This is a genomic window from Bacillus sp. EKM202B (assembly GCF_011066025.1).
GTDB lineage: Bacteria > Bacillota > Bacilli > Bacillales > Bacillaceae_G > Bacillus_A > Bacillus_A toyonensis.
Genome location: NZ_JAAMNK010000035.1, coordinates 1 through 45,085 on the forward strand (window position 1 = coordinate 1; position 45,085 = coordinate 45,085).

General features: G+C 35.9%; 43 protein-coding genes, 1 tRNA gene, 1 pseudogene and 3 riboswitches. Of the genes and pseudogenes, 29 read left to right on the forward strand and 16 right to left on the reverse strand.

The features are described 5' to 3' along the window. Positions 1 to 65: 65 nt before the first annotated feature. The 10 genes from G9F74_RS25540 to G9F74_RS25585 all read left to right on the forward strand — a co-directional run bounded on the left by G9F74_RS25540 (position 66) and on the right by G9F74_RS25585 (position 11,720). Positions 66 to 138 (forward strand) — tRNA-Ala (locus tag G9F74_RS25540). Positions 139 to 255: 117 nt separating this feature from the next. Then, entirely contained in the window at positions 256 to 1,401 is a 1,146-nt protein-coding gene (locus G9F74_RS25545; RefSeq protein ID WP_000869568.1) for a glycerate kinase, read from the forward strand. A gap of 209 nt (positions 1,402 to 1,610) precedes the next feature. After that, positions 1,611 to 2,504 (forward strand): arginase, encoded by an 894-nt coding sequence (gene rocF / locus G9F74_RS25550; RefSeq protein ID WP_000711579.1) that lies wholly within the window; start codon positions 1,611 to 1,613, stop codon positions 2,502 to 2,504. 248 nt (positions 2,505 to 2,752) lie between these two features. Beyond that, a complete protein-coding gene (cdaA, locus tag G9F74_RS25555; protein ID WP_001115710.1) occupies positions 2,753 to 3,574 on the forward strand; it encodes a diadenylate cyclase CdaA in 822 nt (273 codons plus the stop codon). Further along, positions 3,567 to 5,042: a CdaR family protein gene (locus tag G9F74_RS25560; protein WP_016107364.1), complete on the forward strand. Its 1,476-nt coding sequence runs from the start codon at positions 3,567 to 3,569 to the stop codon at positions 5,040 to 5,042. Before cdaA ends, G9F74_RS25560 begins: the two co-directional genes overlap by 8 nt. Further along, positions 5,035 to 6,378 (forward strand): phosphoglucosamine mutase, encoded by a 1,344-nt coding sequence (glmM, locus tag G9F74_RS25565; RefSeq protein ID WP_000521472.1) that lies wholly within the window; start codon positions 5,035 to 5,037, stop codon positions 6,376 to 6,378. The genes G9F74_RS25560 and glmM overlap by 8 nt, the downstream gene beginning before the upstream one ends. 290 nt (positions 6,379 to 6,668) lie before the next feature. Beyond that, complete coding sequence (locus G9F74_RS25570) at positions 6,669 to 6,854, forward strand: hypothetical protein (RefSeq protein WP_033659100.1); 186 nt, start codon at positions 6,669 to 6,671, stop codon at positions 6,852 to 6,854. A 12-nt stretch (positions 6,855 to 6,866) separates the two neighbouring features. Continuing rightward, positions 6,867 to 8,669 carry a glutamine--fructose-6-phosphate transaminase (isomerizing) gene (gene glmS / locus G9F74_RS25575; protein ID WP_000334150.1) on the forward strand — a complete coding sequence of 601 codons (1,803 nt, stop codon included), beginning with the start codon at positions 6,867 to 6,869 and terminating at the stop codon, positions 8,667 to 8,669. A 389-nt stretch (positions 8,670 to 9,058) separates the two neighbouring features. Beyond that, positions 9,059 to 11,017, forward strand: coding sequence for a S9 family peptidase (locus G9F74_RS25580; protein ID WP_016107365.1), 1,959 nt, complete (start codon positions 9,059 to 9,061; stop codon positions 11,015 to 11,017). Between the two features lie 136 nt (positions 11,018 to 11,153). Beyond that, positions 11,154 to 11,720 carry a DUF4256 domain-containing protein gene (locus G9F74_RS25585; RefSeq protein WP_000138395.1) on the forward strand — a complete coding sequence of 189 codons (567 nt, stop codon included), beginning with the start codon at positions 11,154 to 11,156 and terminating at the stop codon, positions 11,718 to 11,720. Between the two features lie 71 nt (positions 11,721 to 11,791). Here the strand turns inward: G9F74_RS25585 and G9F74_RS25590 are convergent, their stop codons facing one another. After that, complete coding sequence (locus tag G9F74_RS25590; protein WP_000236354.1) at positions 11,792 to 12,298, reverse strand: DoxX family membrane protein; 507 nt, start codon at positions 12,296 to 12,298, stop codon at positions 11,792 to 11,794. A gap of 387 nt (positions 12,299 to 12,685) precedes the next feature. On the opposite strand from G9F74_RS25590, the gene G9F74_RS25595 reads away from it, so the two are divergent. Then, a complete protein-coding gene (locus tag G9F74_RS25595; protein WP_002105638.1) occupies positions 12,686 to 13,462 on the forward strand; it encodes an SDR family oxidoreductase in 777 nt (258 codons plus the stop codon). A 36-nt stretch (positions 13,463 to 13,498) separates the two neighbouring features. On the opposite strand, the gene G9F74_RS25600 is transcribed toward G9F74_RS25595, so the two are convergent. From G9F74_RS25600 to G9F74_RS25615, 4 genes are all read right to left on the reverse strand, one after another. Then, positions 13,499 to 14,167 (reverse strand): methionine ABC transporter permease, encoded by a 669-nt coding sequence (locus G9F74_RS25600; RefSeq protein WP_070174034.1) that lies wholly within the window; start codon positions 14,165 to 14,167, stop codon positions 13,499 to 13,501. Then, positions 14,142 to 15,182 carry a methionine ABC transporter ATP-binding protein gene (locus tag G9F74_RS25605; RefSeq protein WP_165406312.1) on the reverse strand — a complete coding sequence of 347 codons (1,041 nt, stop codon included), beginning with the start codon at positions 15,180 to 15,182 and terminating at the stop codon, positions 14,142 to 14,144. Before G9F74_RS25605 ends, G9F74_RS25600 begins: the two co-directional genes overlap by 26 nt. Before the next feature lie 12 nt (positions 15,183 to 15,194). Next, the gene (locus G9F74_RS25610; RefSeq protein WP_016107368.1) at positions 15,195 to 16,007 is read right to left on the reverse strand and encodes a MetQ/NlpA family ABC transporter substrate-binding protein; all 813 of its coding nucleotides are present in this window, start codon (positions 16,005 to 16,007) and stop codon (positions 15,195 to 15,197) included. 84 nt (positions 16,008 to 16,091) lie between these two features. Next, positions 16,092 to 16,206, reverse strand: a riboswitch (SAM riboswitch). An 80-nt stretch (positions 16,207 to 16,286) separates the two neighbouring features. Further along, positions 16,287 to 17,195, reverse strand: coding sequence for an NAD(P)-dependent alcohol dehydrogenase (locus G9F74_RS25615; RefSeq protein ID WP_016107369.1), 909 nt, complete (start codon positions 17,193 to 17,195; stop codon positions 16,287 to 16,289). Between the two features lie 145 nt (positions 17,196 to 17,340). On the opposite strand from G9F74_RS25615, the gene G9F74_RS25620 reads away from it, so the two are divergent. From G9F74_RS25620 to G9F74_RS25645, 6 genes are all read left to right on the forward strand, one after another. Continuing rightward, on the forward strand, positions 17,341 to 18,105 hold the full coding sequence (locus G9F74_RS25620) for a DUF6612 family protein (RefSeq protein WP_016107370.1): 765 nt from the start codon (positions 17,341 to 17,343) through the stop codon (positions 18,103 to 18,105). Positions 18,106 to 18,216: 111 nt separating this feature from the next. After that, entirely contained in the window at positions 18,217 to 19,653 is a 1,437-nt protein-coding gene (locus G9F74_RS25625) for an FAD-binding oxidoreductase (protein WP_016107371.1), read from the forward strand. After that, positions 19,650 to 20,183: an MFS transporter gene (locus tag G9F74_RS25630; protein ID WP_000222357.1), complete on the forward strand. Its 534-nt coding sequence runs from the start codon at positions 19,650 to 19,652 to the stop codon at positions 20,181 to 20,183. Before G9F74_RS25625 ends, G9F74_RS25630 begins: the two co-directional genes overlap by 4 nt. 78 nt (positions 20,184 to 20,261) lie before the next feature. Next, the gene (locus tag G9F74_RS25635) at positions 20,262 to 21,980 is read left to right on the forward strand and encodes a DUF3981 domain-containing protein (RefSeq protein WP_016107372.1); all 1,719 of its coding nucleotides are present in this window, start codon (positions 20,262 to 20,264) and stop codon (positions 21,978 to 21,980) included. Between the two features lie 118 nt (positions 21,981 to 22,098). Next, the gene (locus tag G9F74_RS25640) at positions 22,099 to 23,358 is read left to right on the forward strand and encodes a multidrug effflux MFS transporter (protein WP_016107373.1); all 1,260 of its coding nucleotides are present in this window, start codon (positions 22,099 to 22,101) and stop codon (positions 23,356 to 23,358) included. Positions 23,359 to 23,607: 249 nt separating this feature from the next. Further along, complete coding sequence (locus G9F74_RS25645; protein WP_000756534.1) at positions 23,608 to 24,111, forward strand: hypothetical protein; 504 nt, start codon at positions 23,608 to 23,610, stop codon at positions 24,109 to 24,111. 16 nt (positions 24,112 to 24,127) lie between these two features. On the opposite strand, the gene G9F74_RS25650 is transcribed toward G9F74_RS25645, so the two are convergent. After that, the gene (locus tag G9F74_RS25650; protein WP_000371394.1) at positions 24,128 to 24,343 is read right to left on the reverse strand and encodes a DUF3951 domain-containing protein; all 216 of its coding nucleotides are present in this window, start codon (positions 24,341 to 24,343) and stop codon (positions 24,128 to 24,130) included. Positions 24,344 to 24,516: 173 nt separating this feature from the next. Then, positions 24,517 to 24,622: riboswitch (SAM riboswitch) on the forward strand. 136 nt (positions 24,623 to 24,758) lie between these two features. On the opposite strand from G9F74_RS25650, the gene G9F74_RS25655 reads away from it, so the two are divergent. The 5 genes from G9F74_RS25655 to G9F74_RS25675 are packed head-to-tail and all read left to right on the forward strand — an operon-like array spanning position 24,759 to position 30,059. Further along, complete coding sequence (locus G9F74_RS25655; protein WP_000289322.1) at positions 24,759 to 25,676, forward strand: ABC transporter permease; 918 nt, start codon at positions 24,759 to 24,761, stop codon at positions 25,674 to 25,676. Between the two features lie 17 nt (positions 25,677 to 25,693). Then, entirely contained in the window at positions 25,694 to 26,698 is a 1,005-nt protein-coding gene (locus tag G9F74_RS25660; protein ID WP_016107374.1) for an ABC transporter permease, read from the forward strand. After that, entirely contained in the window at positions 26,655 to 27,665 is a 1,011-nt protein-coding gene (locus G9F74_RS25665) for an ABC transporter ATP-binding protein (RefSeq protein ID WP_000531246.1), read from the forward strand. The genes G9F74_RS25660 and G9F74_RS25665 overlap by 44 nt, the downstream gene beginning before the upstream one ends. After that, positions 27,662 to 28,435 carry an ABC transporter ATP-binding protein gene (locus G9F74_RS25670; protein ID WP_000205656.1) on the forward strand — a complete coding sequence of 258 codons (774 nt, stop codon included), beginning with the start codon at positions 27,662 to 27,664 and terminating at the stop codon, positions 28,433 to 28,435. Before G9F74_RS25665 ends, G9F74_RS25670 begins: the two co-directional genes overlap by 4 nt. A 13-nt stretch (positions 28,436 to 28,448) precedes the next feature. Continuing rightward, the gene (locus tag G9F74_RS25675) at positions 28,449 to 30,059 is read left to right on the forward strand and encodes a peptide ABC transporter substrate-binding protein (protein ID WP_016107375.1); all 1,611 of its coding nucleotides are present in this window, start codon (positions 28,449 to 28,451) and stop codon (positions 30,057 to 30,059) included. 24 nt (positions 30,060 to 30,083) lie between these two features. Here G9F74_RS25675 and G9F74_RS25680 read toward each other — a convergent pair whose 3' ends face one another. After that, positions 30,084 to 30,551, reverse strand: a complete 468-nt coding sequence (locus tag G9F74_RS25680) for a YusW family protein (RefSeq protein ID WP_016107376.1) — start codon at positions 30,549 to 30,551, stop codon at positions 30,084 to 30,086. Between the two features lie 173 nt (positions 30,552 to 30,724). On the opposite strand from G9F74_RS25680, the gene G9F74_RS25685 reads away from it, so the two are divergent. The 3 genes and pseudogenes from G9F74_RS25685 (at position 30,725) to G9F74_RS30480 (ending at position 32,106) form a co-directional block, all read left to right on the forward strand. Further along, the gene (locus G9F74_RS25685) at positions 30,725 to 31,627 is read left to right on the forward strand and encodes a helix-turn-helix transcriptional regulator (protein ID WP_000544207.1); all 903 of its coding nucleotides are present in this window, start codon (positions 30,725 to 30,727) and stop codon (positions 31,625 to 31,627) included. Between the two features lie 16 nt (positions 31,628 to 31,643). Next, a complete protein-coding gene (locus G9F74_RS25690) occupies positions 31,644 to 31,835 on the forward strand; it encodes a hypothetical protein (protein WP_000942528.1) in 192 nt (63 codons plus the stop codon). Beyond that, positions 31,829 to 32,106, forward strand: a pseudogene (locus G9F74_RS30480) (hypothetical protein). Before G9F74_RS25690 ends, G9F74_RS30480 begins: the two are co-directional and overlap by 7 nt. A 6-nt stretch (positions 32,107 to 32,112) precedes the next feature. Here G9F74_RS30480 and G9F74_RS25700 read toward each other — a convergent pair. The 4 genes from G9F74_RS25700 to proC all read right to left on the reverse strand — a co-directional run bounded on the left by G9F74_RS25700 (position 32,113) and on the right by proC (position 37,810). Next, the gene (locus tag G9F74_RS25700; protein ID WP_000731095.1) at positions 32,113 to 33,753 is read right to left on the reverse strand and encodes a peptide ABC transporter substrate-binding protein; all 1,641 of its coding nucleotides are present in this window, start codon (positions 33,751 to 33,753) and stop codon (positions 32,113 to 32,115) included. A gap of 384 nt (positions 33,754 to 34,137) precedes the next feature. Beyond that, positions 34,138 to 35,778, reverse strand: coding sequence for a peptide ABC transporter substrate-binding protein (locus G9F74_RS25705; RefSeq protein WP_016107377.1), 1,641 nt, complete (start codon positions 35,776 to 35,778; stop codon positions 34,138 to 34,140). Positions 35,779 to 35,913: 135 nt separating this feature from the next. Next, positions 35,914 to 36,018, reverse strand: a riboswitch (SAM riboswitch). A gap of 153 nt (positions 36,019 to 36,171) precedes the next feature. Next, on the reverse strand, positions 36,172 to 37,005 hold the full coding sequence (locus tag G9F74_RS25710) for an aldo/keto reductase (RefSeq protein WP_016107378.1): 834 nt from the start codon (positions 37,003 to 37,005) through the stop codon (positions 36,172 to 36,174). 1 nt (position 37,006) lies between these two features. After that, positions 37,007 to 37,810, reverse strand: a complete 804-nt coding sequence (gene proC, locus G9F74_RS25715) for a pyrroline-5-carboxylate reductase (RefSeq protein WP_000956243.1) — start codon at positions 37,808 to 37,810, stop codon at positions 37,007 to 37,009. Positions 37,811 to 38,007: 197 nt separating this feature from the next. On the opposite strand from proC, the gene pnuC reads away from it, so the two are divergent. Beyond that, positions 38,008 to 38,658 (forward strand): nicotinamide riboside transporter PnuC, encoded by a 651-nt coding sequence (gene pnuC, locus G9F74_RS25720; protein ID WP_033668246.1) that lies wholly within the window; start codon positions 38,008 to 38,010, stop codon positions 38,656 to 38,658. A gap of 67 nt (positions 38,659 to 38,725) precedes the next feature. Here pnuC and G9F74_RS25725 read toward each other — a convergent pair whose 3' ends face one another. From G9F74_RS25725 to modA, 3 genes are all read right to left on the reverse strand, one after another. Further along, entirely contained in the window at positions 38,726 to 39,577 is an 852-nt protein-coding gene (locus G9F74_RS25725; RefSeq protein ID WP_000353551.1) for a GRP family sugar transporter, read from the reverse strand. 300 nt (positions 39,578 to 39,877) lie between these two features. Beyond that, positions 39,878 to 40,552, reverse strand: coding sequence for a molybdate ABC transporter permease subunit (gene modB / locus G9F74_RS25730; protein WP_002037814.1), 675 nt, complete (start codon positions 40,550 to 40,552; stop codon positions 39,878 to 39,880). A gap of 5 nt (positions 40,553 to 40,557) precedes the next feature. Further along, positions 40,558 to 41,364: a molybdate ABC transporter substrate-binding protein gene (modA, locus tag G9F74_RS25735; RefSeq protein ID WP_016107380.1), complete on the reverse strand. Its 807-nt coding sequence runs from the start codon at positions 41,362 to 41,364 to the stop codon at positions 40,558 to 40,560. A gap of 134 nt (positions 41,365 to 41,498) precedes the next feature. Between modA and G9F74_RS25740 the strand changes: the two genes are divergently transcribed. Further along, positions 41,499 to 42,446, forward strand: coding sequence for a helix-turn-helix transcriptional regulator (locus G9F74_RS25740; RefSeq protein WP_000657124.1), 948 nt, complete (start codon positions 41,499 to 41,501; stop codon positions 42,444 to 42,446). A 65-nt stretch (positions 42,447 to 42,511) separates the two neighbouring features. Here the strand turns inward: G9F74_RS25740 and G9F74_RS25745 are convergent, their stop codons facing one another. Beyond that, complete coding sequence (locus G9F74_RS25745; protein ID WP_001060019.1) at positions 42,512 to 42,613, reverse strand: DUF3948 family protein; 102 nt, start codon at positions 42,611 to 42,613, stop codon at positions 42,512 to 42,514. A 255-nt stretch (positions 42,614 to 42,868) separates the two neighbouring features. Next, a complete protein-coding gene (locus G9F74_RS25750) occupies positions 42,869 to 43,735 on the reverse strand; it encodes a LysR family transcriptional regulator (RefSeq protein ID WP_000423063.1) in 867 nt (288 codons plus the stop codon). A 127-nt stretch (positions 43,736 to 43,862) separates the two neighbouring features. Here G9F74_RS25750 and G9F74_RS25755 point away from each other — a divergent pair, with 127 nt between their 5' ends. Continuing rightward, positions 43,863 to 44,831 carry a DMT family transporter gene (locus G9F74_RS25755; RefSeq protein ID WP_001252495.1) on the forward strand — a complete coding sequence of 323 codons (969 nt, stop codon included), beginning with the start codon at positions 43,863 to 43,865 and terminating at the stop codon, positions 44,829 to 44,831. Positions 44,832 to 44,852: 21 nt separating this feature from the next. Then, entirely contained in the window at positions 44,853 to 44,993 is a 141-nt protein-coding gene (locus tag G9F74_RS25760; protein WP_000894071.1) for a YrzO family protein, read from the forward strand. Positions 44,994 to 45,085 lie beyond the last annotated feature (92 nt).

Genomic DNA, 45,085 nt, shown 5'->3' on the forward strand with positions numbered 1-45,085 from the left:
GTAGAATACAACCTTGCCAAGGTTGGGGTCGCGGGTTCGAATCCCGTCTTCCGCTTTATTACTACGGGGCCTTAGCTCAGCTGGGAGAGCGCCTGCCTTGCACGCAGGAGGTCAGCGGTTCGATCCCGCTAGGCTCCATATAAATAGAAAAAGTGTACATCATATGATGTACGCTTTTTTTGTGTTTAAAAAGACAACTTTCATATTTGTCGTTTAAAATGAAGAAAACGTAAAAATAAAGGATGGGGGATAATTGTGAAAGTTGTCATTGCATCTGATTCATACAAAGAAAGTCTAAAGGCTATAGAAGTATGTGAAGCTATTGAAAGAGGTTTTGGAGCAATTTTTCCTAAAGCAGAGTATGTAAAAATACCAATTGGAGATGGTGGGGAAGGAACTGTTGATTCACTTGTTGATGCCACAGGAGGAAGCGTTGTATCACTTTATGTGACAGGACCGCTTAGAGAAGGCGTACAAGCTTTTTATGGCATTTCTACAGATAAAAAGACAGCGTTTATTGAAATGGCATCGGCATCTGGACTACAACACGTACCGGTTGAAAAGCGAAATCCATTCATTACAACGTCAAAAGGGACAGGAGAGCTTATATTACATGCGCTAGACCAAGGAGTTAAGCATATTATTTTGGGGCTTGGAGGAAGCGCTACAAATGATGGTGGAGCAGGTATGTTATCGGCTTTAGGAGTAAGGTTTATAGATGAAAAGGGTGAAGCAATAGATCCATCTGGAGGAACATTACATTCGATTGTCACGATTGATTTTTCACGAATGGATTCACGCCTAAAGGAGATAACGATAGAAGCGGCGTGTGATGTAAATAATCCATTAGTCGGAATGAGAGGGGCATCTTTCGTGTTTGGTGCTCAAAAGGGTGGGGATGTAGAGATGCTGAAAAGGCTAGATGAGAATTTAAAGCATTATGCGACTATTCTTAAACGATATGTATCTTTGGATGTATCTGAAATACCTGGTGCAGGAGCGGCAGGAGGTATGGGAGCAGCTGTTATTGCAGTGTTAAAGGGGAGCTTACGAAAGGGTATTGAAATTGTATTGGATCATACAAATTTTGATAAGCATATAGAAGATGCGGATTTAATTATAACTGGTGAAGGTAGAATAGATGAACAAACAGCATATGGAAAGGCTCCTGTTGGTGTCGCGGGGCGAGCGAAACGTCTTCATATTCCTGTGATTGCTATAGGAGGATCGGTATCTCCAAATTATCCAGTTGTTTACGAAAAGGGAATCGATGCAGTATTTAGTATTACGCCTTTTCCAATGGCACTAGACGAGGCATATAAGATGGCAAAAGAGAATATTGAAATGACAGCAAGAAATATTGCAGCAGTATGGAAAATTGCATCGAAAAAACACTTCTAAATGTAGAAGTGTTTTTTATTATTATCTAATAATAATGATAGCAGTTGTTTCATTAAGTTAACTTTATACATAAAATGGTCTTAAGATTTGGATTTCAACATAAATATAAGTGAATAAATTGTATATCCATACAGAAAAATGTCGAGTTGAGTCAGAGTATATAAAAGATTTAAAATATTTAGTGAAGGCATAAAAGGGGGATACTATCTATGAAAAAAGAAATCTCAGTTATTGGAGTTCCAATGGATTTAGGACAGATGCGTCGTGGAGTTGATATGGGCCCGAGCGCGATCCGTTATGCAGGGGTAATTGAAAGAATTGAAGAAATTGGATATAACGTTAAAGATATGGGAGATATATGTATAGAGAGAGAAAAAGAAGTTGATGAAAATACAAAATTAAGAAACCTTACACAAGTTGCGACTGTATGTAATGAATTGGCAAGTAAGGTGGATCATATTATAGAAGAAGGTCGTTTTCCACTTGTATTAGGTGGTGACCATAGTATCGCAATTGGTACACTAGCTGGTGTGGCAAAACATTATAAAAATTTAGGTGTTATTTGGTATGATGCACATGGAGATTTAAATACGGAGGAAACTTCACCATCTGGTAATATTCATGGAATGTCACTTGCAGCAAGTTTAGGCTATGGACATCCCACGCTTGTAGACTTATACGGGGCATATCCAAAGGTGAAAAAAGAGAACGTTGTAATTATCGGTGCACGTGCATTGGATGAAGGAGAAAAAGACTTTATTCGCAATGAAGGTATTAAAGTATTCTCAATGCATGAAATTGATCGTATGGGTATGACGGCTGTTATGGAAGAAACAATTGCTTATTTATCTCATACTGATGGTGTACATCTATCATTAGATTTAGATGGTCTTGATCCTCATGATGCACCGGGAGTTGGAACGCCTGTAATTGGTGGTCTATCGTATCGTGAAAGTCATTTAGCGATGGAAATGTTAGCGGAAGCTGATATTGTTACATCTGCTGAGTTTGTTGAAGTAAATACGATTTTAGATGAGAGAAATAGAACGGCAACAACCGCGGTTGCTTTAATGGGTTCTTTATTCGGTGAAAAACTAAAATAAATGTAAGAAAAGCAACTGAGAAGTTGCTTTTTTTATTTGAAAATAGACGTATAATAATGATTTATATTATACTGTACGATAAGATTGTTTGACATCTTACCAATTTGATCTAAAGGGGGTTGTTTGTAATTGTCGTTTGTTTCATGTATGGTATAATTAACTAGTTGTTGGAAATACATACAGATAGAGCATAAAACAATATTTCAATATATGGATAGAATTGCTCGTAAGTAGGAGGAAGGGTTAGCATGCCTTTTGAAGATACGACCATTTTGAAATATCTTAGTACGGTATTAGATATTGCCGTTGTATGGTTTATTATATATAAGCTAATTCTTATAATCCGAGGGACAAAAGCTGTTCAACTTTTAAAGGGGATTACAGTTATTATTGTCGTTCGGATGATTAGTATTTTCCTTGAATTGCATACGCTTTATTGGCTAACGGAACAAGTATTAACGTGGGGATTTTTAGCCGTTATTATTATCTTCCAGCCAGAATTGCGAAGAGCACTTGAGCAGCTAGGACGCGGAAGTTTATTTTCGCGTGTTGGAACTCAGGAGGATGATGAACCTGAAATTGTTGCAACATCGATAGCAAAAGCAACGGAATATATGGGAAAACGTAGAATTGGTGCATTAATTACGTTGTCAAAAGAGACCGGAATGGGTGATTATGTGGAAACGGGTATTCCGTTAAATGCAAATGTATCATCGGAGTTACTCATTAATATTTTCATTCCAAATACGCCTCTTCACGACGGAGCCGTAATTATGCAAGGAAGTACAATTAAAGCAGCGGCTTGTTATCTTCCATTATCAGAAAGCCCCTTTATTTCTAAAGAGTTAGGAACAAGGCATCGTGCTGCAATGGGAGTTAGTGAAGTCACTGATAGTATTACAGTAGTTGTATCTGAAGAAACAGGCCAAATTTCTTTAACGAAAAATGGTAAGTTGCATCGTGATTTGAAGACAGAACAACTGAAGGATATGTTATTAGCAGAATTTAGTGGGAACGAAAAAACGACTTCTTCGTCTTTATGGAATTGGAGGAGAAAGCGTCATGGATAAGTTAATGGAGAATCATTGGTTTTTAAAAGGAATCTCATTACTATTGGCGTGTATGCTTTTTATGTCCGCAACTTTAACTGAAAAGAATACGACATCGGGTATATTACCTTTCGCAAATGATACGAAAGAAACATTAACTAATCATGCTATTAACCTTAAGTATGATGAAGATAAATATATTGTAAGTGGTATTCCGGCAGAGGGCGTTAAGGTGAAGTTAGAAGGCCCAAAAGCAGCAGTTGCTACAGCAAAAGCAAAAAAACAATTTGATATAACGGTTGATTTGCGAGATAGTCCAAAAGGGACTTATGAAGTTTCTTTGAAAACGAACGGGCTTCCAGATGATGTGAAGGGAACAGTTCAGCCATCAACAATTAAAGTTACTCTTCATGAAAAAGCGAGAAAATATGTTCATGTAGACTTAAAATTATCAAATGAGGATCAGATGCCAGCTGGTGCTACTCTCGAAAAATCAAACATTAAACCTGATACTGTTGAGGTAGTTGGGACGAAAGAAGAAATCGAAAGTATTTCATCTGCTAAGGCGTATATTGATTTAAAAGGTGTTAATAAAACTGTTACAAAAACAGCTGAAGTTACATTATACAATAAAGAAGGAAAACGTTTAAATGTAAGAACAAGTCCATCTAAAATTAGTGTAACATTGAATGTGGCGACGCAAGCTACGGCCAATAATACGGAAAAAACTGTTCCTGTAACGTATACGAAAAAGGGGAGTTTACCAGAAGGATTGGCCGTTACAAATATTAGCGTTGAACCGAGAGAAGTAACGATAGCGGGTCCAAAAGATATTTTGGATAATATACAATCGATAGAGGGGGTCGAAGTAGATCTTAGTCAATTGACTGAGTCTACAACATTCGATACCTCTGTTTTATTGCCAAAGGGTGTAACGAGTTCTAAACCAAATCAAGTGAAGGTTTCCGTAGGGGTACAAAAAGTAAAACAAACGAAAACTAGAACAATTGAAGGTGTCTCGATTCAAAAAAATGGAGTTTCTAAAGATGTCACTGCTCAGCTACTTTCGCCACAGGATGGAAAGATAAGCGTTGATATTTCAGGAGAAGCAAGTATAGTAGATAAAATAACAGCTGCTCAAATAACAGCGGTAATTAATTTGCAAAATGTATCGCCAGGGACGAAGGATGTTTCGATTCAAGTGAGCGGTCCTGGTAATATTTCAATAGAGCCAAAACAAAAAAGTGCTAAAGTTACTATTGTGAAGAAAGAAAAGCCAGATCAAGAAGTACAGGGTAATGGTGAACAACCAGATTCAAATAATAATCAAGATAATCAAACTGAAAAACCAAAAGATCCTGAAACTAATCCAGAAAAAGACCAGGACAAAGAAAAAGAAAAAGAAAAAGATAAAGATAAAGAACTTAGTCAAGAACCAACAGTAGATAATCAAAAAGAGCAAGAAAAAGGAGCGAATCATAATGGGTAAATATTTTGGTACAGATGGAGTACGTGGAGTTGCGAATGAGGAATTAACACCTGAATTAGCTTTCAAAATTGGACGTTTTGGTGGTTATGTATTAACAAAAGATACAGATCGTCCAAAAGTAATTATCGGTCGTGATACACGTGTATCTGGTCATATGTTAGAAGGAGCTTTAGTAGCAGGTCTATTATCAACTGGAGCAGAAGTAATGCGCCTTGGTGTTATTTCTACACCGGGTGTTGCTTATTTAACAAAGGCGTTAGGTGCACAAGCGGGTGTGATGATTTCTGCATCTCATAATCCGGTACAAGATAACGGAATCAAATTCTTCGGTTCAGACGGTTTTAAATTAACAGATGAGCAAGAAGCAGAAATCGAAGCTTTATTAGACAAAGAAGTTGATGAATTGCCACGTCCAACAGGTACTAACCTTGGACAAGTGAGCGATTACTTTGAAGGTGGACAAAAATATTTACAATACATTAAACAAACTGTAGAAGAAGATTTCTCTGGTTTACATATCGCTTTAGATTGTGCACATGGTGCAACGTCTTCTTTAGCGCCGTACTTATTTGCGGATTTAGAAGCTGATATTTCAACAATGGGAACTTCACCGAATGGTATGAATATTAACGCTGGAGTAGGTTCTACGCATCCTGAAGGCCTAGCAGAATTAGTGAAAGAAAAAGGTGCTGATATCGGTCTTGCTTTTGATGGTGATGGTGACCGTTTAATCGCTGTAGATGAAAAAGGAAACATCGTTGATGGCGATCAAATTATGTTTATTTGTGCGAAGTACATGAAAGAAACTGGCCAACTAAAGCACAATACAGTTGTTTCAACTGTTATGAGTAACTTAGGTTTCTACAAAGCACTTGAAGCAAACAATATTACAAGTGACAAAACTGCAGTTGGTGATCGCTACGTAATGGAAGAAATGAAACGCGGTGGTTACAACTTAGGCGGAGAACAATCAGGTCACATTATCTTACTTGATTACATTACAACTGGTGATGGAATGTTAAGTGCACTTCAACTTGTAAACATCATGAAAATGACGAAAAAGCCATTATCTGAGCTTGCAGGAGAAATGACGAAATTCCCACAATTACTAGTAAATGTTCGTGTAACAGATAAAAAATTAGCATTAGAAAATGAAAAAATTAAAGAAATTATTCGTGTTGTAGAAGAAGAAATGAACGGTGATGGCCGCATTCTTGTGCGTCCATCTGGAACAGAACCGCTTATTCGTGTAATGGCAGAAGCACCGACACAAGAAGTTTGTAATGCATATGTACATCGTATTGTAGAAGTTGTTAAAGCTGAAGTTGGCGCTTAATAATTTGTTGAATTTATTTTAAAAGGAGCACAAGAAGTGCTCCTTTTTCATATGTTTTAAAGACGATGAAAAAAATTTCATTGACGGTTTATAATGTTTGTTATAAGATTGTCTTGTTCTTTTTCTCAAAGTAAATGTTGTAAATTATAAAAGCGCCAGAACTACAAGTAGTGTAGTTGACGAGGTGGAGTTTTATCGAGATTTCGGCGGATGACTCCCGGTTGTTCATCATAACCGCAAGCTTTTACTTAAATCATTAAGGTGACTTAATGGACAAAGGTGAAAGTGTGATGAGAGAAAAGGAACGGATGAAAACTAGCTGTATAAGTATATACGGACTTAAACCCAATCGAGAGGAAGGTGAAAGCCGTTACAAGCTTACAGGGCTAGCAATATGTAATCCGTTTTTTAGTATAAATAAAAATGGTATCGGACTATGTCGTTACATGTTCGCAGAGCAGTGTAAGCATTTGTAACGGCGACTAAACATGTGTGGAATCGTAGGATTTATTGGAGAACAAGATGCAAAGGAAATTTTATTAAAAGGTTTAGAAAAACTAGAATATCGTGGATATGATTCAGCAGGTATTGCAGTACAAGCAGAGAACGGTGTTGTTGTGTACAAAGAAAAAGGCCGTATTGCAAAACTTCGCGAAATCGTAGATGAGAACGTAGCAGCAAGCGTAGGTATCGGACATACACGCTGGGCTACACACGGTGTTCCAAGTAAGGTAAACGCGCATCCGCATCAAAGTACATCAAAGCGCTTTACACTAGTTCATAACGGTGTAATTGAAAACTATGAATTAGTGAAAAAGGAATATTTACAAGATGTAACGTTCGTAAGTGAAACAGATACAGAAATTATCGTACAGCTTATGGAACAACAAGTGAGCACAGGATTAAGTGTAGAAGAAGCGTTCCGTAATACGCTATCTCTTTTACATGGCTCTTATGCAATCGGATTACTTGATGCTGAAAATCCAAACATGATTTATGTTGCTAAAAACAAAAGCCCGCTATTAGTAGGTGTTGGTGACAACTTTAATGTTGTGGCGAGCGACGCTATGGCGATGTTACAAGTTACAGATCAATTTATTGAGTTAATGGATAAAGAAATCGTAATCGTAACGAAAGAAAGCATTACAATTAAAAACTTACAAGGTGAAACGATTGAACGTGCACCGTTTACAGCGGAATTAGATGCAAGTGACATTGAAAAGGGAACATACCCTCATTTCATGCTTAAAGAAATTGATGAGCAACCACTTGTAATCCGTAATATTATTCAAAAGTATCAAGATGAAAATGGCGAAATTGAATTAGATCAAGATATCCGCAACGCGATTTTAGATAGCGATCGTATTTACATCATTGCATGTGGAACGAGTTATCATGCAGGTCTTGTTGGAAAACAATTTATCGAGAAGTTTGCAAAAACACCAGTTGAAGTACACGTAGCAAGTGAATTCTCTTACAACATGCCATTATTAACAGAAAGACCATTCTTCATTTACATTTCACAAAGTGGTGAAACAGCTGATAGCCGTGCAGTACTTGTGCAAACAAATGAAATGGGTCATAAAGCATTAACAATTACAAACGTACCTGGTTCTACGCTTTCTCGTGAAGCTGACTATACACTTCCACTATACGCTGGACCAGAAATTGCGGTTGCATCAACGAAAGCTTACACAGCACAGCTTGCAGTACTTTCAATCTTAGCGGCTGACATTGCTAAAGCGAAAGGTGAAGTTCTTGATTTCGACTTAACACACGAACTAGGAATTGTAGCAAATGCAATGATAGAACTTTGTGATCAAAAAGAAGAAATGGACGCATTAGCAAAACAATTTTTAGCAACAACGCGTAACTGTTTCTTCATCGGACGTAGCGTAGACTTCTACGTAGGATTAGAAGGTGCGTTAAAACTAAAAGAAATCTCTTACATCCAAGCAGAAGGATTTGCTGGAGGAGAATTAAAACACGGTACAATCGCTTTAATCGAAAATGGTACACCAGTTATCGCACTTGCTACACAAGAGCACGTAAACCTTGGAATTCGCGGTAACGTGAAAGAAGTAGTAGCACGCGGAGCTAACCCATGTATCATCTCAATGAAAGGCTTAGAAATGGAAGGAGACAGCTTCGTATTACCAGCTGTACACGAAGCACTAGCACCGCTAGTAGCAGTTATTCCATTACAACTTATCTCATACTACGCAGCACTTCACCGCGAGTGTGACGTTGATAAGCCACGTAACTTAGCTAAATCTGTTACGGTTGAGTAGAAGGTTGGTAGATTTGAAATAAATTTGTGAAGCCTCACCCCTTTGGATATTTTTATCTAAAGGGGTGTTTTTGTGTCCAAAAGAAAAAGAACATTTAAAATCGATAAGTGGACTGGACTAAAGAGGAGCGAGGAACTAGCAGTGGGAATGGACAGAAGCCCTACTAATTAAAGGTTCACTTTATCGAGTTTGGAACGAAACTACTTTTGTTTATCTGAATTTTCTAGTAATATTTTAAGTATTCATGAACAGTTTTCTTTATTACTACAAGAAAAGACGATTGTTATTGCTGAAGGGCTTGGGATGAAACACCTAGCTGATCCAATTGAACGGGAATCTTGGGAGTGTAGATGCATTAATTGACTAGACATGACGAGGGGTGTTTATTAATGAAAGTGAAAGAAAAAACATATTTAAGTATAGAAGAGATTATTTCATTACCGGCCTTATCAAGTACAAATATAAGTGATGATGGCAAAAATGTAGCGTTTGTTAAAAAGAAAGCTAACTGGAAAGACAATACATATAGAAATCATGTATGGATATATGAAAAGGAAAAAGGGAAGAGTTACCCATTAACAATTGGAGATATAGATAGTACATATCCATTATGGTCTCCAGATTCTAAGGGTATCGCATATCTTAGCCCTGTTGGAGATGGGAAAAATCAGATCTTTTTTAAGTCAATAGACAGCTATAGTGAGGTTCAAATTACTGATGAGAAAGAAGGAGTCAGTAATTTCAAATGGGAGCCTACTGGTAAAGGTTTTTATTATATTGCACAGTCAAAAGAATGTGAGGAGATAAAGAAACGTAAGGAACGATATGGAGATTTCCATCATGTAGGTAAGGAACATCAGAATAATTGTTTATACTACATTGAAATAGAAAAAGTGAAACAAAATGATAAACAGGAACGGAAGGTTAGCGGTGTTTATCAACTAACGGACGGTAAGGATTTTTATATACATAACTTTGATATTTCAAATGATGGGAAAAAGGTTGTATGTATGGCTACACCAAGCCTAAACGATTATATGAATGGTGATCTATATATATTAGATGTTGAAGCTGGGGAACTACAAAAGATGAATATAGATACGTTGTTAGGAGCGAGCATCTGCTTTTCTCCTGAGGGCGATAAAATATGTTACTCAGCAAGCATAAGAGAGAAGGATTACTATAGAAATCATATACAAGATAATACATTAGAGATATATAATATGAATACTGGAGAGGTAATTCAGCCTCTAACAAACTTTGATAGTACGGTTACGCCATTACAGTGGACAGCTAAAGGAATTTTAATTAGATGGCAGGATAAAACGAATTATCGTATTGGATTACTAGCTGAAGATGGCACTGTGGAAGCATTAAGCGACAAGGTAGATGGCTTTATAATGGATGCCTCTATAACAAAGGATGGAAATCATATAACCTATAATAAGGCTATAACAAATGAAACCTTTGAAATCTATTTGGATGATAAAAAAATAACGAATGAAAATAGCTTTTTCGAAGGCAAACTTAAAAGTAACAGGGAAATCATCTCATGGCAAAGTTGCGATGGTCTTGAAATAGAGGGTGTGTTATCAACACCAGTAGGGTTTGACTCAAATAAAAAATATCCTTTATTAGTAGTAATTCATGGTGGTCCGGCTTGGGCATCCTTTCCGATATTTTCAGACTGCTTCAATGAGAAATATCCGATTGAACAGTTTATCGAAAAAGGCTTTATCGTTTTAGAACCAAACTATAGAGGAAGTTCTGGTTATGGCAATGAATTTTTAAAAGCAAACTATAGAAAACAGGGAATTGCTGATTATGATGATGTTATATCTGGAGTAGATGCACTAGTTGAAAAAGGGATTGTAGATAAAGATAGAGTAGGAGTTATGGGATGGAGTAATGGAGGATATATATCAGCTTTCTGTTCTACATTTAGTAGTAGATTTAAAGCTATTTCAGTTGGAGGTGGAATTACGAACTGGAGTACCCATTATGTAAATACAGATATCCCTTACTTTATTAGAATGTATTTAGGAAATGTGCCATGGAATGATCCAGAGATATATAAGAAGACATCACCAATGACATATATTAAATCAGCCTGTACGCCTACCTTAATTCAACATGGGGAAAAGGATGTAAGGATTCCAATTACAAATGCATATGAGCTATATGAAGGGTTAAGAGATATGGAAGTTGATACAGAGTTAATTATATTTAAAGGAATGGCATATAGTTCTGATCAGCCAGGAATGAGAGTAGCTATTATGAAGCAGAACTTGATGTGGTTTTCACATTATATTCTTGGGGAAAGTATGGATGGATTCCGTACTATATAATGGATATTCGTACAGGGATTTTTCGTTGTGCAATCGGGTCATATTGTTGAAAAAGAGATACAACAAATTATATAATTTGTTGTAAACTGCATGCAAACCATTATGATTATAAGGAAATGTAATTCGGAGGACTAATATGACAGAAAATAAAAATGTGTTACCAGTAGAACAGCGTGAAGAATTATTCAAAGTATTGAAAGCTCGTTTTGAGAAGAATATGAATCGTCATGAAGGTCTTGAATGGGCTAAAGTTGAAGCGAAGCTGGATGTTAATGTTGAGAAATTATGGTCACTTAATGAAATGGAAGTAACTGGCGGTGAGCCGGATGTTGTTGGTTATGATAAAGAGAAGGACGAGTATACTTTCTATGATTGTTCAAAGGAGAGTCCTAAAGGCCGCAGAAGTCTTTGTTATGATCTTGAAGCGTTAGAGTCAAGAAAAAAACATAAACCAGAAAATAATGTCATTGATGTGGCAACTGCTATGGGCATTGAATTATTAACTGAAGAACAATATCGAGATTTGCAACAAATTGGGGATTTCGATATGAAATCATCAAGCTGGGTACAAACGCCTTCAGATATTCGCGAACTCGGTGGCGCTCTATTTTGCGATTATCGCTTTGGACACGTTTTTGTGTACCACAATGGAGCAGATTCCTATTATGCTGCTAGAGGGTTTCGCGGTTCGTTAAGAGTTTAAATTTGGAGTAAGTAAGAAAAGAGCCTATACTTAGGCTCTTTTCTTACTTATATTTTAAAAGTAAACTGTTACTACGCAGTTTTACTTAATTTATATGTTTCGTGGTTGTTTTTCCGGAAAAGTTTAGGGAAAACATAACCGTCTAATCCAATACGTCCAGCATTATGACCCGCAATTAAAATGAACATAGTTAAAACAAGCATGTTTGGGTTTACACTAACAGTTCCACTTAATAAGAATGAAAGATTCATTATGATTCCAAAGAATGCAGCAGTTTTTGTTAATCCACCTAAAATTAAACCTAAACCTACTAAGATTTCTCCCCATTGTACGAAAAAGCTAAATAAGTCTGCGTGCGGAAGAACAAAGTTTTGAAGGAAATCCGCCCACCAGCCTTGTACTGCGGGGTGATCGCCTGATGCTTGGGCGATGGCGCCTTTGAGGAAACCGCTGGCATCAAAAGATTGTCCTAAAACTTTCCCTATTCCAGCAGTAATCCAAGAATATCCTATGTAAAGACGTAAAAGTAATAATATGAAAGTAGCACGTTTATCAGTTCTTAAAAAATTGATAACCATTGAAATCCCTCCAATATTGTATTTACATGTTTATTATATATCCATTGTGAATAAATTCACAATGGAGGAAATGTGAACGAATATATGTTGTGAGTAATTGTTTTATTTTTTGTAACATTTCATCTTTTTTGATAGACTAATAATAGAGATATATCAAAAGGAGGCAAAGACTAGATATGTGGATGAACTTGTAATGATTAGCAATTGGATAGATTATTTTTCTCTCATAAGTGAGGGTTTATTTAGCTATCTGTAAATCATTCAAGGACTGCATATTTGGCGTAGTCATTCCTTCGGTAAGGATAGGCCTATTATGTATCTATCTTTTTTGTGGGGAAATTTATATCTCTCATATAAAATATGCGTCCTTTAAAATTGGAGGAGTATATGATGAATCAATTAAAAAATAAAGTAGCAGTTGTTACAGGTGTAAGTCGTCTAGACGGTATAGGAGCAGCTATTTGCACAGAGTTAGCAGAGGCTGGATACGATATATTTTTTACGTATTGGACAGCTTACGATAAAGAGATGCCTTGGGGCGTTGAGCAAAATGAACAAATACAATTAAAAGAAGAGCTAATACAAAAAGGTGTTAAAGTATCGAGCATGGAGTTAGATTTAACTCAAAATGATGCACCGAAAGAGCTTATAAATAGGGTTACTGAACAACTAGGCTACCCTCATATATTAATTAATAATGCAGCATATTCTACGAATAATGATTTCTCTAATTTGTCTGCTGAAGAGCTGGATAAGCATTACATGGTAAATGTTCGTGCGACTACATTGTTAAGTAGTCAATTTGCCCGAGGATTTGATAAGAAATTTGGTGGTAGAATTGTGAATATGACTTCGGGGCAATTTCAAGGGCCTATGGCAGGAGAACTGGCGTATGCAACAACGAAAGGAGCTATTGATGCTCTTACTAGTACGTTGTCAGCAGAAGTAGCCCATTTAGGAATAACAGTGAATGCAATTAACCCAGGTCCAACTAGTACAGGATGGATGACTGAAGAGATAAAGCAAGGATTAAAGCCGATGTTTCCTTTGGGCAGAATTGGTGAGCCAAAGGATGCAGCTAGACTCATAAAGTTTTTAGTAAGTGAAGAAGCAGAGTGGATTACGGGACAAGTGATTCATTCGGAAGGTGGATTTAAAAGGTAAAAAGAAGGCATCTCCTTCCGGTGAGATGCCTTCTTTCTAATCTTTCTTCAATCTTCGTGCAACACCATTCCCTAAAGATTGTAATCCTTGAACGAGGATAATTAAAATAAAGACGGTTGCATACATTACTTCAGGTTCATAGCGTAAATGTCCGAAGCGATATGCCAAGTCCCCTAGCCCGCCAGCGCCTACAAGACCAGCCATCGCTGTTGCGCCAATTAAGCCGATTGTTGCGATCGTTAATCCGAGCACAAGAGATGGGCGTGCTTCTTTAACCATGACGTGCCAAATGATTTTTATAGTAGAGACTCCCATTGCTTGGTAAGCTTCAATAACACCACGATCCACTTCTAGTAAAGCTGTCTCCATTAAGCGTGCAATATAAGGAGCTGTGAAGACGACAAGTGGTACGATAACACCTTGCACGCCAATGGATGTTCCCATTAGAAACTTCGTAAAAGGTAAAATGAAGAATAATAGAATGATAAATGGAAGAGAGCGAATGACATTAATAACTGTATTAAGAATAGGATAGATAAGTTTATTTTCTCGCTGTCCACCGGGTCTCGTCAAAACAAGTGTAACTCCGAGTGGTAATGCGATAAGGATAGAGATAAGTAATGAAATAGATGTCATTTGAAATGTTTGAATTGTTGCTTCCCATATGACTTTACCCCATTCATCCAAAAAGGGCTTGTTTTCCATAGTCTGTTTTCCCTCCCTCTACGATGATACCTTTCTCTTGTAAGAATGCTAAAGCAAGGTTTACTTCATTTTTTTCACCTTGCATATGAACGACAAGTTTCCCATATGCCTCATGTTTTAACTGCGTAATATTACCGGATAAAATATTTGGATATACTTGGTAACGTTTTGTACCGATAGCTAGTGCTGGTTCTCCCGAAGAACTTCCTATAAAAGAAAGTGTTACAATTTCACCAGTAGTTTGTAGTTCTTTTTGTACTTCTTCTGGAATTTTAGCTGCAAATGCGCTATTTACAAACTTCTTCGTTGTTACATGTTGTGGATTTGTAAAAATGTCTTTCACAGTCCCGCTTTCGACTACAGATCCATGCTCCATAACGGCAACCTGGTCACAAATACGCTGGATGACATTCATTTCATGTGTAATGAGTAAAATCGTAATTCCAATTTCTTCATTAATTTTTAGTAATAAATCAAGAATAGAATCAGTTGTTTCTGGATCTAATGCGCTCGTTGCTTCATCACTTAATAAAACCTCTGGTTCATGTGATAGTGCACGAGCGATGGCAACACGTTGTTTCTGGCCGCCAGAAAGCTCGCTTGGATAAGCATCTTTACGGTTAAAAAGATCCACGATGCATAAATATTTTTCTACTCTTTTTTCAATTTCCTCTTTTGGAATGCCAGCAAGGCGTAACGGCAATGCGATATTTTCATAAACGGTAACAGTTTTAAGTAAATTGAATCCTTGAAAAATCATTCCGATTTTTTGCCTCGCTTTTGCTAGTTCTTTTGTTGATAAAGTGGTTAAGTCTTGGTTGTTTACGATGATGTTTCCTGTCGTTGGTTTTTCTAATAAATTTACACAGCGAATTAATGTGCTTTTACCAGCGCCGCTATACCCAATGATTCCAAATACCTCGCCTTTTTCTACTTTAAGGGAAGTAGACTTAAGAGCCTCAACAGTCCCTTTTTTTGTTGTAAATACTTTGGAGACGTTTTTTAATTCAATCATTATCGTCAGCTCCTACCAAGATGGTAAAACTGAACCATCAAATTTTTTCTCGATAAATTCTTTTACTTCTTTAGATTGATAAGCTTTCTTTAATTTATTTACAACAGCATCATCTTTATTTTCAGTACGAACAACGACCCAGTTCACGTATGGTGAATCTTTTCCTTCGCGGAAAATGGAATCTTTCGCTGGATTTAGTTTTGCACCTAATGCAAAGTTTGTGTTAATTGCAGCTGCTTTCACTTCACTTAATTGCGTTGGTAATTGAGAAGCTTCTAATTCAACAATCTTTAAATTTTTCGGGTTTTCAATTACATCCTTTGCAGTCGCTTTTTCTGTAGCCTTTGGATCAACTTTTAAAACCCCTGCTTTTTCAAATAATTTTAAAGCTCGAAGTTCATTCGTTGGGTCATTTGGTACAGCGATTGCATCGCCCTCTTTTAATTCTTTTACATCTTTTAAGCTTTTAGAATATACGCCCATTGGGAATGTTACTGTTGAAAATACTTCAGTTAATTTCATATTGCGTTCGGCTTTAAATACATCTAAATATGATTTCGTTTGATAGCTATTTACATCAAGACTTTTTTCATCTAACGAAACGTTTGGTGCTACGTAATCATTAAATATTTTTATATCAATGTCGAGACCGTCTTTTGCCGCAACTTCTTTAACCTTCTCAAAAATTTGTTCATGTGGTCCACCTGTTACACCGACAGTAATCTTTTTCTCGTCTAATATTTTTACATCTTTATCTGAATTTGCGCCACATGCGCCTAATAATAGTACTGCTCCGCTTACAATGCTCAATAATACTTTCTTCATCTATAATTCCCCCTTAATATACGTTCCAAAATAAAAAGCACCTCTCAAAATAAGAGAGGTGCCGAATAGACGAAATAGGTTCCTCTCTTATCTTCCAAAACGAAAACTCGTTTTGCAGGAATTAGCACCTTAGCTTATACGTTATAAGCTCGGTTGCCGGGCATCATCGGGCCAGTCCCTCCGCCACTCTTGATAAGAGTATGTATATGTAGTTTTTAAATATGGTACTAATAGTAAATCTAACAAAAGGAATTGTCAACTTTATTTTCTGAATATATTTTATTTTAAGGTAATCGAAACGTTTCCTTTCTTATGGCCCATTTCTACATACGTATGGGCTTCTGCAACTTCTTCTAATCGGTAAGTTCTATCAATAACAGGTTTTAGCTTTTCTGTTTCAACTAGTTGTTTTAGTAGTTTCATATCTTCTTTACTGACCTTTGCCATCATTCCGTTAACAGATACATATTTTCCATTAGGCATTAATGCGTCTGTACAAAGAGACTTTTTATACTTTCCAACTGCATCAAATATAATATCGTAGTGCTCGCCCTGCTTAGTAAAATCTTCTTTCGTATAATCAATTACTTTATCAGCCCCTAAAGATTGCACTAGTTCAAAATTTGAATTACTACAAACAGCTGTAACGGTCGCGCCGAAATATTTAGCAAGTTGTACAGCAGCTGTTCCTACTGATCCAGAGGCGCCGTATATGAGCACTTGTTGCCCTTTTTTTATACGGCCCTTCCTCAGAAAATGCAATGCTGAAGTTCCGCCAAAAGGAATAACGGCAGCTTCTTCATATGTCACATTGGTAGGTTTTAATGCTATTAATCCACTTTCATGCACGCATGTGTATTCGGCATAACCACCAAGGTTTAGTTCTGTTAATGCAAAAACTGGGTCTCCTTTTTTAAATTGAGTTACATCTGTTCCAATTTCTTCGATTTCACCGGATAACTCTACGCCGAGTATAGGTTTTCTCGGTTTTCTAAAACCTAATATGATCCGCATAGGAACCCAAAATAAGAGGGGACTATTAAAGCCACGTATTCTACAATCTCCAGTCGATACACTTGTTGCGCGAATTTTAACTAATACTTCGTTCTTTTTAGGTTTAGGTTTTTCTACATTTTGAAGCTGGAGAACGTTCGGTGGTCCATATTGTGTACAAATAATCGCCTTCATAATAACCTCCTGAAATGAGTTGTTATTATTTACATCATATTTAAGATCTTCATTAAACATGTCGCTATATAGAGAATATAGATTAAAAATTATATAGATTTCATAGGAAAAGAGGTGATATTATTTTGGGAAAGGGGGCGACATTATGAAAAAAATTATTTTTGTTTCAAGTTTAGTACTTGCAATCAGTCTAGGGGTAGGGTGTAGTAATGAGAAAACAGCAAAGACGGATGAGCCGAAAAAAGAATCAGTTCAAAAAGAAAAGGAATTAGCAGCGAAGGATGTTTTCAAGAAAATGAACGAAGCTTTTAAAAATGAAGAGCATGTAACGATGACATATGGTGTAGGGGTAAAAGCTGAGGGAACAGAGATGGACATATTAAAGGCTAAGATGCAATTAGAGCCAAAGACAAAGAATTCTCGTTCTGAAATGAATATTTCCGGTACAGATGTTGTAGTGTATACTGTGGATGGTAAAGTTGCTGGTGAGGTAAAAAACCCTAATACAGGAGAAGTTATAACCGTACCAGAGGAGCAATTAAATGCTGGTGGAATGAAAGCGACTCAAGATATTATAGATAAGTTAGAAGTACCGGAAGTAGTTTTAGATAAAATGAAGATGGAGAAAAGCGGAGATAAATATAAACTGAAATTTACATTAAAAGGGCAAGAAACAGAAAGTATGTTAACTAGCATGGATGAAACGCAGAAGAAAATGTTACAAGCACAAAATGCGAAGATAGAAGAAGTGGATGCAGAATATATCATTACAAAAGATTTTAAATATGAATCAGCAAAGATAGACATGATTATGAGTAGTAATGGCAAGGATAAAGCACACATTATTACGAACGCAAAATATACGTCGTACGAAAAGTTTGACCCAATAAAATTGCCAGCAGCAAAGTAACAGTTTTGATGAGGGGGGACCTAAAATAAGGACCCTCTTTTTTGTATACTTTCTTCATAGGAAAATAGGTACAATATGAAGAGGAAAAGATGTAGAAGAGGAGAGTGTCATTTGAAAAAAAGAAAGATGACGGTGGTCATTGTAGCTTATACAGTGTTGCTTGCAACATCTGTAAATACATATAAAGAGCAACTAATTCATCCCATTATGAGCGATGTAGGAAAGTTACTTCCAACGAAAATTAAACGTGTTGAACATGCTGAAGATGAAAGTTCATTAAAACAGGTCGTGCAAGATGCAAATGTTTCTGGAGAGAAGATTTCTATTGCAGGTATGCAGCATAGCCAAGGCGGGCAGACGTATTATCCGAACGGTACGATGCTTGATATGAAAGGGTATAATGAAATATTAGAATTCGATGCGGAGAAGAAGAGGATTAGGGTGCAAAGCGGTGTCACATGGAATGACATTCAGAAGAAAATTAATCCGTATGGTCTTGCGGTTCAAGTGATGCAATCTCAAAATATTTTTACTGTTGGTGGTTCATTAAGTGTGAATGTACATGGGCGTGATATTCGTCATGAAGCATTGATTGATACGGTAGAGTCGTTTAGATTGTTAATGGCAGATGGTAAGGTGCGTAATGTAAGTAGAGAAGAGAATGCTGATTTGTTTCCGTATGTAATTGGGGGATACGGATTGTTTGGCGTGATTTTAGACGTGACGCTAAAGTTAACAAACGATGAATTGTATGAAACGCATACGAGGGTATTAGATTATAAAGAATACTCTTCATATTTTAAGAATAAAGTGCGAAGGGAAGAGAATATACGTATGCATTTAGCTCGTATTTCTGTTGCTCCAAACTCATTTTTAAAAGAGATGTATGTGACGAATTATACATTGGCACAAAATCAAAATATGAGAAAAGAGTACAGTGAATTAAAAGAAGAAAATATTATAGCTGCACCGAAATTTTTGCTTGGGTTATCGCGTTATAGCGACTGGGGAAAGAATACGTTTTGGGATATACAAAGAAGTTATTTTGAACGTACAAATGGTAGGTACGAAACGCGAAATAATGTAATGAGATCGGATAGTGCCTTTATGGAGTATGATAACCCAAACTTGACCGAAGTTTTACAGGAGTATTTCGTACCGATAGACGGTTTTGCAGTATATATAGATGATTTGCGAAATGTTTTGAGTGAAGAGGAATTAAACCTTATTAACATTACAATCCGTTATGTAGAAAAGAATGAAAATGCAGTTTTATCCTATGCAAAAGATGATATGTTTGCACTGGTGCTTTTAATTAACCAAGGACGCTCCGAGAGTGAGGTGAAGAAAACAGAGGATGTCATTCGGAAGATGATTGATGTTACTTTAAAACATAACGGTAGTTATTATTTACCGTATTATTCTTATCCAACGAAAGAACAGCTAAAGAAAGCATATCCTCGTATAGAAGAATTTCTTCAGAAGAAGAAGGAAGTGGATCGGGAAGAGAGATTTGTGAATTTATTTTATAGGGAGTATACGAAATGACATATAGAAGATTTGTAGCCTCACAAAGCATCATTATGATGGCAGGAAGTATGGTATTTCCTTTTTACATTCTATTGCTTCGGAATGTTGGAAATAGCTTCTCACAGTTTGGGTGGGCTTATGGCTTATTTGCATTAACTTCAGCACTTGTATATCCGTTAGTAGGGAAGGCGTCTGATAGAGTAGGTGATCAAAAATTATTAATAATATACGCTTGGTCCATGGCGATATTAATGCTCTGTTTTCCAATTGCCACGGAAGTCTGGCATGTGTATATTCTTCAAGTTGTAATGGGAGTTTTAGGTGCTGTGCAGCGTAATACTGAGAAAACGTCGTTAGCACGAAAGGTTGTGCAGGAAAAGGCTGGTTATGAGATTGGAAAATACCATGTGTGGACATCAATTGGAGGCGCAGTAGCGATTATTGTAACGGGGTATTTAGTAGATTTCTTTACGATTGGTACGATTTTTTATATTGCATCTATCTTATATGTAGTAAGTGGAGTTGTATTAAGTAGTAAAAAAATATAACCATTCCTATTTTTACCTAAATACCCTTTGTTTGTTATACTAAAAGGGAAGACAAAAGAAAAGGGGACATTGCCTTTGATGAAATTTTTAGTTTTAGCTATTCTCACTTTGTTTTTGATTCCATGGACAAGAAGCGGTAGTAAACTTCGAGCAGTGGATAAGAAGGGGGATGAGAAGGTTGTAAAGGGTAAGAAATCATCCATTTTAGTTATTCCTGTTTTATTTTGGATAGGTATTGCAATCTATGAATATTTTTGGCTAATTGATGATCGAGCAGATTCGATTCTTACTCATTATTCTGTTGCAGTAGCAATTTTAATTGGGCTTGTTTTATTTTCACAAGATCAGATAGGGAAATTAGAAGGTACATTAAAAGGTCTTCTAATGTTTGTTTTACTTGCAAGTTACGGCTATTTTGGTTATTTGCACGATATAGTAATCACGCAAAAGAAATATGATTTTGTTGTTAAGGTAGAGAAAGATATTTCAGAGCCATTTACTGAAAATGATCAGCCGTTTACAGTGCCGCCAAAGACAGCGGAGAATAAGATGAAAAAAGTATTTGGGGATATTCCGAAAGTAGCTTATTTTGAGCTAGGAGAATTAACGCCACAAATGGTAAACGGTGAGGCTTTATATGTAGCGCCGATTGAAGTTTCAGGATTTTTTAAAGCACGTAAAGCTGAAACAATTCCAGGGTACGTAACGATGTCAGGTACGAACCCTGATGCCGAAGCGAAACTGCATCTCGGTTATAAGATGAAATACGTGCCAAGCATGTTTTTCGGGAATAATTTAGAGCGTGTCGTACGAAAATCCGAACCAAATTTAATCTTTAAAGGGAAACCTAAATTTGAAGTTGATGATAAAGGGAAACCGTATTATACAATGACATATGGTGAATTTATTTCAGGGAGATCTGGATTTGAGGTAGAGGGTGTTGTTGTAGTAGATGCACAAACAGGTGAAGTGAAAAGATATGATAAAGGAAAGGCACCTAAATTTGTTGATGGTGTATTGAATCATGAGACCGCATCTACATTAAATACGTATTTCGGTAAATATATTCACGGATTTTGGAATACAAAATTCTCGCAAACTGATATGAAGATTCCGACTGAGTGGGGGACGAAAGAAGGAGTGACACCAATCTTCGGTAAGGATGGAACGCTATATTACTTTACTGATTTCACCTCTCCAAAAGAAGGAGTAGATTCTGCGTTAGGTTATTCACTTATTGATGCACGTACAGGTAAGTTGTATTACTATAACGGCAAAGAAGTAAAGGGAATTATGGATGGTTCAGCTGCTTCAGAAGTGGTGGATAATTCCTTTAAAAGAGAGAAATGGCATGGAACGATGCCGGTTATTTATAACGTGTACGGTAAACCTTCTTGGATTGTACCTGTTATTGATGACGGGGGATTAGTACGTGCCCATACTGTCATCTATGCTTCTAATGCAAAAATATTTGCAACAGGTTCGACGCAAAAAGAAGCTCTTGAAAATTATAAAAATGCGCTAAGCGGGAGTGGAGATTCATTTAGACCAACTTCGAGTGGAAAAGAAGCGCAAAAAGAAGGTATTGTACAGCGAGTATATAAAGAAAAATCAGGTGAAAATACAATTGTGTATGTACTGTTAGAAAATGAACAAAAAGTATTTATGATACCTGCGAAAAAATTCCCATATGCTATGTTTACAGAAGTGGGAGATCCAATTCAAATCACATACTTAGATACAGGAGAGGCGATGTCTTCCGTATCTAAATTTACAAATAGCAACTTGAAAAAGTAAAGCGATAGAATTTCTATCGCTTTTTTTTACATTATGAAAGAGGAAAATGCGCTATACTTGACGTATGTTTATGTTGTAACTATAATTGTTACGATTCAGTATGTATACGAAAGGGTGAATGGAAAAAGTGAATGAAGTTAATCACGAAATATATAAACCTGTAAAGATGAACAGGTTATGGATGATTCTTGTATTAGGAACACTTACGGCGATTGGGCCGTTATCTATTGATATGTATTTGCCTTCGTTACCGAAATTAACGGATGATTTACAAACGGGTGCATCCCTTGCGCAGCTTACGTTGACAGCATGTTTACTTGGGCTTTCAGTAGGACAATTATTTGTCGGTTCAATTAGTGATATTTACGGAAGGCGCAAACCTCTTATTATTGCTCTTATTATTTATGTTGCTTCTTCATTACTTTGTGCTGTAGCACCGTCTATTTGGACTTTAGTGCTTTTACGTTTCTTACAAGGCGCTTCGGGCTCTGCTGGTATCGTTATATCCCGTGCAATGGTAAGAGATATGTACTCAGGTTCTGAAATGACGAAGTTTTTCTCACTACTTATGTTAGTAAACGGAGCAGCACCTATTTTGGCCCCGATTATCGGGGGGCAATTATTACAGTTTACAACGTGGCGTGGTGTTTTTATCGTTCTTGGAGCAATTAGTGTATTTATGTTAATCTCGGCTACTTTCGTATTACGTGAAACATTACCTCCTGAAGAAAGAGAGACAGGTGGTTTGTCAGGAACATTGGCGACATACGGAAAGCTTCTGAAAGATCGCTTGTTTATGGGATATGCATTGTCACAAGGATTAGTAACAGCGGCAATGTTTGCCTACATTTCGGGATCACCATTTGTGTTGCAAAATATATACGGGGCATCACCACAGCAGTTTAGTTTATTCTTTGCGATTAACGGTATCGGTATTATTATTGCCAGCCAAGTTACTGGTCGTTTAGCAGGAAAAGTGAATGAGAAAACATTATTTGTTTCCGGTATTATTATCGCCGCTGTTGGTGGCTTATCTCTACTACTTACAATCGTATTAGGAATAGGTCTCGTTGGTGTTTTATGCTCGTTATTCCTTGTTGTATCAAGTGTTGGGGTTGTATCGACAACCGGCTTCTCGTTAGCAATGAGAAATCAAAAACAAGCGGCAGGAACAGCATCAGCTTTACTAGGCTTATTACAGTTTATTTCAGGGGCACTTGTTGCACCATTAGTAGGTATTGGTGGAAGTAATACGGCATTGCCGATGGGGATTGTGATAGCTCTTTGTGAAATTGGTGCTGTATTATGTTATCTATTTATGGCCAGAAGAAGTGAAAAGCAGTTTGAACTGCAACAAAGACAAAATTTAGAAGCTTAAATTATAAAAAAGAGTTGATTCAAATATTTTTGAATCAGCTCTTTTTTCATTTCTTTGAAATAACTCATACAGCTTTGTAAGGTGATGCAAAAGTTATTTGCATAAAGTGACGATACTGTGACAAAAATGTTGGTATATATATTAAGGTATCCTCTTAAGTGTAAAAAGTAGGGCGTTCTCGGTATAATAACAAGTGGAGATAAAAGAAACTATAGATAGAAGTAGATGTAGATAAAAGGAGAAAAAGAGATGAAGAAGGTTTTGGGTATTGCTGTAATGGGAAGTATGATTCTTCTAGCGGGATGTAATGGAAATAAAGATACGAAAGAACCGAAAGAGAAGGTAGAGCAATCTACAGAACAAACAGAAGAAATGAAAGAATACAGCGCAGTACATGAAAAATATGATATAAAAATGAATAAAGAAATCAATAAAGCACTGCAGTTATTTGAAGTGGCAAAGGAAAAGGGCGGTAAGGAAATAACGAATGCTGCATATAAAGAAGATGTGCAAAAAGTAACAACGAGCATGTTAGAAGATATTGATAATATACGTAAAGAAATTCATGTTCCGAAGTCGAAAGAGCAAGAACATGAGGTATATGTTGGTTTCTTGAATGAATCGGAACAAGCGATGAAAAAATTACAGAAGTTAGCTAAAGAAGAAGATTCATCATTAATTCGTGATATAGAAATTAATTTTGCAACAGCATCGACATACTATAAACGTTTTCAAACAGAAACGAAAAAATAACCTTGCACATGCAAGGTTATTTTTTCTTCTTACCATCACCATCTTCATCTTCGTATACTAACACTTTCTGCTCTTCGTGAAATTCGGAAATAGTTTGTCCGGTAATATTATCGAAGGGTGTGTAAAAAGAAGTAACGCTTTTCTTTTTAATGAAAAGTTTATAAAATCCAATGATAACAAGTATAACAATTGTTAATGGCAGTCCTATAGTTGCTAGAAGTAAGGGATCCATCATATAGCTCCTTTAATATCATTTCTTTATATTATAAACAAAAAACTGCGATTTAGATAAATGACCTCATTAAAAACTGATTTTTCTAAATATATCCAATTTGATTGACTTTTCATTTTTTCAGAATTATAATTCGAAATATACAATTTGAACCAAATAATAATATAGCAATTTACTTATCCAGAGAGGTAGAGGGACTGGCCCTATGACACCTCAGCAGCGGGTTCTGTAATAGGAACACCGTGCTAATTCCAGCAAGCAAGTCTTGAAAGATAAGTGATGGGCCTTTGTTTATTAAGCCTTGATCTTATTTTTTAAGATCAAGGTTTTTTGTATTCTAAAAAGAGAAAAGGGAGTAATGGAAAAAGTACGTCCATAAAACAAAGTAAATTCATGTGTTTAGGGGGTTATTGAAGTGTATGTAATTAAAAAATTATCGGTTATGGTGTTCACACTATGGGTTATTACGACAGTAACATTTCTAATTATGCATATCATTCCGGGAGATCCATTTTCATCAGATGCAAAAATCTTTCCTGAAGAAGTGATTCAAAACATGAGAGCGAAGTATCACCTTGATGAACCGTTGTGGAATCAATATGTTGCTTATTTAGACGGTGTAGTTCATTTTGATTTTGGTGAATCTGTTCAATCAACCGGGCAAGGTGTATCAGAAATTATAACAACTGGCTTTGGTCCATCAGCAATTATTGGTCTACAAGCACTTGTTATTTCATTGTTAGTCGGAATTGCTGCAGGTACATTTGCTGCTCTATATCATGGGAAAGTAATTGACTATAGTGTGAGTTTGCTCGCAATTCTCGGTATTTCTATTCCAAGTTTTATTTTAGCACCACTATTTATACAAGTATTCGCTATTCAATTTGAGCTTTTACCAGTAGCGTCTTGGGGAACATTCGAACATACCGTATTACCATCTTTCGCATTGGCGTTAGGTCCAATTGCGGTTATTACAAGGTTTGTTCGTTCTAATATGATCGAAGTATTGCAGAGTGATTATATTAAGCTAGCAAGAGCGAAAGGCATACCAATTAAGAAGATTATTATAAGACATGCTCTTCGAAATGCGATTGTTCCAGTACTGACATTTGTTGGACCATTAATGGCTGGACTTTTAACAGGGACTTTCGTTATTGAAAAAATCTTTTCAATTCCTGGCCTAGGAAAATATTTTGTAGATAGTATTTTTAACCGAGACTATCCGGTGATTATGGGAACAACAATTTTCTATAGTGCATTATTAATTACTTGTATTTTCATTACAGATATTATTCACCGCATTGTTGATCCACGTATTCGTTCTATTACATAAGGAGGGGGGATATTTAAATGGGAGCTTATGAAATTAATGAACAGTTATTAACGAAAGAAGAGAAAAAAGAATTAACGATAAATAAAAATCAGCAAACGATTAGCGGAAAGAAAGAAGTGTTTCGTAAGTTTATATCGAATCCAATCGCAGTTTTAGGAACAGTGACGTTATTGCTAATTATTGTTTTCTCGCTTATTGGCGAAAGTTTAACGCCATTTACTGCGAGTGAACAAGTAAAAGAGGCAACAAATTTACCGCCGAGTAGTGAACATTGGTTTGGAACAGATGATCTAGGGAGAGATATTTGGGCACGTACTTGGGCTGGTGGGAAGATTTCACTAACAGTTGGATTAGTAGCAGCTGCCCTCGATATAGGGCTTGGTGTACTAATTGGTGGATTTAGTGGATATGTGAGAGGGCGTAATTGCCTTGGAACGTTAATTGATGAGTGGATTATAAGAGGAATTGAAGTATTATACGGCATCCCATATTTATTAATTGTTATTTTACTATTAATTGTTATGAAACCAGGTCTTTTCACCATTATTATCGCCCTTGCATTAACGGGATGGATTGGAATGGCTCGTCTCATTCGAGCACAAGTATTGTCTTTAAAACAACGAGAGTTTGTTATTGCAGCAGAGCGATTAGGTACATCACATATAAAAATTATATATGGGCATTTAATTCCGAATTTAACAGGGATTATTATCGTCAATTTATCATTTACAATTCCAGCAGCTATTTTTTCAGAATCATTTTTAAGCTTTATAGGACTTGGGGTACAATCACCAGCGGCAAGTTGGGGGACGATGACGAATGATGCACTCGGGACATTATTGAGCGGAGAATGGTGGCAGCTATTTTTCCCGGCAATCATGATTGCACTCATTATGTTCGCATTTAATGCAATTGGTGATGGTTTGCAAGATGCAATTGATCCAAAAATCGTAAAACGGAATCGAAAGGAGAAAAAACATGGGACAGCTCTTATCTTTAGAAAACGTAACGTTAGCCGTTGAAAAAGAGAATAGTAAGCAAGCAATTGTGAAACATGTTTCCTTTTCTATTAACGAAGGTGAAATAGTTGCACTTGTAGGAGAAAGTGGTTCAGGAAAAAGTGTTACAGCACAATCCATTATCGGCTTGAATCAAGAATCAATTCATATCGATGATGGAAATGTATCTTTCCAATCAAAGGAATTAACGAATTTACAAGAATTAGAATGGAATCAAATTCGCGGAAAAGATATTTCCTTTATATTTCAAGATCCGCTTTCATCTTTAAACCCAACGATGAAGGTAGGCAAACAAATTACAGAAGTAATTTTGCAACATGGGAAAAAATCGAAAAGAGAAGCAAAGGGAATTGCGATTAACTTGCTAAATGATTTAGGGATACATGAAGCAGAGAAACGCTTTGAGCAATACCCACATCAATTAAGTGGGGGGATGAGGCAACGTATTTGCTTAGCAATTGCATTTGCTTGTCATCCAAAGCTTGTAATTGCAGACGAGCCGACAACAGCGTTAGATGTAACGATTCAGAAACAAATTATGGGGCTATTAAAAGAAAGGAAAGAAAAACAAAATACGAGTATTTTATTAATTACACATGATTTGGCACTTGTGCGTGAAGTAGCTGATCGAGTAGTTGTTATGTACGGGGGACGTGTCGTTGAAAAAGGAACGATACAGGAGGTAATAGGTTCTCCTAAACATCCATATACGAAAAGCTTATTACAAGCAATTCCGAATATGGATGATTCCGAAAAGGTATTACGTGCTATAGAAGGAACGACACCTTCCATTGAAACATTAAATAGCTTTGGTTGTCCTTTTGTAAATCGTTGCCCAGTAGCGATAAAAGAATGTATTCATCGTTTCCCAGAGAGAACAACATATTCTAAGGCGCATAGTTCACATTGTTGGCAGCATGTTCTAGAGCATAATAAAGCGAAATCAAAAGAGAAGGTGAATGCCTCATGACGACAGATTTAATTACTGTAAAGCAAGTAACGAAAATATATGGAAGTAAAAGTAAAGAAATCACAGCGTTAAAAGACATATCACTTTCTATCCCGAAAGGAACAACACTTGGCATTATTGGTGAAAGTGGTTCAGGAAAAACAACACTTGGAAAGCTCATAGCGGGGATTGAGAGTCCAACGTCTGGTGAAATTAATTATAACGGTCAAGTTGTTCACACGCTGAAGTCAGCTCATAAGCGAGATTTTTTACAGAAAGTACAGTTCATTTTTCAAGATTCTACAGCTGCATTAAATCCGCGCTGGAAAGTACGCGATAGCGTAACGGAAGGTTATATTTCATTCGGTTTAGGTGATAAAGGGCTGAAGGATAAAGTAGCAGGTGATGCGCTAGAGCGTGTTGGATTAGATAGAAGATATATTGATCGATATCCGCATGAATTTAGCGGAGGACAACGTCAACGTATCGCTATTGCAAGAGCGTTATTGTGTGAGCCAGAAGCATTGATTCTTGATGAACCAATTTCAGCATTAGACGTTTCATTGCAAATTCAAATTGTACATCTGCTGCAAAAAATCCAAAAAGAACAAGGTTATACATATTTATTCATCGCTCACGATTTACCGATGGTTCACTATTTATGTGAAAAAGTAGCTGTCTTATACAAAGGAGAACTTGTTGAATTTGGAAATACGGACGAAGTATTCCGTAATCCACAACATTCTTATACAAAAACATTATTAGCATCAACACCAAAAATTTCAGGTTAAAGGAGAATGTAGGATGAAGAAGTTTTTACTGTTTGTCATTATGACTGTTTTAGCAATTACTTCTGTTGCTTGCGGTAAGAAAGAAACGCAAAAGGCGAGTGCTGGTAAGGGAGAAGGAGATCGATTAGTAACGAATATTGGTAGCGATCCATATACACTTGATTCCGCTATTGCGACAGATAGTACTTCAGGTTATGTAATTGGACATTTATTCTCAAGCTTATATACACAAGATAGTGATGGGAAATATCAAAATGAATTAGCGGAGAAAGAAGACGTAAATGCTGATGGAACTGAGTATACAATTCATTTAAAGAAAGATATTAAATGGTCAGATGGTTCTCCTATTACAGCAAATGATTTTGAATTTGCATGGAAGCGATTATTAAATCCGAAAACGGGTTCTATGAATGCGACAGAAATGTATTTTATTAAAGGGGCAGAGGCATACAATACTGGAAAAGGTGAAGAGGGACAAGTTGGTATTCAAGTCGTTGATCCTCAAACATTAAAGGTAACTCTTGAACATCCAGTTGCTTCTATTAAACAAAAATTAGCAAGCTCACTATTTATTCCATTATCTAAAAAGTCAATTGATGATAATAATAAATTAAAAACAGATCCAAAAGAGTTAATTACGAATGGGCCATTCACGTTAAAAGAGTGGAAGCATAACCAGGCAATTACAGTACAAAAAAATAAAGAATTCTACGATAAAAAGGTAACTCTAAAAGAAATTGAGTTTCGTATTATTCCAGACTCTAAAACAGCGTATCAATTATTTAAATCAAAAGAATTAGATTTACTAAGTGGTTTACCACAAGAGATGATTGAAAAAGAAAAAGGAAATAAAGAATATAAGCGTGTTGCAGGATTCTCATCTTATATTTACTCGTTTAACGTAGAAAAAGAGCCGTTTACAAATGCGAAGGTACGTAAAGCATTTTCATTAGCGGTTGATCGCAAATTTATCGTTGAAAAATTGTATAAAAATAATGCGCAAGAAGCATATGCATTCGTTCCAGAAGGAGCAAAAACACAAAGTGGCCGTGATTTCCGTAAAGAAAAAGGTGATTACGTTAAATTTGATCCAGCAGAAGCGAAAAAATTATTAGAAGAAGGTATGAAAGAACAAGGATGGTCTACATTACCTGAAGTAACATTAAAATTCACTACAGATACACAACATAAAAAAGTAGCAGAAGCAATGCAAGAAATGTTTAAGAAAAATCTTGGAGTAGATATTAAATTAGAAAATAAAGAGTGGAAGAGTTACATCGACACATACAAGCAAAGTGATTTCCAATTAGCTTATATGGGATGGGGCGGCTCTTTATTAGATCCAATTACTAAACTAGATTTATATGCAGGTGATGGTCCGAATAACTATGCAAAATGGCATAATAAAGAATTTGACGCTTTAATAAAAGAAGCAAAAGTTGAACAAAACGAGGATAAGCGTTTTGAATTATTGCATAAAGCGGAAGATATTATGTTTACAGATTCACCATTAATCCCAATTATTTTCCAAAGTTCCTCATATTTACAAAAACCATCAGTATCCGGTATCCAATTCATTATCGGTTCTAGTCCAGAACTAAGGTACGCAAAAATTAAAAAATAAAGAAGTAGGCAACCGCCTACTTCTTTATTTTATTTCTCTTTTATATTCTTTTTTCGTTCCATCAGAGAAGACAACTTCTAAATCGAATTTTTGATAGTCTTTATCAAGTTTGAACACGTTCACTACTTGATCGATTACTTCTTGGTCAGCAGTATCTTTATCAAATTTTAATTCTTGTAGAAGTGGGCTTAATTTTGTGATAGCCTCGTCTCCTGTTAATTTTACATCTGCTTTATGATCTTCAATTTTTGCTTCCATTTTCTTATCAGCTGCTACATTTTTATAGTCTGCTTCGTAGTCTTTCTTTGTATCTTGGTAGTCTGCCTTTAAATCGAATTCATTGAAGTTTAGTTTTAAATCTGCAGGAGCCTCACTTTTTGCTTCTTCAGTCGTCTTTTTATTAGAAGTTGTGTCTTCTTTTGCAGGAGCTTTACATCCTGTTAATGCAGGTACTAGCATAAGAGCTAATAAAACTGATAGTAGAATTCTCATTATAAATTCCTCCTTATGTAAATTCGTTCTATACAAGTTTTTCCCAAAAACATGTAATTATGTATGTGTTGAAAATAAATTATTATCCTGCAGTCATAAGGGCTAATCCGCAATTTAAATCAAAAACGATTTGTATGTATATGGTAAATTGAAGTTGTGAGGGAGGGACTAAAATGCATGAAGAATATAAAGAGATAATAAAAAAATCAATTGAATATATAGAGAATCACTTACATGAGGAGCTTACAACAGAAAGAGTGGCATCTCACAGTGCAGTATCGATGTACCATTTTCATCGCATCTTTCAAAGATATGTTGGGATGAGTGTAACGGATTATGTTCGTAAGAGAAGATTAACTCATGCTGCACAAGATTTGGTATCGACTGAAAGAGCAGTCATTAATATTGCAGTGCAATACGGTTTTTCCTCACAAGAGGCATTTACTAGAGCTTTTAAAAGAATGTTTCAATTACCACCAAAAAAATATCGAAAGTATTTCCAGTCATTTTATATAGAAAGAGAGGGGATTTCAATGGAAAAGGGTATACCGAAAGGATGGGTATTAAGTGGAAGTCATCCCGCTGAATATGAGATGGGTTTAGATTACGAAATTGCCCATCAAGGAAAAGTATCTGCATATATAAAAGCAAAAGAGAACGTTACGCACGGAGGATTTTCAACATTAATGCAAATGTTTCGAGCGGATAACTATGTAGGTAAGAGATTACGTTTAACAGCATTTATTAAGAGTGAGAATGTAAAAGATTGGGCAGGATTGTGGATGCGAGTAGATGGAAAAAATACGGAGCCGATTGCTATGGATAACATGCAAAATCGTCCAATTAAAAATACGAATAACTGGCAATCGTACTCGGTTGTACTAGATATAAAAGAAGAAGCACTTGGTATTGCATTTGGTGTTTTATTATCAGGAGAAGGTTGTGTCTGGCTAGATAGTATTCGATTTGATGAGGTGGATGGAAAAATTCCTGTAACGGATTTGGCAGAAAGTTTTTATGAAACTCTTCTAGAAGAGCCAATGAACCTGCAATTTGAAGAAATGGAAAAAGAATGAGGTAAGGAGAAAATGTATGCTCCAATATGTAAAACTAATAAGTATTAGTTTAGTAGCGTCATCTTGTATTATGGGAATTAACTATTTAATTAGCTATCTTTGGTCAGGGCATATACCTTCTTTGACGTGGAAAACATATTTGATATTTGCATTTATATTTATTATGAGTTTTAGTTCAATACAAAAAGATGGGAAAGAGGATTGTTGACAATAGTCTTCTTCGCATTTCTTTAACACAAATGTTTATTCCTGTATGTGGGATTATTTCCCGCAACATGCGTAGCGAATGGCTATTACAAAATAATATTTGCCGGAGTTAATTTAGAGAAAATATTATCTCATTATTATTTATTAGACTAGTTACACAATTAGTAGCGGGGCTCACTATAGGTATAAAAGAAATGATAAAGGGAAGAGACCTTGTAATTAATGAAGTACACAGTAAAAAGGTATCCTTCAATTGGATACCTTTTTATTAGTACTTATTATTTTGCAACTTCTGCCCACTTGTAGTTAAATTCACCGCCGAAGTCAGTTGTTACAAGTCCTTTAATGAAAGAGCGTTGTAAGTAAGAGCGACCTTGTTGGTACAAAGGAGCGACAGCGCCATCTTGTAATAAGATTTTTTCAGCTTGTTTCATTGCTTCCCAGCGTGCTTTTTCATCGCCAGCTAAATCTGTTTTCACTTTATGAATTAGCTCGTCGTACTCTTTGTTAGAGTATTTATCAAAGTTATAAGCACTATCTGTTGTGAATAAATCTAAGAATGTAATAGGATCAGCGAAGTCAGGACCCCAGCCATCAATTCCGATTTCATAATCACCACTTAATAGTAATTTCAACTGTTGTTTACGTGGTTGTGGCTTTAAATTCACTGTTAATCCATCTAGATTCTTTTCCAGTTCACCTTTTAAATATTCGCCAGTCTTTTTAGCTAAAGCATTATCACTTGTTAATAGTTCAAGTGTTACTTTGTCAGTACTAAGTTCTTGCTTCGCTTTTTTCCAGTTTTCTTTCGCTGATTTCACATCATCTTTGACTAGGTTTCCGTTTTCTTTGCGGAAGTCAGTGCCCTCTGGGCTCTTTGCAAATTTCGCAGGAACCATTCCTTCAGCTGGAACAGCACCGTTATTTAAAATTGTTTCTACGTATGCTTTTTTATTCATTGCGCCGTTAATAGCAAGGCGTGCATGTTGATTTTTTAATACTTCATTTTTTTGATTGAGTCGTAAAAATTGAATGCCGACTTCAGCACGTTCTTTGAAGTTTGGATCGCCCTTATATTTATCAACAAACTCCGCAGTTAAAGCAACACGGTCAATTTGTCCTGAATCATATAAGTTAACTTCTGTAGACTTATCTTTAACGACATTGAAGTTGATTTCTTCTAATTTTACTGTTTTAGCATCCCAATAGTTAGGATTCTTCTTTAATTGGAAGCCTTGTTCGTGCTTCCAGTTATCTAATGTGAAAGCACCGTTGTAGATTAAATGATTTGTTTCTAAACCGTATTTATCACCTTGCGATTTTAAGTAATCTTCATTAATTGGTAAGAATGTTGCAAATGTCGTTAAGCTTAAGAAGTAGGGAACAGGACGGTCTAGTTGTACTTCTAAAGTTTTGTCATCAAGGGCTTTGACACCTAATTGATCAAGTGGTAATTGTTTTTGATTTATTTGTTTTGCATTCTTTATATCGAAGAATAAGAATGCGTATTCGGCAGCTGTTTCAGGATTTACAGCACGTTGCCAAGCGAAGGCGAAGTCTTTTGCTGTAACAGGAGTACCGTTTGACCATTTCGAATCACGAAGATGGAATGTATATTTTGTTTTATCAGGACTAACGTCAACCGACTCAGCGACACCAGGAATTGGTTTATTATCTTCGCCCATTGCATATAAACCTTCAAAAACATTTCGCATTACGTTCATGGATTCCCCATCCGTTGCTTTTGCAACATCCATTGTTGGAATTTCTGAAGCAAATGATAAGTTAATTGCTTGTTTATCAGGTGCTTTATCGTTTGCTTTTGCTCCGCTTGCATTATTTTTATTTCCCCCACAAGCAGTTAGTAGTAGACTTGCCCCTAAAACAGATGCAACAACAGGTACAACTTTTTTCTTCATTGTTCGTTCCTCCCTAAATGTGTTGTTCATAACGTCATAATGTCCATGTCTTGAAGTAGCTATAGAAAGAGATAAAACCTAGTATAAATATTTGTTTATAGGTAATCATGTGTTCTATATGTATATACATGTTGAACTATAATGTATCGTTATATGTTTCAACATAGTAGACATTATATTTTGATGGTTAAATATTTCGTTTCTTTGATTATTTAGAATATTAACACCAGAAAGAACTATATGTCAATAATAAAAACAAAGCGTTAATTCCTTGGAATAATATATTAAAAAAGTAGATTCACTCATATTAAGGAATCTACTTTTAATATATTTTGTCAAAAAAACAATGGGAGTTGGTGGAAATACGTTGTTTAAAGTTTCACTTTATTTTTCAATTTTTGCCCATTTGAAGTTTAATTGACCTGCAAAGTCTACTTGTACAATGCCTTTCACATAAGATTTCTCTAAATAAGATTCGCCTTTTTGGTAAAGAGGAGCAATAACAGAGTCTTTAAATAATATTTTCTCTGATGCTAGTAATGCATCAAAGCGGGCTTTTTCATCACCAGCTAAAGTAGTTTTCACCTTTTCAATTGCTTCGTCGAACTCTTTATTAGAGTAATGATCTAAGTTGTAAGGGTTATTCGTTGTAAACAATTCAAGGAATGTAATTGGATCAGCAAAGTCAGGGCTCCAACCATCAATTCCGATTTCGTAGTCACCTTTTAATAAGAGTGAAACTTGTTGTTTACGTGGTTGCGGTTTTATATTTACTGTTAAGCCCTCTAAATTCTTTTCTAATTGACCTTTTAGAAACTCACCAGTCTTCTTCTCAAGGTCACCGTCACTTGTTAATAATTCTAATGTTATCTTTTCAGAACCTAGTTCTTTTTTTGCCTTTTTCCATAATTCTTGTGCAGATTTCGTATCAACTTTTGTTAAATCGCCGTTTGTAGCACGGAAGTCTTTTCCATCAGGACCTTTTGCAAAGTTTTTTGGCACAAGACCAAAGGTTGGTGTAGAGCCATCATTTAATAATGTATTGACAAAGGACTTTCGATCAATCGTTTGATCAATTGCTTGGCGTGCAGAAACGTTTTGAAGTATTTTGTTTTGTTGATTCATACGTAAAAATTGTACCCCTACGTTCGGACGTTCTTTAAAATTAGCATCCTTTTTATATTTATCAACGAAGTCAGATGTTAGTTTTATACGGTCTAATTGTTTAGATTCGAATAAATTTACTTCTGTTGATTTTTCTTTTACGATGTTGAAATTGATTTCTTCGATTTTGACAGTATCTTTATCCCAGTAGGTAGGGTTTTTCTTAAATTTAAAGCTTTGTTCATGCTTCCAATCACTTAGTGTAAAAGCTCCGTTATACAAAATTGTATTATCTTCTAAAGCGTACTTATCACCTTGTGTTTTAAAGAATTCCTCGCTAATTGGTAGAAATGTTGGGAACGCCGTTAAGCTAATAAAGTACGGAACAGGACGCTCTAATTCTACCTCAAACGTATGGTCATCAACTGCTTTTACACCAAGTTGATCGGCTGGAAGCTCTTTGTTGTTAATTTGTTTTGCGTTTTTAATATCAAAGAATAAAAATGCATATTCAGAGGCTGTTGCTGGGTCAACAGCTCTTTGCCAAGCGAAGACGAAATCTTTCGCTGTAACAGGAGTACCGTTTGACCATTTTGAATCTCGCAGGTGGAATGTGTACTTCGTTTTATCGCCACTTACTTCATGGGATTTTGCAACGCCAGGGACAGGTTTGTTACCTTCACCAAGATTATACAAACCTTCAAATACGTTTCTCATTACTTGACCGGAATCAGTATCTGTAGCACGAGCTGTATCCATTGTTCGTATTTCAGAAGGTGAAGATAAGTTTAAAACCTGTTTACTAGGTGCCTCGTCTTTTGCATTTGCTCCGCTAGCTTCGTTTTTATAACTACCGCAACCAGTTAATAAAATACTTACTCCTACAACTGATGCGATACCGGGTACAAACTTCTTTTTCATTTGATTTTCCTCCTAAATAATTAATAAGATTGGATGATGATGAGGGAAATGAAAAATAAAAAATCCCTCTTTTCTGATTGAGAAAGAGGGATTTTCACATACAAGTTATGTACCCGTATATAAACGAAGTCCCTCATTCTATCTTTCAAGCATAAAGCTTGCAGGAAGTGGCACAGTATTCAAAATGAACCTGCTGCCGAGGTTTCAAAGGGCCAGTCCCTCCACCTCTCTTGATACAATGAGTAAACGAATAAATTTTATTAATTTTTGTGTTTCTTTGATAATTCAAAATCTTACACCTTGGATAATGAAGTGTCAATCAAATGGAACGTAGTTTAAATTTTCAGTTTTTTAAAGTGAAAAAAACCACTGCACATGGCAGTGGTTTTTCTACTAGAAGTTAAAGTTATCTGGATCTGGACCGACGCGATGATTTTCGTTCAAAGCTTGAATTGCTTTCATATCATCCGAGCTTAATTCAAAATCGAAGATGTTTGCATTTTCAATAATGCGGTGCTCTTTAATTGATTTAGGAATCGTTACAACTTCATTTTGTAAATCCCAGCGTAAAATAACTTGTGCAGTTGATTTACTATATTTTGTCGCAATTTCTTGTAATTTTGGATGATCCAGTAGTTGCCCTTGCATTAATGGTGACCAAGCCTCGAGCTGGATGTTATGTTCTTTACAGAAAGCATGTAATTCTTCTTGTGCTAAACGAGGGTGGTATTCCACTTGGTTGACCATTGGCTTAATTTCAGCAATTTCAAATACGTCTTGTAAGTGGTGAATGTGGAAATTACTCACACCGATAGCACGAACACGACCATCTTTATAAAGCTTTTCTAATGCTTTCCATGATTCAGTATATTTCTCTTTTACAGGCCAATGTACTAAATATAAATCTAAATATTCTAGGCCTAATTTCTCTAATGTAGTTTCAAATGCTTGAATTGTTGTTTCATAACCTTGATCGCTATTCCATACTTTTGAAGTGATAAATAGCTCTTCACGAGGAATATCAGATTCGCGAATTGCTTGACCAACGCCTTCTTCATTTTGATAGATTGCTGCAGTATCGATGCTGCGGTATCCGTTTTTAATAGCTGCTTTTACAGAATCAATTACTTCTGATCCGTCCTCTACTTTAAACACACCTAAACCGAACCAAGGCATTTTTACACCATTATGTAATGTTGTATAGTCTTTTAAACTTGTTAAATTCATATTATTTCCCCCTAGCTTTTTTATTTGTTGCTTCAACTGCTTGTTGAATGACTTCTGAAAAATTATTTTCATATAGAACTTTTAAGCCTTCAGCAGTTGAACCTCCTGGTGTTGTTACTTGTTCTCGGAGCATAGCTGGATCTTCGTTTTGTTGGAGCATAGCGGCAGAACCAGCAATCATTTGAATGACAAGGTGGTTTGCCGTTTTCTCATCAATTCCATAGTTTTTCGTCGCTTCAATTAAACCTTCAGCAAAGTGATAGAGAAAAGCAGGTGCACTACCAGTAATGGCGGTAAGTTGATGAACTTCCTCTTCAGTACAAAACTGTGAGGTACCAATACCTTTTAAAAGGAGTTGTAGCGTTTCTTGATGCGTTTCACCTACGGAATGTCCCGTCGTATATAAGGAGATGGACTTTCCGATTTCGGCAGCTGTATTTGGCATAATCCAGGCAACAGGTGTCCCTTGAGGAAGCCGTTTTTCTAAATAAGATGGTCCAATTCCGGCAGCAACGGTCACAACGAATTGCTCAGTTAGAAGAGGAGATAACTCCTGTAATAACTGTTCATGTGCAGCTGGTGGCATTGCTAAAACAATCGTATCAACGGATGTAATATGCTGCTTCCAGTCTGTAGTGATGGACACATTATATCGCCCTTGTAATTGTTCTAGTTTTTCTATGTTGCTTCGGTTGGAAACGATAATTTCTTCGATATATTCTTTACTCGTTTTAAGTAACCCGGAGAAGATAGCTTCTGCCATACGACCGGCACCAATAAATAAAATTCGATGTTTAGTAAGCATATCCTTTATTCCCTTCTAGTAGAGATATGTTATAAAAAACGATACCATTTTTAAGAGAATTTTGTAAAAAGAAAAGACTTACCGTATATGGAATAGATAATGAGGGGGTTTTTGAATAAGGGAATTCATGATAAAAATAAGAGGAGTTCCTTATACTGGTGATATGGAATTTATTACACATCTGGGGAGAGATAAATATGGTTAGAAGTCCACTTTTTTTACTCATTTCTAGTATTATTTGCGTATTGGTTGGATTTTACATTCAATCGAGTTATATTGAAATTTTCGCATCGGTTATGGGGATTGTTAATGTTTGGTTATTAGCAAGAGAAAAAGTATCCAACTTTTTATTTGGTATGATTACTGTTACGTTATTTCTGTATATTTTCATTATACAAGATTTATATGCAATGGCAGTATTAGCAGTCTTTCAATTTATATTTAATGTATATGGTTGGTATTATTGGATTGCACGTAGTGGGGAAGAAGAGGTAAAAGCAACTGTCCGTTTAGATTTAAAGGGGTGGACCTTTTATATAATTTTTATTTTAGTTGCTTGGGTTGGTTGGGGCTATTATCAAGTCCGTCATTTAGAATCAACAAGTCCATATTTAGACGCTTTAAATGCTGTATTAGGATTAGTAGCTCAATTTATGCTAAGTCGAAAAATCTTAGAGAACTGGCATTTATGGATTTTGTATAACGTAGTTAGCATTGTAATTTATATTTCCACTGGTTTATATGTCATGCTAATACTAGCTGTTATTAATCTCTTTATATGTGTAGCTGGTTTGCTAGAGTGGAAGAAGAACTATAAAGGACAAGTGCGTGTAAATAATTATATTTAGAAAATAATTAAAATCGAAAAAACCCCTGGGACACATATGCCTCAGGGGTTTTTAATAGAATATAAGTTTATGCTTTTGTTAGACCAAGTAATACAGCGCCGCCGATAATTAAAACACTACCTAGTGCAATAAAGATCAATTGACGTTTTGTTTTCTTTTCACCTAAGAAGACAATCGCACCGAATGTTGAGATAACGATTCCAGTTTGAGATAATGGGAAGCTTGTCGCTACTCCGACACGTGGTAATGAAAGAAGTAAGAATAAGTTTCCTGTTCCCCAAAGTAAACCAGATAAAGCATTACGAATTGCATATTTGTTAAATGGCTTATGTTTAGATGTCAGTACAACCGCACCGACAAACATACCAACTGCTTGTGGTAAAATAGCAGACCAACCATCAATGTTATACCAACGAATAATAATTACATATACAAGATAGCCGAAAGTAGAAACAATTAAAGTAAGAAGTCCTTTTTTCAATTGTCCTGGTGGCTGTGCATTTTCTTTATCATCTAATGATGTGAATACAACGCCAACTACGATTAATAGGATTGCAATCGTTCCCATAATGATCGTTGTTGTAGTAGTCCACTCGCGGAAAGCGATAACTCCAAAGATAGAAGTTGCAACAAGTTGCATACCAGTAGAAATCGTTACAGTAGTAGAAACACCTAACTTTTCAACTGTTTTTAATTGGTTTACTTGTCCTAAAGCCCAGAATAAACCTGAAATAAAACCAACAATCAAGATTGTCATTGTTAAAGCTGGTTGAGTAAATACATACATAACTGTTGCGAAGAATAGAGCACCGATTGTCATACCTACCGTTTGGCTATATGCACCACCGCCCATTTTTACGCTTACTAATAAGATGTTTCCCCATGCAATTGCAGGAAGAAGCGCTAATAAAATGTCCATTACAAGACTCCCTTCGGTTTGCTATACCAATATAATTACATATCGTTCTAACGATCGGTAATGCCCCACTAATAGAGTAGAAGATTACCGATCGCTAAAACAGGATGAAGAATTCACGATATAAATGCGTTTTCATTTCTTCATTTTTTCAAACACCTCCATATAATAACAGGAAATTGCCTATTTTAGAAAGTAAATTCAAATAGAATGTATATTTAAATAAAAGGTAAAATTCAGTCACTTTATATAGTATTTTTTATTTCCTAAGAAATAAAAAAGCAGCTTTTGTCGAAAGCTGCTTTAAGAATTAGTAATTCTTTTATTAATGAGCTGAATACATAGGAGAAATATGAGTGACATACTGATAGTGATAATTACAAGTGTCCAAGCGAGTTGCATATTACTTGCATCAATGGCCATATAAATTGCTGTTGGGATTGTCTGTGTTTTGCCAGGAATATTCCCAGCAAACATGAGTGTAGCACCAAATTCTCCTAGTGCACGAACAAAGCTTAAGATCATACCGCTTAGTAATGCAGGAAATGCAAGCGGTAGTGTAACGTGTAGAAAAACTTGATATTCACTGGCGCCGAGATCGCGAGCGCCCTCTTCAATTTGTACATTTGCGATCGAAAATCCTGTTTTTGCTGATTGATACATGAGCGGAAATGCGACAACTGTAGAAGCAATGATAGCAGCAGTAGATGTGAACATAATGGACTGCTGAAATACCGATTCTATCCACTTTCCAATGGGGCTGTTATTTCCAAAAATAATAATGAGAAAAAAGCCGATTACAGTTGGCGGAAGTACCATTGGTAATAAGAAAATAGTTTCTAGTATTACTTTATATCTCCATGAGGAGCGTGCTAGTGACCGACCGATAATCGTTCCTAAAATTGTGACGATAATGGTGGCGTATGCAGCTACTCGTAAAGATAAAAAGACAGGTGACAAAATATCATCAAAGCTCATGGCAATTATGATAGGACTGTAAATCCATATTTCTTAAAGATAGATTGTGCATCTTTTGACTGCAAATATTCATAAAATGAAGTCGCCTCTTTCTTATGCTTCGATTCTTTTATAACGCCTAAAGGATAGTGGATTGGTTCATGAGAAGTAGCTGCTGCCGTCTCGCCAATTTTTACTTTGTCTGAAATGAGAGCATCTGTTTTGTATACAATACCAGCATCGACATTACCTGTTTCTACATATGTTAACACTTGGCGAACATCTTTTGTAAATACGATTTTATTTTGAATGTCATTCCAAAGATTTTCATGTGTGAGAGAAGCTTTTGCATATTTCCCAGCGGGTACAGATTCAGGTGTACCAAGTGCGATTTTTTTGATTTTCTCATCTTTTAAATCTTGAATTTTTGTAAGAGAGCTATCTTTTGGGACGACTAGAACTAGTTCATTTCCAAGAAGGTTTTTTCCTTCTTTTTCATTAATGAATCCTTTTTTAACAAGTGTTTGGAATTTATCTTCTGCTGCAGAGAAGAATAAATCAGCAGGCGCACCTTGTTCGATTTGTTGTTGAAGTGCACCGGAAGCACCGAAGTTAAAAGAAAGTTTAATATTAGGCTTTTTCTCTTTATATTGTTTTTCAATTTCTTTTAATGCATCTTGTAAGCTAGCAGCAGCTGATATAGTCAGTTCGACTGTTTTTCTCTCTTTAGCAACTGACTTCTCCTTCTTTTCCACGCTTGTACAAGCAACACTAAATATAAGAAGGAAAGAAAGTATAAGTGCCCCAATAGATCGTAATGTGAATTTGTTCATAAAAAAATCCCCTTTCGTTTTGACATAATTAATTATAACTAAATATAACTAATTATAACTAGTTATAATTGAATATAATTTGAACAATATGGTTGTTTTTAAAAAATAGGAGAAATATTCTTTTCTTTGTTACAATGAAGGAAGAAAGTGAGGAATCGTCTATGGATCATCATTCCTACACAACGGAAGAAGTAGCGAAGCGATTAAAAGTATCAAAACTAACTGTATACGACTTAATTAAAAAAGGAGAACTTCCTTCTTATAGAGTTGGTAGACAGATGCGCATTGATACAGCGGATTTAGAACAATATATAAAGCAAATGAAAACAGGAAAGATACAAGTTACTTCTGTAAAGAATGACGATAGTAGTATCTTGAATACATGCATCATTAGCGGGCAAGAACTAACGTTAGATATGTTGGCAAAACGTATAGAAAATCGATTGCTAAATTCTAATGTATTAAGAGCGTATCAAGGTAGTTTAACAAGTTTAGTGAAGATGTACCAAGGAGAAGGAAGTGTAGTTAGTTTACACTTATTTGATGGTGAAACGGGTACTTATAATGTTCCTTACGTAAAACGTATTTTAGTTGGACAACCGTGTATTATGATCAATTTATTGGCAAGAAATGTGGGGTTTTATGTTCAAAAAGGAAACCCAAAGAAAATAAAGACATGGGCTGACATATCCGGGTCCTCTATAAAATTTGTAAATCGAGAAAAAGGCTCTGGTATTAGGGTGCTAGTGGATGAACAATTACGAATTCAAAAGTTAAATAAAGAACATATTAGTGGATATGAATGGGAAGAATCGAGTCATCTTGGTGTTGCCACGCAAGTTGCGAACGGAAAAGCTGATGTTGGGGTAGGGTCGGAAAAGGTTTCGCAAATTGTAAATGTAGACTTTATTCCGATAATGAAAGAACAGTATGATTTAGTAATTTTGAAGAATAAAGACAATGAAGAACTTATTGAAGTTATGAAAGACATTCTGCAATCGGAAGAATTTCATAATGAGTTAAAAGCGATTGGCGGATACGATATTATGAAAACAGGCCAAATTATATATGAAACAAACTAAAAAGCTGCTTGTCTATAAGACGAGCAGCTTTTTCTATATATAAAGGGGTTTGGGGAAACGAATTGTTAAATAAGACTTTGAGCAAGTGTGTAAATGAAAGCTGTAAGAAGAGTCGCTCCACTTGCAAGTCCGATAAAGTCTGATTTGTTGAAAGTAATGTTGTTCATTATAATCTCTCCTTATTTGTTTAATGTAGTTGCAACTGCTTTTGCATCGACAAGTGCGGATAGCACCATGCCCATTGTGTTAAAAAAATTGTTTGATTTCATTTTGTTCATCATGCGTATCCGCTCCTTTTCGAATTGTTGTTGCCCTGCTTTATGTCTTAATTATAGGGAAAATGATGAACTACAACTATCGAATTATCTTACGGGAGACTTACACTTTTGTAAGAAAAAAAGACATTCGTGTAAGAATGTCTTTTAAAGCATATTGATGTGATGATGCTCTTCAATTGTTTTTAAAAAGCTACGCATTGAATTGGTCATGTAGCTATCTTTGCGGCGTATGAAAACAGTTGAAATACTACCGTATTTCTCGGGAATCGGATGACAGTGTACTTTACCTGCTGTAGAAAGATGTTGTACCGCGGACTGGGGCACGAGTGTAATCCCAAGACCGAGTGCTACACTATTTAATATTGTTTCTAATATGTTAAATTCCATAATTCTTTTTGGTAGCAAACCTTCATCTTTAAGCCATCGTTCTAGTTTGGAACGGTATCCACACCCTTGATTAAAAACGAGTAAGGGAGTCGTAGTAAATTCTTCTATATGAAAAGCTTTATTTTGTGTCACGAGCATTAATTTTTCTGTACTAACATCGTATTGTTCAATTAGTGGATGCTTAATAGGACCTGATATAAAGGCGCCATCTAATTGATGGTCAAGGACTTCTCTAATAAGTTCTTCGGTTAGACCAGCTTGTAATGATAAATCAACGTTTGGATAGCTTTTATAGTAAGAAGACAAAATGGTAGGCAATGTACTTACTGTTTCGACTGTACCGATTTTTAATATACCAGATGGTGTTTCACTATCTAGAAACACTTGTTTTAGCTCTTCAACATCTTGCAAAATTTTATTAACATAAACGAGCATTTTTCTTCCTTCAGCTGTTAAAGTCATGCCTCGTTTATGACGGTAAAAGAGCGGTGTTTTTAGCTCGTTTTCTAATTGTTTAATACGTGCGGTTACATTTGATTGTACATAATTTAATTCCTTTGCTGCGCCGCTTACACTACCGCGATCGGCAACGCTTTGGAAGATTTGTAAGTCTCGTAATTCCATTGTATGCTCCCCCTTGATGTTAACTATCATTATAAATGATAGTTAACATCATTTTGAATCGTTTTACGTGATATGTTTTTTCTTTTACAATTCTCTTTGTGCAAATAGAAAGAAGCGGGGGATTATGGTGAGAAGAGGTCAAATAGTAATAGGAGCTTTGGCATGTTTAATTGCAAGTATGTCATGGGGAGCGATGTTTCCGGTTGCTGATCATGCGCTAGAATACATAGATCCATTTTATTTTTCACTTATTCGTTATGGAGCAGTGGCGATAGTACTGATTATATTATTGTTAATGAAAGAAGGAAAACAGGCATTTCGTTTAGAAGGAAGGGGAAAGTTACTCGTCTTTTTTGGAACGATGGCGTTTACTGTATATAATGTACTCATATTTTTAGGTCAAATGTTAATGGGAAAATCAGGTGTAATGGTAGCCTCCATTATGGAAGCACTCATGCCGATGATTTCCATTTGTATTTTATGGGGATATAAGCATATAAAACCGAAAAAATATATGATAACGAGCATGATTATCGCTTTTGTAGGAGCTGTGTTTGTTATTACGAAAGGTGATATGAGTTTCTTTTTAACATTGAAAGATAACATGTTTTCACTAGCGTTTATATTTATTGGTGTTGTAGGTTGGGTTATTTATACGATGGGTGGTCAAACGTGTAGCGATTGGTCAACATTACGCTATTCTACATTGACGTGTGTATTTGGTACGACTGTCACAGGAATTATAACTGTAATGATTACGGTGCTTGGGTATGTTCCAGTCCCAAGTATGGGAACGATTTCTATCGTGAAGTATGATTTGTTATTTATGATGACATTACCAGGAATCATAGCGCTACTCGCTTGGAATTACGGTGTGAAAATCTTATCATCGATTAACGGCATTTTATTTATTAATTTTGTACCCGTTACGACTTTGATTATTATGATGATACAAGGGTATCAAATAACAATGTTTGATATTGTAGGAACTTTACTTGTTATTGCAGCACTTATTCGCAATAACGTTTGTCAGAGAAAAGAAGAAAATATAAATAAGCAAGTTTTACAAGAAGAGCAATTACGCCAAGCGGTTTAATAGGCAATTGGAGGATTTAACATGTTAGAAAGTTTATTGTTTTTCTTCGCCGTCGGAGTTGCGTGCGAGCTTGCAGCAATTAATCGAAATGGTCGTAAGAAGGTAAAACAACAAGCTGAACTGATACAGCTTTTAAAAGAGTTAAAAGAAAGAAAAATTTAAAAAGACGACCGGGCATTGATATTATCCCCTTTAGGTAGACAGTGTGAAAAAGACCATGTATACACATGGATGTTACACTATTACTTGGAGGG

Coding starts and splice junctions, on each gene's coding strand:
- G9F74_RS25640 (WP_016107373.1), top strand. CDS start 22,099: ATGGAAAAAGTGAATGAAGTTAATCACGAAATATATAAACCTGTAAAG.
- G9F74_RS25590 (WP_000236354.1), bottom strand. CDS start 12,298: ATGGTTATCAATTTTTTAAGAACTGATAAACGTGCTACTTTCATATTA.
- G9F74_RS25620 (WP_016107370.1), top strand. CDS start 17,341: ATGAAAAAAATTATTTTTGTTTCAAGTTTAGTACTTGCAATCAGTCTA.
- G9F74_RS25685 (WP_000544207.1), top strand. CDS start 30,725: ATGCATGAAGAATATAAAGAGATAATAAAAAAATCAATTGAATATATA.
- G9F74_RS25710 (WP_016107378.1), bottom strand. CDS start 37,005: ATGAATTTAACAAGTTTAAAAGACTATACAACATTACATAATGGTGTA.
- glmS (WP_000334150.1), top strand. CDS start 6,867: ATGTGTGGAATCGTAGGATTTATTGGAGAACAAGATGCAAAGGAAATT.
- modB (WP_002037814.1), bottom strand. CDS start 40,552: ATGAGCTTTGATGATATTTTGTCACCTGTCTTTTTATCTTTACGAGTA.
- modA (WP_016107380.1), bottom strand. CDS start 41,364: ATGAACAAATTCACATTACGATCTATTGGGGCACTTATACTTTCTTTC.
- G9F74_RS25635 (WP_016107372.1), top strand. CDS start 20,262: ATGAAATTTTTAGTTTTAGCTATTCTCACTTTGTTTTTGATTCCATGG.
- G9F74_RS25610 (WP_016107368.1), bottom strand. CDS start 16,007: ATGAAGAAAGTATTATTGAGCATTGTAAGCGGAGCAGTACTATTATTA.
- G9F74_RS25665 (WP_000531246.1), top strand. CDS start 26,655: ATGGGACAGCTCTTATCTTTAGAAAACGTAACGTTAGCCGTTGAAAAA.
- G9F74_RS25675 (WP_016107375.1), top strand. CDS start 28,449: ATGAAGAAGTTTTTACTGTTTGTCATTATGACTGTTTTAGCAATTACT.
- G9F74_RS25645 (WP_000756534.1), top strand. CDS start 23,608: ATGAAGAAGGTTTTGGGTATTGCTGTAATGGGAAGTATGATTCTTCTA.
- proC (WP_000956243.1), bottom strand. CDS start 37,810: ATGCTTACTAAACATCGAATTTTATTTATTGGTGCCGGTCGTATGGCA.
- G9F74_RS25650 (WP_000371394.1), bottom strand. CDS start 24,343: ATGGATCCCTTACTTCTAGCAACTATAGGACTGCCATTAACAATTGTT.
- G9F74_RS25595 (WP_002105638.1), top strand. CDS start 12,686: ATGATGAATCAATTAAAAAATAAAGTAGCAGTTGTTACAGGTGTAAGT.
- G9F74_RS25585 (WP_000138395.1), top strand. CDS start 11,154: ATGACAGAAAATAAAAATGTGTTACCAGTAGAACAGCGTGAAGAATTA.
- G9F74_RS25605 (WP_165406312.1), bottom strand. CDS start 15,182: ATGATTGAATTAAAAAACGTCTCCAAAGTATTTACAACAAAAAAAGGG.
- G9F74_RS25680 (WP_016107376.1), bottom strand. CDS start 30,551: ATGAGAATTCTACTATCAGTTTTATTAGCTCTTATGCTAGTACCTGCA.
- glmM (WP_000521472.1), top strand. CDS start 5,035: ATGGGTAAATATTTTGGTACAGATGGAGTACGTGGAGTTGCGAATGAG.
- G9F74_RS25670 (WP_000205656.1), top strand. CDS start 27,662: ATGACGACAGATTTAATTACTGTAAAGCAAGTAACGAAAATATATGGA.
- G9F74_RS25750 (WP_000423063.1), bottom strand. CDS start 43,735: ATGGAATTACGAGACTTACAAATCTTCCAAAGCGTTGCCGATCGCGGT.
- G9F74_RS25740 (WP_000657124.1), top strand. CDS start 41,499: ATGAAGGAAGAAAGTGAGGAATCGTCTATGGATCATCATTCCTACACA.
- G9F74_RS25725 (WP_000353551.1), bottom strand. CDS start 39,577: ATGGACATTTTATTAGCGCTTCTTCCTGCAATTGCATGGGGAAACATC.
- G9F74_RS25580 (WP_016107365.1), top strand. CDS start 9,059: ATGAAAGTGAAAGAAAAAACATATTTAAGTATAGAAGAGATTATTTCA.
- G9F74_RS25660 (WP_016107374.1), top strand. CDS start 25,694: ATGGGAGCTTATGAAATTAATGAACAGTTATTAACGAAAGAAGAGAAA.
- G9F74_RS25570 (WP_033659100.1), top strand. CDS start 6,669: ATGAGAGAAAAGGAACGGATGAAAACTAGCTGTATAAGTATATACGGA.
- G9F74_RS25560 (WP_016107364.1), top strand. CDS start 3,567: ATGGATAAGTTAATGGAGAATCATTGGTTTTTAAAAGGAATCTCATTA.
- rocF (WP_000711579.1), top strand. CDS start 1,611: ATGAAAAAAGAAATCTCAGTTATTGGAGTTCCAATGGATTTAGGACAG.
- G9F74_RS25745 (WP_001060019.1), bottom strand. CDS start 42,613: ATGAACAACATTACTTTCAACAAATCAGACTTTATCGGACTTGCAAGT.
- G9F74_RS25760 (WP_000894071.1), top strand. CDS start 44,853: ATGTTAGAAAGTTTATTGTTTTTCTTCGCCGTCGGAGTTGCGTGCGAG.
- G9F74_RS25615 (WP_016107369.1), bottom strand. CDS start 17,195: ATGAAGGCGATTATTTGTACACAATATGGACCACCGAACGTTCTCCAG.
- G9F74_RS25700 (WP_000731095.1), bottom strand. CDS start 33,753: ATGAAGAAAAAAGTTGTACCTGTTGTTGCATCTGTTTTAGGGGCAAGT.
- G9F74_RS25600 (WP_070174034.1), bottom strand. CDS start 14,167: ATGGAAAACAAGCCCTTTTTGGATGAATGGGGTAAAGTCATATGGGAA.
- G9F74_RS25705 (WP_016107377.1), bottom strand. CDS start 35,778: ATGAAAAAGAAGTTTGTACCCGGTATCGCATCAGTTGTAGGAGTAAGT.
- pnuC (WP_033668246.1), top strand. CDS start 38,008: ATGGTTAGAAGTCCACTTTTTTTACTCATTTCTAGTATTATTTGCGTA.
- cdaA (WP_001115710.1), top strand. CDS start 2,753: ATGCCTTTTGAAGATACGACCATTTTGAAATATCTTAGTACGGTATTA.
- G9F74_RS25690 (WP_000942528.1), top strand. CDS start 31,644: ATGCTCCAATATGTAAAACTAATAAGTATTAGTTTAGTAGCGTCATCT.
- G9F74_RS25630 (WP_000222357.1), top strand. CDS start 19,650: ATGACATATAGAAGATTTGTAGCCTCACAAAGCATCATTATGATGGCA.